Source organism: Lichenihabitans sp. Uapishka_5 (assembly GCF_033947565.1).
Lineage (GTDB): Bacteria > Pseudomonadota > Alphaproteobacteria > Rhizobiales > Beijerinckiaceae > Lichenihabitans.
Genome location: NZ_JARPVX010000019.1, coordinates 1 through 55556, shown reverse-complemented (window position 1 = coordinate 55556; position 55556 = coordinate 1). Strand labels below are relative to the sequence as shown.

The window sequence follows — 55556 nt, the reverse complement described above, 5'->3', positions numbered from 1 at the left end:
CGGTCGCGGTCTCGGCGTAGATCATGTCCCGGTAGTCGGCCGTGACCTCGTCGCGTCTAACCGGGCGCGGAGTTCGGGCGATGAGAGCCTCGGGCCGCGCTCATTGTCCCTGTTCGGCGTTCTTCGGCCGATTATATCGGGCCGTCCCGCGCGATGCCGTCGACGCCCGCGGAAAATTCGCTTCCGGGAGAGCGCAAGAAGTCCATTGGCGGCTCATCGTGGCCGCTCCCCTGGACGCGCCATGAAATCCAGGAACGCCCGCAAGGCGGGAACGACCTGACGGCCGCTGGAATGGTACAGGTAGAAGCCGGGGAACGGGGGAGTCCAATCGGCCAACACCTGGACGAGGGCGCCCGTCGCAAGATCGTCGCGGACCATGTCTTCGAAAAGGTAGATGAGGCCGACGCCGTCGCGAGCCGCCCGGATCGCCACATGGAAATCGTTGACCAACAACGGACCGTCCACCGTGACGTCGAGCTTCTCGCCGCCGCGCTCGAACTCCCATCGGTATGGCGCGCCGTTCGACATTCGGAAATTGATGCAGCGGTGTCGGTCCAGTTCGCGAGGCGTGACCGGACGGCCGTGGCGACCGATGTAGTCGGGCGAGGCGACGACCTGCATCTCGACATCGCCGCTGAGACGGATGGCTAGCATGTCCCGCTCCAGGCGCTCGCCGATTCGCACGCCGGCATCGAAGCCGCCGCCCACGATGTCCACCAGTGCGTCGTCGAGCACCAGATCAAGCTTGATCTCGGTGTGGGCGTCAAGAAAGGGGCCGATGAGCGGCGCAAGGTAGTGGACTGCCGCTATCCGGCTGGAATTGATGCGCAGGGGGCCGGAGGGGCGGCCCCCCTGCGTCCTGGCCGCCGCCACCGCGGCCTCGAGGGTCGCGAAGGCCGGCCGGATCTGCTCGAGAAGCTGAGCGCCGGCATCCGTAAGTCCGACGCTGCGTGTCGTCCGGTTGAGGAGCCGCGCACCAAGCCGCTGCTCCAGGTTGCGGATGCTCTGGCTGAGCGCCGACGCCGTCACGTCCAGCCGTTCGGCCGCGCGCGCGAAACTGGCGGCCTCCGTCACCTCGACGAACACCCGAAGCTCGCTGTATTCACGTCCCCTCATTCTGTTAAATCTACTTAACAGCCCATCAAGATTACAAGAGTTTTTTGATGGGCTGTTCTCTGCGATACGTTCCGGTGGATCCAGCACTGGAGGAGTTCACATGTTCACCGTCAAAGGATACGCGGCGCAGTCCGCCAGCTCCTCCATCACCCCCTTCAGCTTCGAGCGGCGCGATCCCGGTCCGCACGACGTGCAGATCGAGATCCTTTACGCCGGCGTCTGCCATTCCGACCTGCATCAGGCCCGGAACGACTGGGGCGGTTCGCTCTATCCGATGGTCCCCGGACACGAAATCGTCGGGCGCGTGGTCAAGGTCGGGGAGCATGTCACCAAGCTGAAGATCGGCGACTATGCCGGCGTCGGCTGCATGGTGGACTCTTGTCGCCGCTGCGAGCCATGCGAAGCCGACCTTGAACAGTATTGCGCGGAAGGTTGCACGCTCACCTACAACGGCAGGGAACGCGGGTCTGAGCAGCTCACCTTCGGCGGTTACTCCGAGCAGGTGGTCGTGGAACAGCGGTTCGTCGTGAAGGTACCTGCCACGATGGATCTCAAGGCCGTGGCGCCGCTGCTCTGCGCCGGCATCACCACCTACTCGCCGCTGAAACACTGGAAGGTCGGACCTGGCCAGAAGGTCGGCATCATCGGGCTCGGCGGCCTCGGGCACATGGGCGTGAAATTCGCTCACGCGATGGGCGCTCACGTCACCATGATCACCACGTCGCCCGAGAAGGGGAAAGACGCGCTCCGATTGGGCGCGGACGAGGTCCTGGTGTCGACCGATCCGGAGGCCATGGCCCGCGCCAGGGGGGCCTTCCACTTCCTGCTCGATACCGTGCCGGTGGGACACGACACCAATCCCTACCTGCAACTCCTCAAGCTCGACGGGTCCATGGTGCTGGTCGGGGCCTTGACGCCGCTCGATCCGATCGCCGGCTTCAACCTGATCGGTGGGCGCAAGAGCGTCGCCGGTTCGGCGATCGGCGGCATGGCCGAGACACAGGAGATGATTGATTTCTGCGCCGAGAAGGACATCGTGTCGGACGTGGAGATGATCCGCATCCAGGACATCAACGCCGCCTACGAGCGCATGCTCAAGAACGACGTGCGATACCGCTTCGTCATCGACATCGCCTCGCTCCGCGAAGCGGCCTGATAGATCCGACATTGATCCTCATGGAACCGGCAGCGGTGCCATGAGGATACCGACCTGACGCAATTCGACGCCTACGCAACCTGTCAGGGAAACTGAAGCAGCGTTGCTGGTCTCTGCGAGAGGGTCGTGGTTGTGCATGACCCCGCAAATTTCTTACAGGGGAAGTCATGAGCCATCTCTACACCACCAAGGTCACCGCGGTCGGTGGCCGAAGCGGCACCGTGCGCAGTGACGACGGCATCCTCGACTTGTCGCTGGCGATGCCGAAGGTACTGGGCGGCAAGGGCGGTGCCACCAATCCCGAGCAGCTTTTCGCCGCAGGGTACGCGGCATGTTTCGAGAATGCCGTCATCCATGTCACGCGCTCGCAGACCGACAAGGTGCGTGACAACGACATCGAGGTCGTGGGCGAGGTCGGCCTGCTGTCGAATGGCGTAGGCGGGTTCAATCTCGCGGTCACCCTCGATGTGGTCATCACCGGTCTGGACCAAGCCAAAGCCGAGGAAATCGTCAAGGCGGCGCACGCCGTCTGCCCCTATTCCAATGCGGTGAAAGGGAACATCGACGTCAAGCTCAACGTGACCACGCGATGAGCCATACGGCGTCGGCTTAGGGCCTGGACGGTCCATCGTTGATCGACGGACAGGTCCGCTTCCCGCCTCTTGCCGCCGCCGATCTTCTCGACGGGCTCCGCGGACCGGCGCTCGCTCGGCGTAACCCGGCCGGTATGCGGAGAGATGCAAGCTCGCGGCCGCCGTGCTGACAGGCGCGTTGGAGCTACCGGGGGATCGCGGCCCATGTCGAGAGGCCGAAAGATAACCGGGCTTTCAGCGAGCTACCGGACTTGGCGGCCCAACGACCCCGCCATCGCGTTAAGTGCGAAGCAGACCAAAGGACTTACCCTTGAAGCAGTATCAGCTCGTTCGCCCCGGCTCCATCGAGGGACTCACGCTCATCGAGGTCCCGAAACCAGGTCCGGGACCCGGGCAAGCCTTGATCCGGATCAGGGCGACATCGTTGAACTACCGCGACCTCATGATGGTCACGGGGATCTATGGGGGCCAGACCCGCGCAGGGTTGGTGCCGTTGTCCGATGGCGCCGGTGAGGTCGAGGCCGTCGGCCCCGATACGTCCCGCGTCAAGCCAGGCGACAGGGTCTGCGCGATCTTCAGCCCGGACTGGCTCGGCGGCGCCGTCCGAGAAGGCCTGGTCGAACGGGCGCTGGGCGGCGCGATCGACGGGGTTCTGTCCGAATACGTCGTCGTGCCCGAGGGTGCGCTGGTGCACATGCCCGATCACCTCTCGTTCGAGGAGGCGGCCACGCTGCCCTGCGCGGCCGTAACGGCGTGGCACTCCATGGTCGACTACGGCCGCGTCAAGGCTGGAGACTCGATCCTCACGCAGGGAACGGGAGGCGTTTCGATCTTCGCCTTGCAGTTCGCCAAGCTGCTCGGGGCGCGGGTGATCGGCACCTCTTCCTCCGACGAAAAGCTCCGGCGCGCGCGGGAACTCGGTCTGGATGAAGCCATCAACTACCGGAACACGCCGGACTGGCAGGAGGCGGTCCTGTCGTCGACGGGCGGCCTCGGCGTCGATCACGTGGTCGAGGTCGGGGGCGCGGGCACCATCGCACGCTCCCTCCAGGCGGTGCGCATGGGCGGTACGATCGGCGTCATCGGCGTCCTGACGGGGCGCGCGGAGATCGACCCTACGGTCATCCTGCGCCGCCGCGTCGGCCTGCAAGGGATCTCGGTGGGATCGCGGGAGATGTTCGAATCCATGAACCGCGCCATCGCGATGCACGGGATGCGCCCGATCATCGACCGCGTGTTCCCCTTCGAGCAGGCTCAGGAAGCGTGGCACTATCTTGAGGGAGCGACCCACTTCGGGAAGATCGTGATCCGGCTCTGAAGGGACCGCCTCCGTCGATGTCGCTCGGTCCGAATGGGCGTCGCCTTTCAGCACCCCGGAGACTGCGCCACCTTCAATTCCAACCAACTCCGCGACGGCACCCGACGCTGTCTCGCCGAGCCACCCAGCGCGCAGCTCGCGTTGGTCCCGCGCCGAGGCCCATGCACTCGACCTTCCGTACCCTGTGACTGAACGTTCACTGCCGTTCGATGGTCTTGGACCCGCCACGTGAGCGATCGTCCGGGCGAACGAGGCTGCATGCGACTACGTCTCGGTTCCCGCCCTGTGGGGAGTATCACCTGGTTCGTGATCCGTCCCGGACGCGAGGACACGGCTCGCGGTCTCACGCAGGGATGCCGTTTCGAGTCGTTCGGAGATGACGACCGCCCGCATCAGATCGGGCGACAGCCAGCCGTCGTACTTGGCGATGGCTGGCGACGGCACTGCGGAAGCGAGAGCGGCGTCCGACGGATGGTCTCCGCCCGCGATTCTGGCCAAGGTCCGACGGATGCGGACAGTGTCGCAGCCGTCGACTTCAACGAAGTGTCTCCGCGCGGCGGGCTTGTGCTGCATGGCGACGAGTGCGGCGGCCAGCGTGTCCAACTTCCGCGTGCCGACCCAAGGGACGAGGACGACCCCCGTCCCGACCTCGACCACGGACGCCGCCTCGAGCCCGAGCTCCCGGTACGCGTGCCGCGCGCCCTCGAGCATGCTTCTCGCAGTCTGGTCCAGATACGTCGGGACGTCTCCACCCGACAGGATGCGACGCATCTCAGCGACGACGTGATCATGAAGCGGGCCGGCGCTGCCATCGAAACGGGGAGGCATCGCCGCGCTCGTGGGTTCGACGAGGATCACCCGCGCGTCGGCGTCGACCTCGAGCACGCGCCAGCGGCGTCCGACGAAGATCATGGTCTGACCCGGAAGCGTGATGCGGTCGAGCGGCAGCGTCCCAAGCGTCTGCCCACCGTGCACCACCCTGTACTCCTCCGGCGTGACGAACACCGCGTAGAAGTCGTGACCGGATGCGAGCCGCTCCCCGCCCGGCCCCAGCATGAGCTGCCCTCCGGGAGCCTGTTCGACTAATGGGCTTCGCGCCTCGTGCATGCAGCGGAGCAGCGCGGCGTACCGCACGCGATCGACCGACCGGAACGGGCCGCGCCCGCACAAGATCGCCCAGGCGGCCTTCGCGCTGATCCCACCGGTCTGGACGATGAGCGCGAGCGTCTGATGGACGAGGGTCGAGAGGTGCAGCCCAGCCGCGGGCGGCGGTTCGCACCATCCCCCCAACATACAGTCGACGGTCGCCATCGACTGGATCAAGCCGAGCTTCAGGCGATCGATCGGGTGCGCGGCCGGTCCGTCCTCGTCCTCGATGACGAAGATGCGTAGCTCCGCGGACGTGCCGGGCCGGCGGCCGGAACGGCCGAGCCGCTGGCGGAGCGACGACACCGAGGAACCCGGACCGATCTGCGCCACCGCGGCGACGTCCCCGATGTCGATCCCAAGCTCCAGCGTGGTCGTCGCGACCGCGGTCGAGGGACGCGGGTCGTCGCGGAGCCTCGTCTCGACCTCCTCGCGATGCGCGCGGGACAGGTTGCCGTGATGTGCGAAGAACTCGTTCGGCACGCCCGCGGAACCGCACGCGGTCGTCAGGGCGTCCGCATAGGCTTCGACGTTCCGCCGGGATCCCGCGAAGAGCAGGTTGGTGCGGCCGCGGAGGATGCGGCCGAGGTCGCTCACCACGGCCTCGAAGGCTGGATCGGATCCATCCTCCCGCGGAGAGGCGCCAGGGGCATGACGTGAGCTTGCGATCGCGTCCTCCGGCACTCGCGTTGGTCTGACGTAGCCGCGGATCTGGACCTTCACGACGTTCCCGGCGTCGCGACCCTCGACCAGGCGCACCGAAGGTCCGTCACCAGGTCGCAGGCAATCCGCGGCGAGGGCCATGTCGCCGAGGGTCGCTGACAGTCCGATGCGATCGATCCGGTCCCTTCCGGCGATGGCCTCGACCCTGGTGAGGAGGGATTGCAGGTGGATGCCCCGTTCCGTGCCGATGAAGGCGTGGAGTTCGTCGACGACCACGGCCTGCAGGCCGGCGAACAGCGGGCGGGCGTGCACGCCCTGCCTGAGGAGGATGGCTTCCAAGGACTCCGGCGTGATCAGGACGACGCCGGACGGGTTCTCCCTCGCGCGCCGCTTCGCGGACGCGGAAACGTCGCCGTGCCATCGGTGCAGCGGATGTCCGCACGCCTCAGCGAGACCTTCCAGTCGGTTGGCCTGATCGTTGATCAGGGCCTTCAACGGGCTGACGCAGACGATGCGGAACCCGGCCGCGTCCCCTTCCACCTTCGTCAGGAGGGGCAGGAAGGCGGCTTCGGTCTTTCCGGCGGCCGTCCGCGCCGACACCACTACGTCCCCGCCGGCGAGTATGGCCGGGATGGCCCGTTCCTGGACGTCGCGGAGCGACGTCCAGCCTTGACGCTCCACCCAGCGGCGCGCCGGTTCCGACAGCAGGCCGAAGGCTCCGACGGAGGATGTGCGATCAGAGACGGAACGTGGCGAGTTCGTCATCGGCTCCGTCGGAGTCTCCGGCATCCGCCATGGAAGTTCCGTCGGAATCGATTGCGGTCTCCGCGGAGACGTCGACCGATCCGAGGAGTTCGCGCCAGTCCGCCGTTCCGGGGTTCTGCTCGATCACCGCCAGCAGGTCCGCGAAGGCCCGCACGCTGCTCCTCGGCGTGCGGAAGTACGCGTCCCCGATCTTGGAGCGGCAATGTTCCATGAAAGCCTGCAGCGCCTCGTCGGGAACGAGGTGCCTGTCGGAGTCCCCGCCGGCGAACACGCTCCGGACCCGTTCGAGGAGATGGTAGAGCTCCTCGGGGCTGAGGTTCTGGAGTCGGATGACCGGTCCGGAGAGGTCGACCAGGCCGCCCGTCGCGAAACTGTTGGCGGCGAGACGCGACTGGAGAGCCTCGTAGGAGTAGAGCCCGCGTCGGGTGTCGAGGAGGAACTCCGGGGTGCCGCCGAGAACGAATCCGATGCCCTCCGTCGTCCCCTGAAGCGAGTCGTTCAGGATCCGAAGGATCTGCTCGTAGTTCTGCTTCCTCGCCTGGACGGACTGCAGTTTGTAGAGGTTGACCAGTTCGTCGAGGCACACGAGCAATCCGCCGAACCCGGCGAGGCGCGCCAGTCGCGCGTGCAGCCGAAGACCGTCGTAGAAGGTCGCGTCGTCGATGATGGCGCGGACGCCGAGCTCCGCGCGCGCGTCGGTGCGCGTGGCGTACTCCCCCCGCAACCAGCGTAGGGCCGCATCCTGCAGGCCGGCGTCGCCCGCCTCGTACCCCCTCGCGTAGGCCGCCACGACGTTGGCGAAGTCGTAGCCGCCGACCATCTCCCGGACGTCGGCCAGCCGGGCCTTGATCGCCTCCTCGATGGGGCGCCCCGACGCGGCCTCCTCGGTCTGCTGAATGAACGTCTCGACGATGCTCCTCAGCGCGTTCCCTTCGGGCATCGTCCGGGTCGCGGCACCGCGGGTCAGTTCCGCGAAGAGGCCCCGGGCCTGCCCGCCGGTCGCGTGAATGCGGCGGTCGGGGCCCAGATCCGCCTGCATGACGACCAGCTTTCGCTGGAGTGCGATCTGACGGACGAGGAACAGAAAGAACGTCTTCCCCGCCCCGAACTCGCCGATGACGAAGCGGCAGGTGCTGCCGCCGCCCGCGATCCTGTCGATGTCGGAGATCAGGGAGGCCACCTCGCGCTGCCTCCCGACCTGGATGTGCTGCAGGCCGAGCCTCGGAACGACACCCGCGCGCAGGGCGGCCACGATCGCGTCACGTTCGCGAGCCTTCATGGTCGGCTTCGTGTTCATCGGCTCGCCACCTGGGTCTCGCGGACATGATCGGGCAGGAGGGCCACGTTGATTTCGAGCTCCTCCTCGCCTTCGATCAGGAGTTCGTCGTGCGCTTCGATCGCCCAGTCGTTCAGGAACTGCATCGCCGCGCCCGGCATGAGCCCGTTGCCGCGGGCCAGCCCGTCAAACTCGGCGCGTGACCATGAGGAACGCTCGGAGAGGAGCGCAATGAGCGCCACGTGGCGGGCGTCCATGCCGTCCGACGTGACAGCGGAGGGTGCGTCCTGCTTGGGCGGAGCGGAGGGCGCCGCTGGTTCGACTTCGTCCTCGAACACGTCCGCCAAGATCGACGAGGTGCCGAGCGTCTCGGCCCGTATCGCAGCGAGTCGCGTGAGGTCTAGGCCGGGAGAGCCCGTGGCCCTTTGCGTGGAGGAGCCCGCGGGTGCTCCGCCATGGAGCAGGCTGTAGGCGTCCGACGGTTCGAGGCCCAGAAGCTTCGCGATGCGCTCGATCACGGCGACCTCCCGCGCGGACACGACGCCGTCGACCGCCGCCACGGTTGCCGCGTCGCGGAGCAGCCGTAGCCGTACGGACGCGTCCGCCGCGCCGATGAGCGACCGGAGATCGGCGAGGGCCGACGGGTTCGTCTCGAACCAGGCACGGTCCGCATGCAGTCGGGACGGCTCGTCGGGACCCAGGCCCTCGACCCGAGACGCGATGAGGTCCAAGGCCTCCCTTTCGGAATCGTCGACATGCCCGTCGGCGGTCGCGACCATCATGCCGAGCGCGAGCGAGACGTGCGCGGACCGGTACGCCTCCGTCGCCGCCGCAGGGGCATCGACGCTCGAGCCCAGACGGAAGAGGAGGCACCCGTCTCCAGTGCGCGACGAACGGATCGTGAAGGCTGGATCGGGCACGAGGCCGAGGCCCAGGCGGCCAACGACCAGTGCGGTCTCCGCGAGGGCCGCCCTGCCGACCTTCGATGTCGACGGGCCGATCGACCGCTGAACGTCCGAGAGGCTCACCAAGCCGACGGACGCCGCCGCGTCGCGAAGTGCGGCGAGTTCCGACGGACGCGCGTCCGCGGCGACCTTCATGCGAACCGTCTGAGGGAGCCGGGCGATGGTCGCGAGCGTCGGGGCGGCGACGCCCAGCCGGCCCAACTCGCGACTGTAGGCGTCGAGTTGGATCGTGCAGGCCTCTAGCAGGCGCCTTCCGGTCGCGAGTGGCTCGGAGCGCGTGAGGACGTCGGGCAGGGGGCCATCCGCAGGTGTGACGTCAACCTGAAACGTGCCCGACGCCGCCCGGTAATGAAGCGAGAGGCCCCGCTTGGCCTTACCCCGGGGAATCCTCAACCCCGTAGGATGCGATGCCACGACTTCCGCGGCGAAGATCTCCCGCAGCAGCGGGAAGCACCGCGTCGCCGGCGTGCGGACGCGGGTCTCGGGGTGCGCCATGACGAAGGAGAGGAGGAGGTCCGGCGGGACGGCCGTGCCACTCACCGCCAAGCGGCCGAGGGCGAGGCGCGTCGACCAAGGGACCTCCGCCGAGGGCTCGAAGTCCAGCTCGTGCGCAGGCGGCAGGTCGGATCCGGGCTGCTTGAACCGATGGGCGTCCAGGAGCGCCCTGGCGTACGTCCGAAACGAATGGTTGGCGTACGTGGCGACCAGTCGTTGCACCTCGCCCACGATCGCCGGCCCGTCAGCCACATCGCCGTCGACGATGAGCCGGCGTTCGAGGCCGTAGAGGTACAGGAAGACGATCCCGATCTCCGTCCTGGGATCGTCGCGAGGTCCCGCCAGGAAGTCGAGGAAGGCCCTGCGTTGCGACGGATCGAGTCTCGCGTAGGACGGCCAGTAGGGCAGCGGCGTTCGCGCCATCGTCGCGCGCGCTACGGCGAGGGTGGGATCGACGAGGCAGTTGTCGGGCTGAGAGGGTGAGTTCTGGGCAGCGAGGTGCCGTCCGACGTAGACCATGCCGCCGTTGATCGTCGTTCCGGCGACGACGACCGCGCTTCCTGGACCGATCCAGGCGCCCGGCCGGTTCGTCTCCGCGGGGCGTCCGTCGGAGAGCGGGATCACGCCTCGATCTCCGGCGGACGAACCCGTCACCGGTGACGGGCGCTCGGAAACCTGCGGGGACGTCGCGGCTTCTGACACGCGTGTCGCCATCGCTGGCGCGGTTGGTCCGAGATCGTCTTCCTCGATCGGCATCCATGCGATCGCGTCCGGCATGCCTCCCGCCGCCATGGGCTGGTCCGAGATCGGAAGGACCGTCGACGCGCCGACGGGAGCGGCGACGGAAGACACGGTCGTCGGCGCCTCGCGATCATCACCTGCGATCGGAGGAGGTTCGCTCACGTCCGCCTGCACCTGATCCGGCTGGACGTCCGGAACGTCGAATTCCGTCTCGAAAGTAGTCGTCGCTTCGAGGCTTAAACAGGCTCCGGCTCCGGCTCCGGCCTTGGCGACGGGCGCGGGCGGGTCGACGGCGTTCGAGGACGGCTGGCCTTCCGGCTGGTTTCGCGACGAGGCTCCAGTCAAGGCCGATCCCGTGATGGCCTTCCGCCTCGACTTGCGTCGGCCTGCGGCGACGACGACGGCGAGCGCGGCGACGCCCAGGCCGAACCCGGCGTCAACGCTCGCCAACCTCTCTGGAGATGTGGCCAGGTTCGGCGCAGGCCTTGGCGAGCCCAGTGCCGTCGCCGGAGTGACGGAAACGGTCCCCGCCTGCGGAGCTTCGGCAAGCGAGGGTAGGGGCCGCGGGGACGCGAGCGCCGGAGTGGCGGCCATCTCCGTCGTCGCTGCCTCCGCGTTTGCGGTCGCCGGCGGCGGCGCGAGCGTCACGTTCCCAGGCGGCCTTCCCGTCGCGGAAGCCGGCATGGGCCCGGGCGCGACGGCGATCGGGATCGCGGGGCTCGCATCGCGATGAGCATGTCCGTGCGCCTTCCGACCCGCTGACGCGTCCCGGGCGGAGGCGTCAGCGCCGAAGAGGGCGAGGGCTAGAAGTGACAACCCCAAAGCGCGTCGGGCGCTCGCCCCACTCGTGGAACGCGAGCGCGCCGGCACAGCCGCGATCAAGAAGGCCGGTCTCAACGGATCTGCGGGTGCATGTCGCTCGACGGCGAGGGTCAAGTATTGCTGCGCTGTTAGAATTGATGTCAGACACAAGCCCAGCGACTCGGGTCGTGCTTCCGTGAGGTCATCCTAGGATGACGTCGTCAGCCTGCGCAACACGGGCCATGGGGCGCGTGGACGCTAAGCCGTGCCGGGCATGGTCGCTCGCCTTCGTTGCGGCATGGTGGTTGCAAGATCCGTCGGCGGCCCGTGCCGTAAACGGTGGCGACGCATCTTCGTAATCCCAACGGCAAGGCCACCCCCCTTCACATGACCACGACCACGAACGTCTCGGCGCATGACCCCTCCCGCACGTCCCATCGGACGTCGACCCGAGCCGCCTTCTTCATAGCGGGCTTCGGGATGGCGGCCTGGGCGCCTCTCGTTCCGTTCGCGCGTGATCGTGCTCACCTGGATGATGCCTCCCTCGGGCTGCTCCTGCTGTGCCTGGGCGTCGGATCCATCCTCGCCATGCCCGCGAGCGGGTTCCTCGCGGCCCGTTACGGATGTCGGGCGGTCATCGTCACCGCTTCCGTCCTGATCTGCGGCGTGCTCCCCCTCCTGGCGTCCGTGAGCCAGCCGCTCCCGCTCGCGGCCAGCCTGTTCCTGTTCGGGGCCGCGGTGGGTACCGTGGACGTGACGGTGAACGTGCAGGCCGTCATCGTCGAGAAGGCGAGCGGACGCACGCTGATGTCCGGTTTCCACGGCTTCTTCAGTCTGGGCGGGATCGCGGGCGCCGCGATGGTGAGCCTCGCGCTGTGGTCCGGTCTCTCGCCCTCCGCCGCGGCACTCGCGTGCGTTCTCGTCATCATGCTTCTGCTGCTGCTGGGCATCCCCGGTCTCCTTCCCTACGGCGGAGAGCCGGGCAGCAACCCCTTCGTGCTTCCGCGCGGCCCCGTGTGGCTCCTGGGGGCCCTCTGCTTCATCTCCTCCCTCGCGGAGGGCTCGATGATCGACTGGAGCGCGCTGTTCCTGCGGGCGTCTCGCGGCGTCGAGCCGGCACAGGCCGGGTTGGGGTATGCGGCATTCGCCGTGACGATGACGCTCGGCCGCCTGAACGGCGACCGCATCGTTCGCGGACTCGGGAATATGACGGTCCTCGTCGCGAGCGGCCTGGTCGCGGCCGCGGGCTTCCTGGTCGCGGTCGTCGTCCCCTTCGCGAACGTGACCCTGCTGGGATTCGCCCTCGTCGGACTAGGGGCGTCGAACGTCGTCCCGATCCTTGCGTCCGCCTCCGGAAGGCAGTCGGTGATGCCCGCAAATCTCGCCGTGTCGGCCACCCTCAGCATGGGTTATGCCGGCATCCTGGCGGGGCCGGCCCTGATCGGGTTCGTCGCCCAACTGACGTCGTTGCCGGCCGCGTTCATCGTCGTGGCCGCGATGCTCCTCCTCATCTCCGTCTCCGCACGAAGGGTTTCGTGAGGCGGGAAGCGGCTGCCATGCGGGCGATGACGCCGAAGGATCCGTGAACGTTCCGTTATGCCGCCAGCTGCCCTCTCGAAGCGGACGAACGAAGACGTCCTTCGAGCGGGTCACCAGTGAGGCTGACGTCGGTTACGACGATCGCGCCCCGGGGTGCCGCCTCACCTGAGGACGGCTTCGAGCGCGACGTTGCCTGCGCCCTTCTTGAAGGAGGCGTACTGGTCCTCGGTGCCGAAGAACGCCTCTCCCGTCGTATGGGGCCCGATGCCCTTCACGTCCAGCGAGCCGGAATACTGCCACAGGGTCCATGGATTGCGACCCTTCAACCGATTGCTCGAGGCGCTGTAGGCATTCAGCCAGACCATAAACTGGTCGAACCGCGCGTCGGTGAGGACGGACAGGTTATAAGCGTTGCCGGACACGAGCGGCACCTTGCCGTAGGTCGCCTTGACCAGACCCGCGAGCTTCAGGATCTCGGCCCTCGCCGCAGATGCCCCGAGCCCTTGGTAGCAGGGCGTCTCATGAACACTCTGACTCTCGTCCTGATCCGTCGTTGGCGTCACCAGTTCGATCGTGACGGGAAGCAGGTCGGGATCCGGTGGGACCACCTGCCTGAGGCTGGCCAGTTGCGCCTCGGCCGACCGGCAGAAGTCGAATTTGAGGTAGGCCCCGTGGTCGATGCCCAGCTTGCCCAGGTTCGTGAACCGATCGGCGAGGGAGGGGTCTGCCCCCTTCCAGCCCAAGGCCCTCGCATACACGAAGCGAGGATGGTTCTCGGTCGAGAACGTCGACCAATCGACATGCCCGTCGGCCGACGAGAGGTCGTACCCTCGGATCGGGTAGACCTCGGGCTGCTTGAAGACCTTGACCTCCGGATGCCCCGGGAGGCTGCTCAACGGTCCCGCGGGCACCGAGAAGGCTTCCGATTGCTCGGGTTCGGAGGTTGGGACCGTCGTCCCAAAGTCTTGCGCGGCGTCCGAGCCCTTCCCGTACGCATCGACCAGTGCAGTCGGGGAGCCCGTCTCCACGTCGGAGAGGAAGAAGAACCCTCCGCGTGCTACGCCCTCTTGGGCCGGGCCCAACCAGGAGCTGACGAGCGGTCTGAAGTTCTTGTCGCCGCTTCGCATCTTGTCGAGGCGGTCGTATGCGCTGGTGAGATAGTCCTCGAGGGATCCGGTGCGGGTCAGTCCAAACTTCCTGATCAGATTGCCCTGCTCGTCCGTCGAGGCGAAGAAGTCCCAGTAGGATCGGTCCGCGACCCCTCGCGTGACCCCGTCGACGATCAGGTCGAAGAACACGCTGCCGCGGCTCGGAATGAGGGCGGGGACCTCTTCCTCTTTCGGACCGGCCGTGATGGCGTAGGATCCCGACAAACCGACCTTGTTCGGGCTTCCGCCCGTGGAGGCCAATCCGAAGAAACTGCCCCCGTAGCATGCGTTGATCAGCGTCAGGACGTGGAAGTAGCGGCTCGCGAGCGCTTGGATGTACCCCGAGAGCAGGAACATCGGGTAGGCGCCCTTCGCCCCGTGGACGTCGTCGGCGTCGCTCAGGAGGAAGGCCGCCTTCTCGCCTGGCGCGTCCGGCCTCCCATGGCCCGAGTAGGCGACGAGGAGCCTGGCCTTGCCCCTGAAGTCGTCGGCCCGGTTGGGGAGGTAGTCGGTGAGGAAGTAAGAGATCGCGTCGGAGGTCGCCTCTCCGTCACGCAGGACGATGACCTCGTCGAACCTTTGCGACCCGGTGAGGAACGACTCGAGGTTGTCGCCGTCTGCCACGGCCGCGGAAAGGTCGGCCTTGCTCATCTTCGGATATTTGCCGACCGCGATCACCAGCGCGATGGAGCGCGTCTGATCTGCGCGCTGAACGCCGAGGTTGTCGGCGATCCGCGAGTCCAGCGCTTCGCCCTTCGCGGCGTTGAAGTGTCTGAAGTAACCGCAGTAGGCCTCCTTGGCCGGTGCGCCGTTGGGGCAGACGCCCACGTATCCGGTATCGTCCGCGCGCGCGCCGGAGGACGCGATCGTGCACGCCGCGACGGCGAGATACAGGATCGCCGGCACCCGTGGGATGGCCCTCGGGCGCCTCATCGGAAGTCGACGACCTGCAATAGCGAGAGGAAGCTCTCCTTGGGACCCTTGTAGACGTTGGCGTCGAACTTGGGGTCAAACCCGGTCGCCATCCCGGCCGAGTCGGTGAATTGCCACAGCACCCCCTGCACGCCGTTGACGGTGGGGGGCTTCTCGCTCGCGCGTGACTGTCGCGAGTAGTCGGCCAGCCAGACCGGATACCCGGAGAGTTCGCTGAAGGCGGACTCCGGTCCCATCCGTTCGCGCCACCAGGAACGGGCCGTGTAGATGATGGGCTTGCGGTGGAGCCGCGCCTCGACCTCGCCCAGGAACGCCTTGACGGTGGCAAGGATCTCCCCTGGCTTGCGGCACGTCCACCGGTCGTGCTCGGTCTTCGTCCTGTCCCATTCGAGGTCGACCGCCGGCGGCATGTCCGTGGGCATGAGCCCACCGTTCGCCTGCACGACCATCACGAACGTCTCGGCCTGGCTCTTGCCCCACGTGGCCGCCGGGACGTTCGGATCGCCGCAGGTCAGGAAGTGATAGGCTCCGCGATGGACCTCGTCCCCCTTAGGCAGACGTCCCGCCCGGGCCCAGAAGGACGCGAAGGATCCGTCCAATCCGGATCCCTGCGTCGTCTTCATGTAGAGGAACAGGACGTTCCGTGTCGCGAGTTGTTCTATGGGAAACGCGGGTGGCGTGTAGTGGCTGACGTCCAAGCCGAACAACTCATCCTTGCGCGGGACGTGAAGCGTGACGTCGAACTCGGTGTCGTTCTTGAATCGGAACGGGCCGTAAAGGTTGAAGTACTGTGCGCTCTCCGCAGTCCCGGCGGGATCCTCCTTGGCCGCGGCCCTTACGACCTCCTGGAACAGTTCCTGCTGGGTGGGGTCGTCCGTCAGTTCCACGAGGCCGAGGTCGGACGCGGTGGTCCCACTCGGCGCTGCGGTGGAAGTATCGCCAGCGATCTGCCCGAAGGCGCCGGAAACTCCCGCCAGCATCGTTCCGGCGACTACGGTGGAGCGGAAAAACCGTTCGAGGGCTTGCATCGGCACACCCGGAAATATGCGCCAAGATGAAATGCACCCTCACGCTCGTGGCGGCGGGTCCTTGGCGCGGTTCGTACAATATGTCGCAGGTTGCGACATGTCGGTGGCGGTGTCCACCACTTTCACGACTGTCGCGGTGGACGAAATCGCGTCGGGCCTTGCCGATGACGGCAAGGGACCGTTTCGTCGCGGGTTGCGTGGATGAAGGGTGCCGGCGCGGGGATGGTCGCCACGCGCGGGGTGAGGATTGCCTACCTGTAGCCGGCCCTCAACGGATCATGTCCAAGGTCGCGTTCTGCTCGGCCGATATGATGGTCGGGTCGGCTTCCTTGATGATCTCGATCGTTTTGAAGATGCTGTCCAACTGCGCTTGCAGGACCGCTGCGGCTCCGTCCTCGTCACCCGCCTTGATGCAGTCCGCGATGCGGCTGTGTTCCCCGATCACCTCTCCGAAGTTATCTTCGATGGGGAAGGCGATGCGACGGACCCGGTCCAGCTGTCCCGTCGCCATGTGTATCGTCCGCCAGACGTTCGGGAACTCGGAGCAGTCGCCGATCAGGCGGTGGAACTCGTTGTCGAGGTCGAAGAACTCGTCGAAGTCCCGTCGTTCGGCGGCACTTCTCTGCTTGAACAAGGACAGGTCGAACGCGCTCGCGAACTTCGGCTGGAAGCGTCGGGCGGCGAGGCGGACCAGCCTGGGCTCCACCGCGTCGCGGACGATCTGCCCGTCCAAGACCTCCCGGAGGTGGATCCGGTTCACGAACGTGCCCTCACCCGGTTTGATCGTGACGAGATCCTCGGTGGCGAGCTGAAGGATCGCCTCGCGGAACGGCGTCCTCGAGACGTCCAACTGGTTGCAGATTGCCTTCTCCGGAACCGACGCGCCGGGCGGAAGCTCCATGGAGATGATCGCGGAACGGATGACCTCGTAGACCTGAGTGGCCTTGGGCAGGCGTTGGTCGACCGGACGCGGCTTCAAGGCGAGTGCGATGTCTTCCATGTCCCGTTCTTGTCGTCGTGACTTCCGCCGGCAGCTGCGTACCATGCCGCACCATGGATCGGAACCAAGTCGAAGGCCCGACCGGAGTTTCTCCTCCGTTCGCCACCGGGCTGCTGAAGTGCCGCATGACATCCATGAGCCCGTCGGAATTGGGACGGAGGACGATCGGCCAGGGCCTGGGGCGCTTGGATGGATGGCGGGCGACTTGATCACGGGACCGTCGTCGACGTGACGACATGCGGAATGGCTCGACCCACCGCGTTGATGCCGAGTCAACTCACCATCCTTCGACCGCTCATTTCCCGGACGTTAACCCTGCCGTCCGCCGACTCGGCTATTGCGACCCGCTCACGCAACGGGAGGGAGGGTCCATGCGGATGCGAGAAGCCATGGTGACGCGAGCCGGACGGACGTTCGTCGGCCGCTTCCGGGTGACGGGTGAAGGCAGCGCCGCGTCCGTCATGGTTCAGTTCGAGACCACCGTCATCTGCGCGCGGAAGGGCGGTTTGCCGGAAGAGCAGGTCGCGGAGACGCTGCTCGGCGAGCTGGTCCAGGAGGCGCTTGCGGAAGGCGAGAAGGGGCGGCAGCACTGAGCGCCCGGCATGCCATGGCGATTCCACCGCTGATGATCACCGCCGCTGGTCGACGCGGCCCTGTGCGGCCCTCAACCCGCCCATGTCAGTCCCTGATCCGGGCACGTTGAAACCGTGATCTGAGCTTAGCCTCGGTGCTGCGGCCATTCACGCCATCTCCGGTTTGGATGAGCCGCATCGAAGAGTCTGAACACCATGAAGACCGTTCTCCTCGGGGCAAGTCTCAGCTTGGCGCTCCTATCGTCAGCCGCCTTCGCTCAGCAGTCTCCTCCCACGTCGCCCGCACCGGCGCAGGACAACGCCAATCCGGCTCCGCCCCCGGGACTGCAGGCCGGCCGTGACGCGGACGATGATGGGCCGATGGACGGCGGCGAGATGGGTCGCGGTGGCGAGCGTTGGCATCGTCGCCACGGTCCGCCGCCTCCATGGAAGGCAGCCCGGTTTCGTGTCGAGGCGGGGGACATTGCTGTCAGCATGAAGTGCCCCGAGGACGAGCCTTTGAAGGCTTGTCAGGACTTCGCGCTGCAGCTGCTGGACAAGGCCGGATCGGTGGCCACGCGGCGCTGATCTCCCGGCAGGGACAGGTCGTCGGGGCGTGGCCGGTCACGCCGCTACGAACCCCTGATCACCTGACGATAGACGGGCACGGGACTGCTGTGCGGCTGTCTCCTCCCTCTAGCCAAGCCGTCGGAGCATGCCGTTGCGCGGGCGGCCTTGATGCGCAACCTGCGCGAGCCCAGCCGCATGGAGGCGCTTCACGCGATGGTCCACCTGCCCAAGGCCGAGACCGCGACCCTCCTGCCAGAGAGCCGCGTCCCGACCCTGATTCCCGACCCTGCCGCCGAGGCCGCAGAACTGCCTACCTCCTGTCGGCCGACACCCTGCTGGTCGAAGGCGCCGGGCCCCAGACCGAGTGCCCTGACCTCATCGCGCCCAAGCTGCTCTCGTGCATCGCAGCCATGGGTTGCACCTGATCCGAACCTCTTAAGTTCGTCGCGGGCCGGCGCGGGGCAACGGAGGTGCCGCTCAGGAGATCGCCTGAGCCCGCAGCCGCGCAGCCGCGAACTCCAGGAACGTGCGCGTCTTCAGGGGCAGCGGCCCCTGTCCCGCGTGCAGCAGGCTGATCGGCACGTGCGCGCCTTCGTGGGCCTGCAGCACGCGGCGTAACGCGCCCGCAGCCTCGGCGGCAGCGGTCTGGTAGGACAAAGCCTGGGCGAAGCCGAGGCCTGCCACCGCGGCGTCGAGGCCGGCCTCGACCGTGTTGACGGTGAGGCGGGGCCGGATCGGCACCGTCATGGCCGGGCCATTCCCGGCTCGCGCGAAGGACCATTGCCGCGCCTCGCTCAACCCCGCATAGGCGATGCACGGCAAGTCCCGCAGGGTGTCCGGATGCTGCGGCGCGCCGCAGCGGTCGAGGAGCGATGGAGCCGCCACGATCACGCTCTGGACGTGGCCGATCGTCGTGGCCACGAGGTCGCTGTCCGGCAAGGCTCCGATCCGCACCGCCAGGTCGACGTGGTCGGCCAAGAGGCCGAGGTTGCGGTCGGACAGCACGAGATTGACGTCGACGGCCGGGTAGCTGTCGAGGAAGGCCGTGACGACCGGCAGCACGTGGAGGCGGCCGAACACCACCGGCGCGGTCACGACCAGTTCGCCGCGCGGCTGACGCCACTCGCCGGCCGCCGCGCGCTCGGCCTCGTCAACCTGGTCGAGGATGCGACGGGCCGCCGCGAGGTAATCAGCCCCCGCCTCGGTTAGGCTAAGCTTGCGGGTCGAGCGGAGCAGCAGCCGGGCATCCAGGTGTTCCTCGAGGTCCGCGATCTTGCGGCTCAGCGTCGGCAACGGCACGCCGAGACGGCGGCTCGCGGCCGAGAAGCTGCCGTGCTCGACGGCAGCCGACAGCAGCGCCATGGCTTCGAGCCGATCCATGCCAACCTCTCACATTCCGAGAGGAGAGCTCTCGGGCACGGCAGATTATAGCCGACACGCGAAACGGCTAGTCTCCCCATCAGGGCGTTCGGGCCCGGCCGGCAGGAGCGGTCTCATGGGCTACGGGTTCCTCGACATCGCCGCGACGCCGAGCGTCAAGGCCGCGCAGGCGGCCAACGGCAGTGCGGACCAGTGGGACGGGTTTCGGGGCGATCGCGACTTCGACCGCTTCACGGACGCGGAAACCGCCTTCATCGCGGCCCGGGACAACTTCTACATGGCGACCGTGTCGGAAACCGGCTGGCCCTATGTCCAGCATCGCGGCGGGCCGCCCGGCTTTCTGCGGGTGCTCGACGAACGCACGCTGGGGTTCGCCGACTATCGCGGCAACCGGCAATACATCAGCCTCGGCAACCCGCAGGCCTGCGATCGCGTCTCCTTGATCCTCGTCGACTACCCGGCGCAGCGCCGGTTGAAGCTGTTCGGCCACGCCGAAGCGCGAAGCCTCGCGGCTGATCCGGCACTGGCAGGACAACTCGCGACCCCTGGATACCGCGGCCCGGCCGAGCGTGCCTTCGTGATCCACCTCGCGCGTTTCGACTGGAACTGCCCGCAGCACATCACCCCGCGCTTCACCGAAGCGGAGCTCAACGAGGCGCTCGACCCCGTGCGTCAGCGCCTCGCGGCCCTGACGGTCGAGAACGAAACGCTCCGGGCGCAACTCTCCCGGGTCCGCACCACCCTCGAGGAGACCCGATCATGACCACGCATGCCCAGACGTTTCACCGCCAGCCCGTCGGAGACGTGGACGTGTTCTACCGCCAGGCTGGCCCGAAGGACGCGCCCGTGCTGCTGCTGCTGCACGGCTTCCCGACCGCCGGCCATATGTTCCGCGACCTGATTCCGCTCCTGGCGGACCGCTACCGGCTGATCGCGCCAGATTTGCCGGGCTTCGGCAACACGGTCGCGCCGCCCCGGGCGGCCTTCGCCTACACGTTCGACAATCTCGCGACCGTCATCGGCGGCTTCACGGAAGCGCTCGGCCTTGACCGTTACGCGCTCTACCTCTTCGACTACGGCGCCCCAGTGGGGCTGCGCCTCGCCCTCGCACATCCCGAGCGCGTGACCGGCATCGTCACGCAGAATGGCAACGCCTACCTGGAGGGTTTCAGCGAAGCCTGGGCGCCCTGGCAGGCCTACTGGGGCGATCCTACCCCGGCGAACCGCGAGGCCTGCCGCGCTTCCCTCGCGCCGGAGACGATCCGGCGGGATCAATACCTCCACGGCGCCGACCCATCGCGCGTGTCGCCGGACGGGGTCACGCTCGACATCGCCTATCTGGCGCGGCCGGGGGCGGACGAGATCCAGCTCGACCTGATCGGTGACTACCGCAGCAACGTCGCGCTCTATCCCGCGTTCCAGGCCTATTTCCGGCAGCAGCGGCCGCCGCTGCTCGCCGCCTGGGGTCGCAACGACCCGCACTTCCTGCCGGCCGGCGCCGAGGCTTACCGGCGCGACCTGCCCGGCGCCGAGGTGGTGCTGCTCGACACCGGCCACTTCGCGCTGGAGACCCACGCAGCCGCCATCGCAGCGCTGGTGCGGGCCTTCATGGCGCGTCTTTGATCGAAGACCGCGTGGCCGGCACGAGCGCGAGTCGCGGACGGCCATTACACGACGGCCATCCCGAGCAGCACGGCGAAGGCGCCGAGCGGCGCGAGGTGGCTCCACTCGCGGTGGCGCACCACGGTGACGGTCGCCGACGCGATGATCGCGGCGCCGAGGATGAGACCCATCGGGCGGATGGCCTGAAGGGCGATCAGGGCGGCGGCCGCCACCTCGAGCACGCCAGTCCCACGGCACCACCATGCAGGGTAGCCCCACCGTACGAAGCTCTGCCGTTGCGCCGGAGCCCCGATGGCGTTGACGACGCCCGCACCCCCGAAGGCCGCGGCGACGAGCCAGATCGCGATGGCGTGCAGCATGTCAGGCCGTCCCGACAAGGAGGGGGACCGCCCCCAGGACCATCAGCAGCGCCGTGACGCCATGGACGCCCAGGGCGGTTGCAGTCCTGCCCTTGGCGGCGAGGACGACCGACATGTCGCCGAGCGGGATAAGCGCCTCGATCAGCAGCACGAGGCCGAGCGCCTGATGCCCGTCGGAGACCATGAGGGCCAGGACCACCAGACCCGAGACGATGTCCCGGACGCCCTTGAGCCGCAGCCACCACGGGATGTGCGAACCCGCTTCGGGCAGCGGCAAGCCGAAACTCGGCGCCATGGACCTGGGGTCCGTCAGATATCTCACGCCGATGAAGATGATGGCGAGCGCCGCGAGCAGCGCCACGGCGAGCGAGAACCAGTGCATGATTGCCTCCGCTTTCGGATCGCATGAATATCTAGCGTTGCTAGATTGTCAACTTGCGATAGGTTAACTCAGTCTCGAGCTGTGGAGAGCAAGTTGGGCATCGCCGAGCGGAAGGGCCGTGAGCGGGCGGAGCGCCAGCAGCGCATCACGGCGGCAGCGCGCGAGATCGCGGAGCGCGAAGGATGGAGCGCCGTCACGATCCGCCGCTTGGCCGATACGATCGAGTACAGCCAGCCAGTGCTCTACGCGCATTTCGCCAATCGGGACGCGATCGTGGCTGCCGTCGCGATCGCAGGGTTCCGGGACCTCGCGGCGGCGCTCCGGGACGGAGCCAAGGAGGCAGAAGACCGTCAACAGGCGATCGAGGCCGTGGCCGCCACCTATCTCGCCTTCGCAAGGGCGCAGCCGGCCCTCTACGAGGCCATGTTCACCTTGCCGACCGACCTGCACTTCGCAGACAGCGAGACCCGGCCGGAGCTCAGGGACGCCTTCGCGGCCCTGTCGGCCGCCGTCGCGCCATCCAATACCGAGCCCGGGGTCGCGACCGAGACGTTCTGGGCCACCCTGCACGGGCTCGCGGCATTAGAACGATCGGGCAGGATCAGGGACAGCGCGCGTCGCGAGCGGCTCGCGCTCGTCGTCGCCTGGGCTTTCGCGAGCTGAAGGCGTGGCGGCTCGTCATTGGTCCGCCTTGGCCAGGAGGTCGCTGATCGCCCGGAAGGCCTGCATGCGTTGTGCTTCGGCCAGGATCATGTGCGTGCCCCCGCCGATCTCCACCCGGCGCTTCCGCTGCGCGTTCCGGAGCGCGAGGAAGTAGGCCTGGCTCTGCACAACGGCAGCTTCGTAATAGTTGGGGGGCGGGAAGCTGCCGTTGTCGTTCCGGCCCCGCTAGATCGGTCAAGGCCAATCGAACCGCCAGCAAGCAGACATGCTGAAGGGCAGAGATGGGGCGAGAGCAGCCCATGATGGTACATACCATGCGCCACGTTTCTGTATTGAGGATCACCCCCCGAAGAGGAGACGCGACCCCATCCGGCAACGTTGCAGGCCATCAGCGAGGCCGTTGTGCGGCTCGGAGCGCAGAGGGTGGAGTGAGGCGATACAAGACCGGTTAGAAGTCGCTTTGCCCCTCATGCTCGGGTCCGGTCCAGGCTGGCACGCCACGTTGCCAAGCTAACGCTTCAACCTTGGTCACCATCGGTCTACGAAGGCGCGATCCGTGTCCGCAGCAAGCACCTTACTGACTCAAACCCTTGCGACACCGTTGCCGGAGAACGCCAGTAAGGGGACGCCGCCGAGCTACGACCGTGTCCAGCGCACGTTCCACTTAGTCATGGACGCGATCATCCTCACGGCGATGCTGATCGGCCTGCACTGCTCCTACCGGGCTCCAGGTACGCCGTTGCGAAAGTGGCTTCTCGATTACCATAAGTCCCTCGGCCTCATTGCCCTCGCACTCATCGGTTTCCGCATCGCCTACCGGCTCACCATCGGCACGCCGCCCTATGCCGAACGCATGAACCGCATCAACCATGCGGCAGCTTACGGCGCGCACCTCGCTCTGTACGCGCTCATGCTGTTCATGCCGCTGACAGGCTACCTGACCTCAGGCGCAGGTGGCCGGTCGATGCCGTGGTTCGGCCTCTTCCAGTTGCTGCGCTTGGTGCCGCTGGACAAGGTGCTGGAGCAAACGGAGGGACGCTCCACCACTACGGTGCCTGCATGATCTACGCCGTCGTCTCCCTGCACATACTCGCGGTGCTTTGGCACAGGTTGGTGAAGCGGGACGGCGTGCTCGCGCGAATGTGGCCTGCCGGCCGACCGTCGCGGAAATTCGGTTGAGGGAGGCGGGCGGGCAGACCGGAACCGATCTGCCGTGATGGTTCTCATGGGCCCCGGACGGCCATCGAGCCGTCGATCGCACGACATGCTGTCAAATCGCTTCCAACGATGACCCCCATTTCGCGTCCAATCCCGACCCCTCTGGGAGTGGCCTCAGCCTGATCTGTGGGGGTGCATAGGAAGGACCCGCGCCCGGAGCGCAGCGCCATGGCGTTGCGCGGAGCGGAGGGCGTGGGAGGTTCCTGTGTGCCCCCACAGATCAGGCCGTCGCGACGTCAGCTCCGGTTCTTGAAGCGCCAGCTGGTGTTGCCCGTCTCGACGATGTCGCAGTGGTGGGTCAGGCGATCGAGCATGGCCGTGGTCATCTTGGCGTCGCCGAAGACCTGTGGCCAATCGGCGAAGGCCAGGTTGGTGGTGATCAGCAGCGAGGTGTTCTCGTAGAGCTTGCTGATGAGGTGGAAGAGCAGCTGCCCGCCCGGCTGGCTGAACGGCAGGTAGCCGAGTTCGTCGATGACGATGAGATCGTAGCGCAGCAGGTTCTCGGCGAGCCGACCCGTGCGTCCGGCCGCCTTCTCGTGTTCGAGCAGGTTGACGAGGTCGACGAGGTTGAAGAAGCGACCGCGTGCCCTGGCGCGGATTACGGCCGAGGCGATACCGATGCTCAGGTGCGTCTTGCCGGTGCCGGTGCCGCCGACGAAGATCGTGTTGCGCCGCGCATCCAGGAAGGCCCCAGTGGCCAGCTCACGGATCTGCCCCTCATCGACCGGCGTCTCGGCGAAGACGAACGTGTCGAGGTCCTTGAGCACCGGGAACTTGGCGCTGCTCATGCGGTAGCTGATCGACCGGGCCTGCCGGTGGGTGCGCTCGGCCCGGATCAGGCTGGCCAGCAGAGGGTAGATCTCGTCGCGCCGGGCGAGGCCCTTGCCGGCGATCTCGTCAAAGCTGGCGCGCATACCGTAGAGCTTGAGGTCGCTCATGGCTTCCAGAATATCGTGGCGTTCCATCAGGCGACCTTCCTCAGGCTGTCGTAGCGGCTGCAATCGGCGGACGGCTCGATCTTCAGACGGAGCGCGTCAGGGGTGGTGATGCTCGGCGGCTCGGCCGGTTGGCGCTGCCGCGCCAGCACGGTCAGTATGACGGCGGCGCTGGCCAACCCGGCCGTCAGGGCCTCTGTGCAGGCGGCCTCGACCGCGTCCAAGCCATGGTCGAGCACGGCGCCCAGAACCGTGACGAACTGGCGGTCGCCATCGGCATGGGCCTTCAGCTTGACGCGCACCTGGCTGAGCGCCGGTGGCAGGTCCCAATCCTTGAACGGCGCTCCGTTCCGCAAGGCACCGGGCTTCTTCATGAGGACGGGCAGGTAGTGCCAGGGATCGTAGACCACCTGATCGCGCCGGAAGCTGCGGGGGTGGTCGGCGACGACCTCATCGTCCAGCAGCACACGGATGCGTTCGGCATGGGATCGCACCAGCACCATGCGCCCGGCAGCCTTCGCATCGACGCTGTAGCGGTTGTGGTCGGCCATGATCAGGCACGTCGTGGTGGCTCTGACCGCCTTCTCGACGAAGCCGTCGAACGGCCCCCGCAGCGGCATCAGGCTGGCGCGCTCGTCGTCGAACACCTCGGCGATGGTGCGGTCCTTGAACTCGGGGTGCTTGGTCTGTGCCGCATGGGCAAGGCACCGGTCTTCGAGCCAGCCGTTCAGCTCGAGGAGGCTCTTCACCCGCGGCTTCGGGCGGAACAGCAGGTCGCGGAGATTGCCGACCTGGTTCTCGACCTGGCCCTTCTCCCATCCCGACGCCGGCGTGCAGGCGACCGGCTCGACAAGGTGGTGCGAGCACATCTGCAGGAAGCGGCGGTTATACTGCCGTGCCTTGCCGACGAAGATCGCCTCCACGGCAGTCTTCATGTTGTCGTAGATGCCGCGCCGGCAGACCCCGCCATAGAAGGCGAATGCCTTGTCGTGCGCGTCGAAGACCAGCTCCTGGGTCTCGCGGAAGTAGGCGTGCACGAAGGGCATGCGGCTGTGCGACAGCTTCATGTGCGCCACCTTGACGGTCAGCGGCAGGCCCTGAAGCGTGATCGTCTCGTGGCTCCAGTCGAACTGGTACGCCTCGCCCGGCGCGAAGCTCAGCGGCACGTAGGCGCGTGCCGGAATGCGAGCCCGCTCTTCGCGCCAAGCCTTGGCGAAGCGGTGCACGCTATCATGGGCGCCGTCATAGCCGCGGCCCCGGAGTTCCTCGAACAGCCGTTGCGCGGAGCGACGCTCCCGACGCGGTAGCTTGGCTTCACCCTCCAAGATCGCGGTCAGATCCGCGACCCAGTCGCCGAGCTTCGGCGCCGGCTGCACACCCCGCTCGTACTTGAACTCCGTCGCCTGACCCCGGACCACCTTGCGCACCGTCGCGCGCGACACCGACAGGGTCCGGACGATCTCCTTGATGGACCGGTGCTGGTCGAAATACGCGCGCCGGATCCGGCCGATCATGTCCACGCCAATCATCCCCCTGAACATCCTTCCAGGCCAAAAGGGCCACGGAAGGCAGGCTGCTACACAGCCGGTAAGGGGGTCGGCATTGGCCGCGAAATTACCCCCTCAGGGGGTCACTATTGCGAGCGATTTTACAGCAGTCTAATCAGCAGCGCGAGCGACTGAGGGTGGCCTTAGAACAAACCCGCTGCGCGGGAGGGTGGGGTGGTGAGGGAGCGGTAGGGTCGGGACCGTCGCGCGTCGTTTGAGGCCCGTGGGTGGCGGGTCGTGCATCGCGGCTCCCTCTCTCGACAGTGATCCAGCATGCGTCAGGACGTGACAACCGCGCCCGGCCCCATAAAGGCGTGGCGACGGGCGCGGGCACCGGAAGCCGGTAAGAGTTCCGGCGGTGGCGACGGCTCCCTGGAGGGGTGAGAAGGCCCCCCGGATGATGGTACGCATCGGATGATGCGCCGGCTCCGCCGTCTATGAAGGGTCGGGAAGCCCTTGGAACGATGGTGCGTTCGCGACAACGGCCAAGCCGCCCTTGTGCAGTGCGGCGTCCGAGTGAGCGTAACCGGCGCGCATCACGACGGACTGAACGTCCTTGGCGAGTGGCTTGAGCCGTGTGGGCACCGCCGCCGCGCGACGCGTCTCCCCCTCGCCGAAACCCAGGGGATTGCCCGTGTCGTGAACGGCGACGCCCTCGCCGATTCCCCAGTAAACCACCTTGCGCGACCCCATCGCATCCATGCCGCGCAGGACGCGCTGGCGCATGAAGATCCCCTGCTGCAGGGCGATGCTCGCGACCCTGTTTCCTTGCGAGAGCCAGTTCGAAGCCGGGAACGGAAGGTTTGGCACCGCGAGGCCCCCGTCGCTCACCAGGATCGTCCTGTACCGTTTCCATACCGGTTCGAGCCCGAGGTTGTCGTAAACCCCGCCGTCGGTGAGGCAGAGCCTGTCGGTGTACCCCTCGCCCCCAAGGTCCGCGCCTTTGAGCGCCTTGATCGCCTCGGGTGGGACGCGCACGTAGGCCGGCGACATGAATGGGGGGAAGGCCGCCGACGCCGCGACGACATCGGCCACCATCAGGTCGGGCCTCGGCCACTGCCCGAGATGGTACTCGGCCGCGTATTCCCGCGCGAAGCGCCATAGCGCCCCGGTCTGCAAGCTCGTCGCCGTGATCGTGAACCGCGGCCGCTCCGGCAAATCCTGGAGCGTCGCTCCCCGGAAGAGGTATCTGTCGTAGAACCACGCGGCGACCCCCGCGGCCGTCACCCCGGGAAGCAACCCGATGACAATCGCCGGGATGTCGACGTAGCGCCGGGCCAGAGCCACCAAAGGGTCGCACACCTCCTCGCGCAGGTTGGAGGCGACGCCGCGGTCGTCGAAACGCAGCCGGCTCCAGGCCACCGCGACCGCCCCCGCCGCGATCGACCCGCCCGACACGCTCGCGACGCGATCGAGCCGCGCCAGCAGGCCGAGCTCGTTCAACCGGGTCAGGGCGCCGACGTGGAAAAGCATCGCGCGGAAGCCGCCCCCCGACAGGCATAGCCCGATGCCATCCTCCAGTTTGCCCCCGCCGAGGAAGTCGGGCGCCCGTGCCGGTTCGGATCCGCGCGTGTCTCGACCGTCCACAACTTCTCCGCGATCACGTGCCAGCTCGGGTGTTGCGGTTTCGTTCATCCCGCCACACATATTTTCGACGGGAGCTGATATATGGCCGCGACGCTTACCTTTCACCCGCTCGGCGACGCCGACAGCACGCTGATCGACCTCGCCGACGGACGGAAAATCCTCGTCGACTTCGGCGACGAGTGCACCGAGGCGCAGAGCGACAGGCGGATCGACCTCGCCGCGGCCCTCAGGGCAGACCTCGCCCGATCGGGGCGCGACGGCTACGACGCCGTTATGTTCACCCACCTCGACCGCGACCACGTCTACGGGGCGGGCGAGTTCTTCTGGCTGGAACACGCGAAGGCCTTCCAGGGCGCCGGTCGCGCGCGGATCGGCGAGCTCTGGGTGCCGGCGGCCGTCATCCTGGAGGACAAGCTGCCCGACTTTGCCAAGGTGATCCAGGCCGAGGCGAAGCACCGGCTTCTGAAGGGCGAGGGGATCCGCGTGTTTTCCCGGCCTGAGGCCCTCGTCGGCTTCCTCACCCTGAACGGGCTCACGGTGGCCGATCGCGACGGGTGCATCGTCAACGCGGGCGACACGATTCCGGGCTATCGCCTCGACGGCCCGGAGCGCGCCGAGTTCTTCATTCACTGCCCGTTCGGTTGGCGGCAGGACGAGAACGGGGAGATCACCGACCGGAACCAGGACAGCATCGTCTTCCAGGCCTCTTTCCAGGAGGGAGGTCGGGTTCAGCGCGCCCTGTTTGCCTCGGACATCGACTCCGAGACGATCGCGCAGATCGTGCGGACGACGCGGCGTCACGGGCGACTGGAGAGGCTGGCCTGGCACGTCTGCAAGATCCCCCACCACTGCTCATTCAAGGCGCTCGACAAGGACCTTAAGGGGACCACCGTGACGGTGCCCGTGCCGGAGGCGAAGTTCCTCTTCGAGGAGTGCGGCATGCGGGGCGGCATCATGGTCTCGACGAGCCGGAGCATCCCGAGCGACGACCGGGACGTCCAGCCGCCGCACAGGCAGGCCGCCAACTACTACAAAGGCGTGGCGAAGCGTTCTGGCGGTCGGTTCGAGGTAACGATGGATCACTCGCCGCCGCGCAACCCGAAGCCCTGCCAGGTGGTGATCGACGCGAACGGGTGCCGTTTCGTCTCCCGCCTGGACGAGACCGCCGGCCTCCTGCGAGCGTCGACGTCGTCCGCGGCGGGCTTCGCCTTCCCGAACCGCCCCGTCGCTCCCGACAAGCCGGCCGGCTTCAGTTGATCTGGTTCCTTGAGGACCGGGAACGCCTCGTCGTCGAACGCCGGGCGATCGCCACCCTGGCGGCCGACGTCGAGTGGCTCGTCGAGGCGGTGTGGGACCTCGTTCGAGCCCAGCTGATCCTTCGTCTCGCGATGGACACGGGCGGCGCGGTGCACCGCTTAGAGATGCGCTATCCGGCGATGTTTCCGCATACACCGCCGGACATCGTCCCGGTCGATCCGGATTTCCGCCTCTCGGATCACCAGTGGAGCGGCGGCTCCCTGTGCCTGGAATACCGTCCCGACAACTGGCGGCCGGACCTGACCGGCGCCGACATGGTCCGGAGCGCCCACCGGCTGCTGTCGGCCGACGCCGACACCAAGGCCGGCGCCCGCGAGCTACCGTCGGCCCATGACTTCACGCTGGGCCAGAGCCTCCGGACGGCTTTCCGCCGTCACCTCGCGACCGACGATCTGCTAACCGCGATCTCCGGATTGACTGAGCGGGCCCCGGCCCGTGCGACCCTGCGCTTCACAATCCATGCGTCGGACGTGACCAGCTGGATTACGAGCCTGGATGCTGGGGCCGGACCTTGGTTCCAACCCGCGGTCCCGAAGGACCTCGGCTACGAGGAGTGTGGCGTGGCGCTTCGCGTCCCGTCCGGCGTGCTGGCCGGCACCGACCTGGATTGGACGCATGTCGGTCTGTTGGACGCGCTCGGGGCGCAACTGCCGCCCAAAGATGGCGCCAAGGCACCGACGTTCGTCCTGGCTGGCGACGGCGAGCGGCTGCGCCTATTTTGGCGGTTCCTCCCGACGGCGGATCGCCTGACGGAATCCAGGATCGTGCCCGCCGGGGGCCTCGGCGCCGAACGGCTCGACCGGCTCACGGAGGGTCTCGGGTCTCGCAGCGTCGCGGTCGTCGGATGCGGCTCCGCGGGCTCGAAGATTGCGGCGAGCCTGACCCGGTCCGGGGTGGGGAGCCTGCTGCTCGTCGACGACGATGTCCTCATGCGGGGCAACCTCGTCCGCAACGATCTCGATTGGCACGGCGTGGGGGATCACAAGGTCGAGGCGCTCGCGGCTCGCCTGAGGCTGATCAACCCGGACGTTTCGGTGCAGGTTTGGCGGCTGCGCCTCGGCGGGCAGGAGGCCAGCTCCAGCGCGGCGGCGGCGTTAGAGGCGATCGCGCGATGCGATCTCGTCGTGGACGCCACCGCCGAGGCCGATGCGTTCAACCTGCTGTCGTCGGTGGTGACGCGCTACGGCCGGCCCCTTGTCTGGCTGGAGGTGTTCGAGGGCGGGATCGGCGGCATGGTCGCGCGGCACCGCCCGGGCCTGGATCCGTCGCCGCAAGACATGCGAAGCGGCTTCCTGGCGTGGTGCCGCCGGCAGGACGCGCCCTGGACAGGGCGCGCCGCCGGGCGGTATGCTGGAGAAACCGAGGAGGGCCAGATCATCGTCGCGGGGGACGCCGAGGTCGGCGTCATCGCCGCCCACGTCGCGCGCTTCGCCCTCGATGCGCTCGGCGATGGCCTGTCCTTCCCGCATTCCATGTACGTCATCGGCCTCAAGGCGGGCTGGATATTCGAGCAGCCTTTCGACGTGCGCCCGGTATCGGTGGCGCCCGGTCCGCGCGTGCCGGCCCCGGCGCTAGGAACCGAGCAAGACGCGGAAGCGATCGCCTTCATCGTCGAGTTGGCGAGCAAGGGTGCCGATGAAGATCCTGCTGCCTAAGGACGTGCGTGCGACCTGGCGCAGGGAACTGCGGCGGGCCGGGCGCCGAGAGATCGGAGGCGTCCTGCTCGGGGAGGCAGTTGCCGAGGCGACGTTCCGCGTGCTCGAAATCAGCGTGCAGCACGCAGGCGGAACGACGAGCAGGTTCGTCAGGGCTCCCGAACAGCACCGACAAAGCATCGATGCATTCTTCGCCCGTACGAACCATGACTACGCACGCTTCAATTATCTCGGCGAGTGGCACTCGCATCCCTCGTATCCGACCCGACCCAGCCCCGACGACGTCCGGGCGATGGAAGACATACTCGCCGACGTTGACATGGGTGCCACGTTCGCCTGCCTGATTATCGTCAAACTCACGCTGTTTCGGCGATTGGAGATCGGGTCCCTCCTTTTCGCTCCCGGATACGCAGTCCTTCCGCTCACCGTCGAACGTGAGCGATGACGGGTCGATAGTCACTGTTTCTATGGCAGAGCGCCCGATTGTCCGAAAGATGGACGTCACCCAACGACAGCTGTTGTGAAGGGTTTCGGATGCCGGCCGTCCATGGCGTCTCGATCAGTCTCACGGCCGGTGTCCGAAAGCCTCCAGGGAAGGAAACCGCGGGGTGATTAGCCTCAGGGGGCCGTGCGCGGCGATCTATGGGGAATGGATGTCCGACGGCGGCGCGGACTGAGCGGTGTCGATTACGGTCGGCAGGCTGTCCGGCCTTATTTGTTGATGCACGACGAGCCGAAGGCCTCGAACACGACGCGTTATTGAGGTTTGAACTGGTCGCCAGGGGCGTCGGAGTCCTTGTTGAGGCGTGTCGGCCTGTGGCTCGGGATCGAGCAGACTGCGTTCCAGCCGATGCTTTGGTGAGATGTCGGGTAGGCAGGTCATGACGTGTCGACCTTGAACGACGAACCCGTGCCCGGCCGTGACGTGACGACCCTGCCGAGGATCTCGATCACGATCATGCGCCCGCCGCAGCAAGGGCACGGTGACGCCGGTGGTGACGCTTCGGCCTCTGGAGGAACACCGTCAGTCGGCGGCACGGCACCGAGTAGATCCCGGATGCGGGCGATGGCGGCTGCCCGGGTGGCGCTGGCAAGCAGGCCGTAGTGGCGGATGCGGTGAAAGCCGCGCGGCAGGACGTGGATCAGGAAGCGGCGGATGAAGTCGTCGGGTGCGAGCGACATGGTCTTCTGCCATGCAGCGCCCTTGCCCCGGGCCCGGTAGTCCTTCCAGCGGAAGGTCACGCTGGCCGCATCGCAGGCGACGAGCCGGCTGTTGCTGATGGCGACGCGATGCGTGTAGCGCGAAAGGTAGGCCAGCACCGCTTCAGGCCCGCCGAACGGGCGCTTGGCGTAGACGACCCACTCGGCCTTGCGCAGCGGTGCAAGGTGGGCCGCGAAGGCACGGCGGTCGGCGAGCCCGGCCTGCGCGCCGAAGAAGACGAGATGACCGGCCTCGTGCAGGGCCATGAGCCTGTCGAGGAATAGCCGGCGGAACAGGCGCGACAGCACCCGCACGGGGAGGAAGAAGCCGGGGCGGCAGGCGATCCAGCGGCTCCTGTCCGGCGACAGGCCGCCGCCCGGCACGATCATGTGCACATGCGGGTGGTGGGTCAGGGCCGATCCCCAGGTGTGCAGCACGGCGGTGAGACCGATGCGAGCCCCAAGGTGTTTTGGGTCGGCCGCGATCGTGATGGTCGTGTCGGCCGCCGTGCGGAACAGCAGGTCGTAGACCACGGCCTTGTTCTGGAACGCGATGTCGGCGATCGCCGCCGGCAGCGTGAACACCACGTGGTAGTAGGGCACGGGCAGGAGGTCGGCCTCGCGCGCCGCCAGCCACTCGCGTGCTGCCGAACCCTGGCACTTTGGACAGTGCCGGTTGCGACAGGAGTTGTAGCTGACGGCCGTGTGGTCGCAGTCCGTGCAGCGCGCGACATGGCCGCCGAGCGCCGCCGTGCGGCACGCCCGGATTGCCGTCATGACCTTGAGTTGGCCGAGGCTCAGGTGCCCGCGATGGCGTGCGACGAAGCCGTCGCCGTGCCGGTTCAGGACATCCGCGACCCTCGAGAGGAGGCCGCGCCACCATGGTGATGCGGCGCTGCTATGGAGGTGGTGGCGCCAGCAACGCGAGAGGGCTCTCGACCTCGCGGATCGTCTTCAGCGCCACCCGCGTGTAGAGGGCGGTGCTCTCGAGCTTCCGATGACCGAGCAGCACCTGAATGACGCGGATGTCGGTCTTGCGCTCGAGCAGGTGCGTGGCGAAGCTGTGCCGGAGCATGTGCATCGACACGCGCTTGTCGAGATGGGCGGCCGTGGCGGCGGCGCGGCAGGCCCGATCGAGCTGGCGCGTGGTGATCGGCTGAGCCGGCTGCTGGCCGGGGAACAGCCAGCCACGCGGTCGCTTCACGCGCCACCACTGGCGCAGGAGATCGAGCAAGTCGGGCGCCAGCATCACGTAGCGGTCCTTCCGCCCTTTGCCCTGCTCGACGCGGATCAGCATGCGGCGCTGTCGATGTCCGTGACCTTCAGGTGCGCGATCTCGGAGATGCGCAGGCCGTAGCCGTAGGCAACGCTCAGGGCGGCGCGGTACTTCAGGTCCGGCGCATGGGCAAGCAGCAGCGCAACCTCGGCGGGGCTGAGCACGACCGGCAGCCGCTCGGGCGTCGGGATGCGCGCCATGCGGTCGCCAAACCCCGGCCGGCTGAGCGTCACGTGGAAGAAGAACCGCAGCGCCGTGCTCGCCATGTTCATGCGTGAATAGCTTGCGCCCAGCGAGGCGAGATGCAGTTGATAGCGCCGGAGATCCTCGGGTTCGGCTCGGTCAGGCGGGCAGCCCAGGAAGGCCGTGAACTCGCGGACCTGCCGGATGTAATCACGCTGGGTGTGCGTGCCGAACTGCCGGATCATCATGTCTTCGATCATGCGGCGACGCAGCGGGCTGACGGCTTCGGTGCTCATCGGGGGCTCCTGTCCGAGACGGGTGAACCCCACGATCTTCAGACAGGCCCCGAGCGGCCGTTACTTCGTTCTCCCGACCTCGCCGACCCTACCGCGCGAGCGGTTTAGTTCGTTGGCGCATGTCAGCGATGGCAAACGGCTGAGAAGGGTGGATTTCGGTACGGCTGCTTTCGGGAGACACATGGCGATAGCTGCCATTGGAGGACAACGTCACGTTCTCAATCAGGGTGGTGTTTCGACAAACGTTCAGACGAGACGTTTCTTGTACAAATGCATATGGGCTTGGCCCCAGGAGTGCAGCTGAGCAATCACTGGCTCTAGGCTTCGCCCGAGAGACGACAGTGAATACTCGACCTTTGGAGGCACCTGCGGATAGAGCTTGCGATCGATCAAGCCATCCTCTTCCATCTCGCGGAGCTGGTTGGTCAGCATTCGGGGAGTAATATCAGGTAAGCGACGTTGTAGCTCGCTGAAACGCATTGTGTCCTCAAGAAGCAGATCGAGAAGGACGCACTTCCATTTTCCGTGGATCAGACCAACCGTTACCTCGACGGCGCAGGCCGGTACCCGGTCGAGATTTGCGTGTCGCAGCTTGGCCATGACCTGACGATATCCTTTTTGATAGTACCTACAAAACTTGTTCGTATGGCGCTTACCACGTCACAGCGTTAGCTACGACAACGGCGCTCGGTGCGGTCGTCGATCCGCTTGGGGCGGATTTCCTATTTCTACCTTTCAACTCTCGAAGGATCCGACATGCCAATCGATGCACTAGGCCGCACCATCTCAGGCGCCATTCATGATCGTATCGCAGTCAATGGCACGCATCTCCACTATGTGTCGCTCGGTACCAGCGGGTCGCCGATCCTGCTGGTCCATGGTTTTCCCGAGACCTGGTGGGCGTTCCACGAAGTGATGCCGGTGCTGGCCGAGCGGCACCGCGTCCACGCGGTCGATCTGCGCGGTTTCGGCGACTCCGACCTGGCCAACGACGAGTTTGACAGCAAGGTCGCCGCCGAAGACCTGCACCAACTCATCACGGCTCTCGGCAAAGGGCCGATGCACCTCGTCGCGCAAGACATCAGCGGCACGACCGCCTTTCGTCTTGCCGCCACGCACCCCGACGCCATCGCGAGTTTCACCGCCATCGAGATGGGCCTGCCCGGTTTTGGCATGGAAGCCTTCGCCGACGTGACCAACGGAGGTGCCTGGTACTTCGGCGTGATGGCCACACGGGGCATTCCCGACATGCTGCTGGCCGGCCGTGAGGCCGCCTTCGTGGGTGATTACATGTTCCCATCGATGTGCGCGGTGCCGGACGCGGTCGGTGAGGGCGATGTCGCAGAATTTGCCCGTACATACGCGCGGCCTGGTGGGTGGGACGGCGCAACCGGTCTCTACGCCTCGGTACTCAAGGAAGGCGAAAAGATCGTCGCGCTGGCGCAGTCCGATGCAATCCGAGTTCCGGTGCTAGCAATTGGCGCCGGTGGCGGACCGTTCACAGAACATACAATGAAGCGTGCAGCCCCCGGAACAGACGTTCGTTCGATCCAAATCGGCGGAGCCGGCCACTACGCTGCGATGGAAGCCCCCGAACGCGTGGCGGCCGCGATCCGCGACTTCGTCGGAGAAGTGGACGCGGCCCGCATCGCCTGACGGTCTGCGGTCGACGTCGTGAGGGTCGCGAAGTCAATTCCGCCGCTCGGGTGCCAGCGAGCTTGCACAATCCGGCGTTGTCGGACGTGTCGCCGGCGGTTCCGACCGCGCCGATTGTTCAGCCGTCCGCAACCTTTGAGAACGTCAGCTTACAGGCAGTCTCGATTGGCCTTTGAGTGGCGCAGAAGGGTCGAAGGCTGCAGGTCTACTTGGGCATACCAAAAACAGACTATGGCTGCAGCCAGTTTGGTTGGATATCTGCTGGTCCGCTTTCGGGCGGCAATGCATAAGACGACGTCACCACTGCGCCCGCCCTCGACCTGCTCAGACATCCACTCTGGTGAGGGCTATGGTACAAAAAGCATGTGTCATGATCGGCATGTAACATCTTCCACACGACGCGAAGCGAGGCCGCTGATGGCACAGGATGAGGGGTCTAAAACGCAGCACATCAATGTCGTCCGGACGGGACCACGCGGCGGCTCACCCATTTTGTTCATCCACGCGGTCAGCCTCGACCTTACTTGGTGGGACCACCAATTCTCAGCATTCGCCACCGACCACGATCTCGTTGCCTTCGATCTGCCGGGCCACGGCGTGTCGCCGAGCCTCGATGGTCCTTATACCTTCGATGCCCTGGCGACTGTCGCTGCGGAAGTGATCGCCGCCCTAGATACGGGGCCCGCGCACGTGGTGGGCATCTCGGTTGGCGGCATGGTCGCTCAAACCCTCGCGCTCGCGCGGCCCGACGTCGTACGTTCGCTGACGCTGGTCGCCACCCTCTGCACCCTGCCCGACCCAGTGCGCGAGGCGATGCGCGAGCGGGCGCGCGTCGCACGAGCGGATGGCATGGCAGCGCTCGTGTCCCCGACGCTGGAACGCTGGTTCCCGCCCGTGTTCCGGGCCGGCCGTCCCGACATGCTGGACCGTGCCGCTAAGAGCGTGCTGCGGCACGACCCGGTCGTCTACGCCGAGATGTGGGAGATGATTGCGGGCCTCGACCTAGAAGCACGCATTTCCACCATCGCCTGCCCGACGCTCGTGGTGGCCGGCGCGGAGGACGTGAACGCCCCGGTCGCCGCAGGACAAAGGATGGCTGACCTGATCCCGGGTGCCTCGTTGCACATCCTATCCGGCGTCGGGCACTTTCCTCCGCTAGAAGCGCCGCATGCCTTCAACGAGCGGCTGCGCGCCTATTTCGACAGCCAGTAAGTCGCGCTGCCCAGCGGCTACTTTCCAGGCCGAGCCGAAGTGGCCGGACGGCCGCCAAAGGACCGCTCACAGGACGGTACGATTGCCGTCCGCACGTCTGGCATGGGTCGATGTCGGCCGCATGTCCGACGCCAGGAAAGGTGGGAGGAGGTCGACAACGAAGTAAGTAGACGGTGCCGTTACTTTCTTGTTCCAGCTACCCAGTCCCGGACCATGAGAACCGCGTCGGCGAAATCCTGCGGCGCTTCCCACGGCAGGTTGTGCCCACACTGGACGATCCGATGCTCGTGCCGGCCGGTGAACATGGACGCGTGATCGGCGGTCCCGCCCGGCTTGAGCGGATCCTGCGTTCCGTCGATTGTGATGGCGGGAACCGTGATCAACGGCTTTCCCGCCAGCCGCGCCTCCAACGCGGCCAGCGCGGGATCACCGTCAGCTAGCCCGAAATCGAAACGGTAGGAGTGGATCACGACAGCAACGAAATCAGGATTGTCAAACGAAGCCGCCGTTCGTTCGAAGGTCGCGTCGTCGAACGCCCAATTCGGCGACCATTGTTTCCAAAGAATGCGGCACAGCTCGCGCCGGTTGAGCGACAGGCATTCACGTCCGCGCTCATTCTGGAACAGATGCTGATACCAGAGAAACTGCTCAAGATGTGGCGAATAAGCGTGTCCGAGCCGTTCCACGTCGATGATGTCGTATCCGGCATAGGAAACGAGACCGCTCACACGTTTCGGCCAAAGGGCCGATGCGACGCAGGAGGCGAGACCGCCCCAGTCATAGCCAGCGAGAAGGGCCTGCTCGATGCCAAGAGCGTCTAGTAAATCGATGACGTCATTGCCCAGTGCGGCCTGCTGGCCGCTACGCATCGTTGCGTCCGATAGAAACCGCGTCGGACCGAAGCCTCGCAGGTAAGGCATGATGACTCGCGCCCCGGCTTTCACCAAACGGGGCGCGACCTCATCATAGGCGTGAACGTCGTACGGAAAGCCGTGCGAGAGCACGACTGGCCAACCCTCGTCCGGACCAAGTGCCCGGTAGCCGATCCGGAGGGTGTCGGTATCGACTGTGTGCATGGAATCCTCTCAGGTCGGCGACCGACGGATACTTCGAGCGTCGGCTTACGGCAGCCTGGCACGGCGTCGGCAATAGCTGCAACGGGTCGGTTGCAGAACATCCGCTTCCGGACGGGCGTACGCATCCGGCCAGTACCGCAGATCCGGGCTACCGCGTCACTGTGATCCCGCTGAGGGTTTCGGCGGTCAGGCCGCGTGAGCCAAGGATGTGACGGGGTGGCTGGCCTTCCAGTTCCAGGGCAGCAGCTCGTTGAGGCGTTTGGCGGAGTGGTCCGGGAGGCGGGCGAGCACGTCGGCTAGCCAGGCCTGGGGATCGACTTCGTTGAGCTTGGCCGTTTCGATCAGCGTGTAGATGGCGGCGGCACGATGGCCGCCGGCGTCCGAACCGCAGAAGGTCCAATTGCGCCGGCCGATCGCAATGCCTCTCAGGGCGCGCTCGGCCGCATTATTGCTCAGACAGATCCTGCCGTCGTCGAGGAAGCGGGTGAAGGCCGTCCAGCGGTTCAGGATGTAACTGATGGCCTTGGCGACGTCGCTCTTGGCCGACAGCAGCGTCCGTTTCTCGCGGAGGAAGGTCCCAAGATCCTCGATCAATGACCTCGATTGTTCCTGGCGCACGGCCAGCCGCTCGGCGGACGCCAAGCCGTTGATGGTGCGCTCGATGGCGAAGATCTCGTCGATGCGGCGCACCGCCTCGATGGCAATGGGGGCCTTGGTGAGCTTGGCCAGGTCGAACAGCTTACGGCGGCCGTGGCTCCAGCACGCCGCCTCGAGGATGGGCGACGGCTTGCGTCGGCCGTCATACAGGTCGTTGTAGCCCGCGTAGGCGTCGGCCTGCATGATGCCGCCGTAGGTCGCCAGGTGCTCTCGCGGGTACTCCCCGGATCGGCTGCGCGAGTAGCGGAACGCCGCGGCCGGAGGGTCGGCGCCGCCGAACGGACGGTCGTCGCGCACGTAGGCCCACAATCGTCCTGTATCGGTTTTGCCTTTTGCCAGTACCGGCACCGTCGTGTCGTCCGCATGGATCCGCGCGGCGGCCAGCACGTGACGCCCGATCGCTTCCACGATGGGGGCGAGCGCCACCGCGCAGGCCCCGACACGGTCCGCCAACGTCGAGGTATCGATCGCGATTCCCTCCGGGGCGAAGGTGTCGCTCTGTCAGTTCAACGGCTGGTGCAGCATGAACTTGGACACCAGCACGCTCGCCAGCAGGTTCGGACCGGCGAAGCCGCGTGGGATCGAGTGGGACGGCGCCGGCGTCTCGGTCACGGCCTCGCAGTCGCGGCACGTCATCTTCTCGCGCACGTGCTCAACGATCTTCCAGCGCCGCGGCTCGCACTCCAGCGTGCGCGACACCGCCTCGCCGAGCTTGCGCAGCCGCGCTCCGCCACACCTGCCGCAGGCGCAGGGGACCGGGTAGACGACCCGCTCCACCGGGAGGTTCTCGGGCAGCCTCAGTCGGGACAAGCGCGGAGCACGGCGTTCGCGTGCCGCGGCCGCCAGCTCGGGCGCGGCGATGTCGGCCTCGGCTTCCGCCGCACCCTGGCTTTCCTCGATGTCCGCGATGGCCAGTTCGAGTTGCTCGACGAGGAGCCTGCCGCGTTCGGACGACGGGCCGTACTGCTCCCGGCGCAGCTTGGCGATCAGGAACTTCAGCTTCTCGGACTCTAACCGCCGGATCAGGGCTTCGCCGCGCAGCGACACGATCATCGCATGGGCGAAGAAGCCTTGGGACCATAGCCTGCGCAGCAGGCTAGGGAAGGCGACTGAGGGGCTGGCGAGGTCGGACGGGAGCGGATCAGCGGGTGTCGTCACCCCGCGATCAGATCACAACCACCTGCCGCCGCAAGCCTTTTTGGCTATCCAGCTTGCGACGGACGCCAGGTCTGCTGCGGGTTCCGCCAGTCGATCCCCTCGACCAAATAGGCGAGTTGGGCGGCCGAGATGGAGATTGCCCCGTCGCTCGCCGACGGCCAGACGAAGCGGCCCCGATCCAGCCGCTTCATGAACAGACAGCCGCCCTGGCCGTCATGCCAGACGATCTTGACCAGGTCCGACCGGCGTCCCCGAAAAACGAACAGGTGACCGCAGAACGGGTCTCGCCCGAGCACCTCCTGCACCAGCAGCGACGGGCCGCCAATCCCCTTGCGCATGTCGGTGTGGCCGGTCGCCAGCCACACCTTGGCGCCGCTCGGCAGCGGGATCACCGATGGTCCAAAGCATCGAGAACGCGCTGCAGCGCGTCACCGTCGACATCGCAGCCAACCCGCAGGCGGCGTCCCTGCGACAGCTCGATCTCGATCAGCCCGGCCGACCGCCTCGGACGTGGTGCAACCGATGGCGCTGGCGTCGGTAGTGCGGGAAGCGGCGCGACGATCTCGACCGGCATGAGGGCGGGCACGCCCCGGCCCAACAACCCCTCGCGCGCCAGGCGACGCCACCCGAACACCAGGCTGGCGCTCACCGCATTCCGTCGGGCGGAGCTGGCCAGGGGCCACGCCATGCGCAGCATGGTGGGGTGGACAGCGGAGGGCACCTCGGCCACCCGCGTACCCGGAACAAGCGTCTCCTCGACGATCCGGGCCTTCTCGTCATCCGACCACTGACGCCGACGCTCCACCCCGCTCAGAACCTCAACCCGCATCGACCTGATGACCTTTAGGCTAGCCGTAAGCCCATAAGGTCGGCTCCACGCCCGTCATCACGCAAGGCGGCCTTCATCGGATGCGTACGGACGGGCAGCCAACTTCCGTTTATGGCGCATCATGCTACGCGGTAGAGCCATTCTTTCAGCTTCGACCAGCGCCGCCGTGCCCCGCCGTTCTTAACCGCGATGGCGACCGCCCTGCGCTGCCCGACTAGCACGACGAGCTTCTTGCCCCGGGTCACCCCCGTGTAGAGGAGGTTGCGAGCGAGCATAGCGTAGTGCTGGGTCATGACCGGGATCACCACGGCCGGGTACTCCGAACCCTGGCTCTTGTGAATGGTAGTGGCGTAGGCCAGCACGAGCTCGTCCAGTTCGCCGAACGGGTAGGACACCTCGCGACCATCGAAGGTCGCGACGAGCTCGCCAGCCTCCTGGTCTATCCGGCTCACGAGGCCGAGGTCGCCGTTGTAGACCTCCCGGTCGTAGTTGTTCTCGACCTGCATGACCTTGTCGCCCGGCCCGTAGGTCCAGCCGAACCGCTCGACCCGACCCTCGCCCGGCGGATTGAGCGCTGCTTGCAACGCGACGTTGAGCGCCCGCGCCCCGACGCCGCCGCGGTTCATAGGGCACAGCACCTGGACGTCGCGGATGGCATCAAGCCCGAATGCGCAGGGAATGCGGTCGCGCACCATGGTGATCAGCTTGGCCACGGCCTGCTCGGGATCGGCAGCGTCGACCAAGTGGAAGTCGGAGGCCGCGCCGGCCGGGGCCGCCTCGGGCATCTGGCCCTGGTTGATCCGGTGCGCGTTGACGATGACGCGGCTCGGGGCCGCCTGACGGAACACCTCCGTGAGCCGCACGACCGGCACGGCAGCCGAAGCGATCACGTCGCCGAGCACCTGCCCAGGGCCGACGGAGGGCAGCTGGTCGACGTCGCCCACCAGCAGCAGCGCCGCCCCGTCAGGCAGCGCGCGCAAGAGGGCCCGCATCAGCGGCACGTCCACCATGCTGGTTTCGTCCACCACCAGCAGTTCGCAGTCGAGCGGGTTCTGCTCGTCACGGCGGAATCCGCCGTTCTTGGGGTCGGTCTCGAGCAGCCGGTGGATGGTCTTGGCCTCCACCCCGGTGGTCTCGGTCAGGCGCTTGGCGGCCCGGCCCGTGGGTGCGCACAGGGCGACCTTGACGGCCTTGGCCACGAGCGCCCGCAGGATGGAGTTCACCAGCGTCGTCTTGCCCACGCCCGGGCCGCCGGTGATCACTAGCACCTTGCTCGACAAGGCCAGTCGCAGCGCCCGCCGCTGGCTGTCGGCCATGGTGATCCCAGCCCGCGTCTCAAGCCACGGGATCGCCTTGTCGGCGTCGATCTCCGGCCAGGGTAGCCGGCCGGTGGACAAGGTACGGAGTCGCTCGGCGATGGCCTGCTCAGCCCGGTAGAGACCGGCGAGGAAGATGCAGCGTCGATCACCGACGGTGTCGGCCACCACGGTCCCTTCCGCCAACTCAAGCTCCAGCGCCGTCGCGATCCGCGCAGGCGGCACCTCGATCAAAGCCGCCGTGAGCTTCACGAGCTCGTCTTCGGGCAGCCCGCAATGCCCCTGGTCCATGGCTTCGGCCAGCCCGTAGGACACGCCCGCGCGGATGCGGATCATGGCGTCCTTGTCGATGCCCACCTTCATGGCGATCTGGTCGGCGGTGCGGAAGCCGATGCCGCGGATGTCGCGTGCGAGCCGGTAGGGATTGTCGCTGATGACCTGAACGGCCCCGGCGCCGTAGGTCTTGTAGATCCGCACCGCCCGCGAGGTGCCGACCCCGTTGGCGTGCAGGAACAGCATGATCTCGCGCACGACCTTCTGCTCGGCCCAGCCCGCGACGATGCGCCCGGCGCGCTTGGGACCGATGCCGCCGACCTCCCGCAGTCTCCCGGGTTCCTGTTCGATGACGTCGAACACGGCGTCGCCGAACGTCTGTGTGAGCCGCTTGGCGTAGGCCGGACCGACGCCGCGGATCATGCCCGACGCGAGATACTTCTCGATGCCCTCGAGCGTGGTGGGTGGGCTCGCCTTCAGGAAAGCGGCCCGGAACTGCATCCCGTGCTCGCGGTCCACCGTCCAGGCACCCGACGCGACCACGAACTCGCCGGCCGCGATCAGGGCGGCGTGGCCGATGACGGTCACGAGATCCCGCTGCCCGCGCGCCTTGACGCGCAGCACGCAGAAGCCGTTGTCCGGGTTGTGGAACGTGACCCGTTCCACAAGGCCGGCGAGGTTCTCCATGCCGGGCTGACGCTCGGGGAGGATGGGGGCCGTCATCGGTCCAATGTCGCATGAGCGACGGGCGACGCAAGCATCGCGTCATCCGGCGCTATCACGCCGACAGGAGGTTCTGCTTACCCGAGCTCTTCTTGCTACACGCCCGTGGCTTTAAGTTGTGACCGATCTTCAGTGGAGGCCAGCAGCATGGCGCGAAAGACGGCGCTGACGAGCGAGAACCTAGCCGCGCTCGGCGCCGAGCGGCTTGCCCGGCTCATCCTGGACGAGGCAGGACGCAACACGGCGTTCAAGAAGCTCGTCACGGCCGCGCTTGCGGGCGCGCAAGGCCCTAAGGCCGTGGCCTCTATTGTCGACAAGCGCCTGGCCGGGCTCGCCCGCGCCCGGGGCTTCGTGGATTGGGACAAGCGCAAGGCCTTCGCGGCCGACCTGCGGGCGACGCTGAACACCATCAAGGACGAGCTCGGGGGCGCCGACCCGAGCGCCGCGGCCGGTCGCCTGATCCGCTTCCTGATCCTGGCAACGGGCGTGTTCGAGCGCGTCGACGACTCCTCCGGGTTCATCCAGGTCATCTTCCACGACGGGGCCTACGCCGTGCCGGAGCTCGTAGCTAGGATGCCGGAAGACGGCAGGGTCGCGCTGGTCGAGTCCCTCGTCGCGCCTCTCTGCACGGACGACTACGGCCTGATCGACGCTGCGGTGCACAGCACCATCCCGCTGCTGCCTCCCGCCGGGCTCGCCGCCATAGACACGCTGCTGACCACGGCTGCGGAGGAGAAGGACGGTTCATCGAACACAACGCAGGACTGGAGTCGAACCAGCCGGCGCGACCGCCTCGTCCGGGCCCGTCAGGCGATCGCCGATGCGCGGGGCGACGTGGATGCCTTCATCACCCTGGACCGCGAACGTCCGGACGGACGGCAGGACACGATGGCCGTCGCGGATCGGCTGCTCGCGGTCGGTCGGGTACCCGAAGCCCTGGATTGGGTGCGCCGACCGGTTCGCCGCGGTCTCCGGGCGATGACGAAAGCCGACCTGGCCGATGCGACCACAGGGACCGACCTCCAGGACCGCGAGCGGGTTCGGCTGGAGATCCGCATCCTCATGGCACTCGGGCGCAAGGACGAGGCCCAGGGCCTGCGCTGGCGAACGTTCGAAGCGCTGCTCGATGTCGAGATCCTGCGAGACTACGTGGCCCACCTCGGCGACTTCGAGGAGTTCGACGCGCTCGAGCGTTCATTCGCCTACGTGACTGCACATGCCGATGGGTACCGCGCCCTCGCGTTCTTCCTGACCTGGCCTCGGCTGGAGCATGCCGCGACGCTCGTCGTGGAGCGCCGCGACGCCTGGGCCGGGCAGCACTACGGCTTGCTGCTTCCTGCGGCGCAGGCCCTCGAGGACGGTTACCCCGTCGCAGCGACGGTGCTCTACCGCGCGCTGCTGGACGACATCCTCACGCGGGCACGCTCACCGGCCTACGGCCATGCGGCGCGCTACCTCGCCAAGCTCGAGGAACTCGGGGCTTGCGATCTCGCCACCGCGGGTTTGACCGAGCATGAGGCCTATCGCGTCGGGCTGCGTCGGTCCCATGGGCGGAAATCTGGGTTCTGGAGCCTCATCGAAGGCAGCCGGGCGGACGACATCCGGAGGAGTGGAACGGTACACTAGCCGATGCGTGCAGGCGCCTGACCCGCGTCCGCCGCGGCGCCGATGACTTCACGGCCCGAAGCGCGGATCGCGGCCGCGACGGCGTCGACCTTGCTGCCGTCTCGTCTGGGCACGACGACCGTTGTGCCTCCCTTGTGGGGAGTCCGTGCGCGATCCTTCCCAGAGACCCTGACTGCTTGCCGTGACGATGCACGCCGGACCTTCGATCCGTCCCGTGCCGCCCGCCCCGTAACCCCAAGTCGGGGCGGTCCGAGCCCCTCGATCACGCCGTGTCCGGCTCCGCCCGCCCGGACTTCAGGGAGTCGACGTACATGGCGACGAAGATGATGATCCCCGTGACGAGCCTGTACGCGAAGGGGTTGGCGCTCATCTGGTTGAGACCGTTCTCCATCACCTCGAAGGTGAAGGCGCCGAGGATGACCCCCGGAACGATGGCGCCGATGCCGCCGAAGAGGCTGATCCCACCGACCACGACGATCGCCACGGCCGTGAACTCGGCACCCGTCCCGAGGAAGTTGGTGAAGCCACCGACCTGGAGGGACGTCATCAGGCCCCCGAGGCTCGCGAGGGTCCCGGAGATCACGAAGGAGAGGAACGACACGAGTCGTACGGGCAGGCCGATGCGCGTCGCGACCTCCTCTCCGTTTCCGATCGCGTTGAGGTAGCGGCCGTACGGCGTCCTGACGTGGACGAGGTGGACCAGGAGGACGACCGCCGCGGCGAGGAGGATGTCGACGAAGACCGGGCCGATGGTCAGGTTCCCGAGCGCCCTCACGGCGGGGGCGAACTCGACCGAGTTGCCGCCCGAGACCAGGAAGCCCAGCCCCCGGAGCGCGATCATCGTGCTCAGCGTCGCTATGAGGGAGTTGATGCCCATCCCGACCACGATGATCGCGTTCAACGCCCCGAGCAGCGCGCCGCAGAGCAGGACGGCCACGAACGCCAGCGGAGCGGGCACGTGCAGCGCGTTCATCAGGAAGGAGCCGACCGCCATCGAGAGGAGCGCGACGGATCCGACGGAGATGTCGAGCTTGCCCGAAAGCACGACCACCGCCATCCCCGCGGCGATGACCATGATCGGCGCCATCGTGTGAAGCATCGCGATCACGTTGTCGATCGTCGCGAAATGGTTCGTCGACAGCGCGAAGAACAGGAAGATCAGGACGAGCACGCCCACGAAACCGTGCTCGAGCGTCGCCGCGCGCAGCCGTTTCGACCGAGACAGGATGGCGGGCGGGAGTCCGGAGGTGGTGTCCGTCATGGATCCGTTCCCATCTGCATGATCATGCCGCGACCGTCGACGGCGTCCCGGATGCCGCGTCGAGCAGATCGTCCCGGGTCGCGTCTCCTGGATACTCCGCCACGATCGCTCCCCGACTGATGACGAGGTAGCGGTCGCAGACCCGCATCAGCTCTTCGAGCTCCGAGGACACGACCAGGACCGACGCTCCCTCCCGTGCGAGCTGCACAGTCAGCTTCAGGATCTCGGTCTTGGCCGACACGTCGAGGCCGCGTGTTGGCTCGTCGAGAAGGAACAGGGGGGGCGTGGTGGCGAGCCACCGGCCGAAGACGACCTTCTGCTGATTGCCGCCACTCAGCGTGCGCACGGGCTGGGAGAGACGCGCGACCTTGATCCGAAGGCGCGAGACGAGGTCGTCCGCGAGCGATCGCTCCGCGCTCGGCCTGATCAGCCGCAACCTGCCCAGGAGCCTTCCAAGGCTCGCGAGGGTCAGGTTACTCTCGACGGGAAGGGGAAGGATCAGTCCCTCGCCCCGCCTGTCCTCCGTCACGAACCCCGTCATGCGATGAAGCTGCGCAGGCGTCACCGGCTCCAACGTGCCGCCGACGGCGACCCTGATCTCGCCCGAGTCCTTGGCGTCGAGGCCGACGAGGGACCGGAGCAGCTCCGTCCGGCCGGACCCGAGCAGTCCCCACAAGCCGACGATCTCGCCGGGGCGGAGGTCGAAGTCGACGTTCCTGACCGCGGCACCACGATTGAGTCCGCGGACCCGGAGGAACGGCTCCCCGGTGAACCGTGCGGGAGCCTTGATCCGCTCCCCTTGCTCGACGTCGCCGAGCATCAGCCAGACGAGGTCCGGAGACGTGTAGTCCCCCACGGCCCCGGTCCCGACCACCTCGCCGTTCCGCATGACCGTGATCCGGTCGCAGAGTTGGAACATCTCGTCCATGAAGTGCGTGATGTAGATGATCGCTGCGCCGCCCTTCCGGAGGGCGCGGATGATATCGAACAACCGTTCCCGTTCCCGCGAGGTCAACGACGACGTGGGTTCGTCGAAGATGACGATCGCCGGGTTCCGCACCAGGACGCGCGCGATCTTCACCAGCTGTTGGTCACCCGTGCTGAGGCTGCCCAACCTCGTGGCGGGCGAGAACCTCGCGCCCACGCGCTCCAGGAGGGCCCTGGCTCTCTCCTCCATGAGGTCGCGATCCACCAGCGGGCCGCGCGTCGGCAGGTCGGCGATGAAGATGTTCTCCGCCACCGTCATCGACGAGAGCACGTTGAGTTCCTGGTGGACGAATGCGATCCCGTTCGCGATGGAGTCGCGCGGACCTTTGAGTTCGACCGGACGTCCGTCGATGAGGATCTCCCCGGCGTCCTTCATGACGACCCCGCCGAGGACGTTCATCAGCGTGCTCTTGCCTGCACCGTTCGCGCCCAGCAACGCGTGCACCTCTCCGCGGTTGACGCGAAGCTCGGCGCCGTCGAGCGCGAGGACCCCGGAGAAGCGCTTGGTGATGCCTTTGAGGTGAAGGTAGGCCCCGCTCACGACTTCACCCGCATGACGGCCCGGTCCAGACTGATGAAGGCGATGATGGCGACGCCCTTCACGACGAGGTTGACGAAGTAGGACACGCCGAGCTGGTTCAGGCTGTTGCTGATCAGCGTGATGACCAGGGCGCCTCCGACCGCGCCCAGCGGACCGCCGGCCCCGCCGTAGATGCTGATGCCCCCGAACGACGCACCCGCTGACGATGTCGAGCACGACGCCGTCGTTCCCGACGTTGGCCGATGCGGATCCGAGGCGCGCCGTCAGCATGACGCCGGCACATCCCGCGAAGAATCCGGAAAGGGCGTAGCTCTGGAAGATCACCCGTCGGACCGGGATCCGGGCCACCCTCGCCGCCTTCGGGTTGTACCCGACGGCACGCAGCGAGCGGCCGAACACGGTGCTCGACATCAGGATCGCGGCGGCGATGGCGATCACCCCGAGCATGATCACCGGGATCGGGATGCCGGCGGGGCGCCAGAGGAAGAAGTCGGTGTAGGCGTCAGGCAGTCCGCTGACGCTCTGCGAGTTCGTCAGCCAGACGGACGCGCCCGAGACCACCGTCATCGTCGCGAGTGTCACCACGAACGGCGTCATGCCGCGGAACGCGATCGCCAACCCGTTGAACGACCCTATGATCGTGGCCACCAGCATGATGATGGGGAGACCGACGGCGGGATCGCCGCCCGACTTCATGTAGGCCGCCCCGAGGATCGACGCGAAGGCCTTGGTGGCCGGCATCGAAAGGTCGATGCCGCCGCTGATCATCACGAACGACATTCCGATGGCGAAAACGCCCAGGGAAGACGTCTGGATCAGGATGTTGATTAGGTTGTTGTAGCGGAGGAAGGTCGAGCCGAAGTGAGACATGCCGACGAGGATCGTCGCGCTGAGGATCAGGATCACGATCGGGTAGATCAGGCCGGGCGGAAGTCTGAGGCCCCACGTTATTCCCGGTGCGGTGTCGGTCGTCGTCATGCGTCGTCACCGCCGAATGGATCAAAACGAAAGAGAGGGGATTCCGGACGGGTGTGCGGGATCTTGCGCAGAGGGCCACCACATCACATGCGGTGCGCGTCATGGCGAACCGGTTCCAAGACGATCATGATGATCGCCCCGTCGGCGCTCCCGGAAACTGCGCCTCGGGCACCCCGACGCAGGGCCCGAGACAGCCTCTCCGCCGGGCGTGGATCGGAGGCATGGTCGACGGCACGTTCCGCACGTCGACCACGCGCTCCCGCGTCAGTCGCGCGACCAGAGGTTGGGCAGCGTCTTGATGTTCGCCGGCGTCGCCTCGCGCCCCTTGATGAGGCAGTCCGGGGCGCACGCGACCTTCTCCTTCTTGGCTACGTCGACGGCGACGCCGATCGCTTCCTTGGCGAGCACGTCGGCGTCATACGTCATGGCCACGTCGAGGTAGCCCGCCTCCAATGCCTTGACCGCCACGGGCTGAACGTCGAGCGAGGCGATGTAGACGTGCTTCGGATCCCCGTCCGGTGCCCAGCGGCCGACCGTCTCGAGAGCGGACTGGACGGAGGACAGGGCGAAGTCGCTGGCCAGGAAGAGGCAGGTGGCGTCGGGATGCGCGCGCATCGCGTTGACCGTGCCCGAGCGGAAGATCTCCGGGTTCCAGTTCGTCGGAATGGTCTGCAGCGTCTCGATCGCGCCCTTGAGGCCGGCCAGCCAACCCTCGTGACGATTATGCCCGTTCACGTCCGTCAGCGCGCCCTCGAGTTCGATGCACTTTCCGGGAACGTTCTTCGACTTCAGGAGCGCGGCGAGGGCGACGGCCGCGTTCTTGGCGTCGTTGAAGCCGTCACCGCCAACGTGCGCGAGGGGCTTGGCGTCGCCGGGCGGGTGGTCGAAGGTGACGAACGGGATGTCGGCAGCCTTGGCGGCTTTGATCGATGCTCCGATCGTGCCGCTGTCGGCGGCCCGGGCGATGATCATGTCCACGCCCTGGTTGATCAGGTCCTCGATGTTGGCCGCCTGGCGCGTCGGGTCGTTGTCGGCGACGTTGACCACCCACTTGAAGTTGATCCCGTCGGCCTTGCCCTGCTTATCGGCCTTGGCGCGGAGCGCCTCCTCCCACTTGTAGACGATCGGGTTCTCCTTCTCGCTCCAGGAGAGTCAGGTGGTGAAGTCCTTGGCAAATGCCGATGAGCTTGAGAGCGCTAGGATGGCAGCGCCGCAGACTTGGCCGAACTTGTTCATCTGTCACCTTCACGAACGACATGCGCGAGCCGCGACAACGTCGGGAAGGGACGACTACCGGGCACAAATATATTGATATACCGATGCGTTGGGGGTCAATGACCCTGGCGACGGGGTTCGCCTAAGCGGTAGTCAATGGCTGCATCATCTTCGTGCGCCGGTGTTGGAACGAGGTGCATCCCCGGCCACGCAACCGTGGGGAAGACGTATCCGGGCTGAGGTTCGCGAGGTTTACCACTGGGCCAAGGCAGGTTGGCGGGGAAGGACCAAGTTCCCGCGTTAGCTTCGTGCAGGCGATGCTCCCAAGTGATCACCGACGTCGAATGGTCTGTCCGTGCGATGCCGTACGACCGGGCCGCCGACACGGAAGAAACGTTCTCGTCACCGTGCCAAATCGCAGCCCCGGGCGATCGGCGTTCCGCCTCTATCGAGTCTGGAGCGCACGATCAGGCCATCGAGCGCCAGCGCGGCGCAACCAGCCACCTGGGCCAGATCCCTCCGCCGGAACCTGTACACGTCGTTGACCAGCGCGAACCGGCTTGAACCGGTGGCGCGCGAATAGCGCGAACCGGGTTCCCGTGCCCGCCCCGACCTGTGTCTCCGACGTACTTCCGTTGGAAGACGAGCCACGCTGTCGAAGCGGACGTCGTACATCGCAAGCCCGAACAGTTGGTCGAGGTCGCGAACGGTGGCTCCGGGGGGCAACGCGACGCGGAGCACGCCATCCCTCAGCGACACGCCAGGCGGGAGTGCGCAACCTCCCATCCAGCCACCGTCCATGCGCACGACCGAATACGCGAGGTCGGCCGGCGAGTGCGAACCGAGCTGGAACGGAGTTGGGTGACCCTCCGGCCCGGTGACCCACGCTCCGTGTTGGGAGGCCGTCAACCTTCTCGCATGGCGCTCCGGATCCTCGGTGACCGCGAGCACGGCGACCGGGAACCCAGTTGCCATGCCGATGGCGCTCGTGATTCCGGAGCGGAACGCCGCTATCGATACCTGGGGAGGTTGATCGGCGAACATCGGGGTCCCTTCCACTCGCGCGCCGGCGAAGGACGGCAGCCGCTGCAATTAATTAAATCCCAAGGTGCAAAATATATCACTGGAGCGTGATTTATCAACATGTCTCAAACAAGATCGTTTGATATGTTTGCGACCGATGATTACGACATGCCGATGAGCATGAACCGTGACCAGCTGCGTGCAGCCCGCATCCTCCTGCACCTGCGCCAGGAACAGCTCGCGTCGGAGGCCAACATGGGCGTCGCCACGCTGCGGCGTTACGAGGGTGGCCACGAGATCAGCGCCTTGCGCCTCAAGGCCCTGCGGGAGGCGATCGAGAGGGCCGGGGCCGTCCTGATCTCCGGCGAGGTCGGCGACATCGTCGCGGCGACCGGGATCGGGGTGGCGCTCCTCCCGAGGGATCAGCTTCCGGAAGTGACCCGCAAGAGGCTGGAGGACGACGCGAAGAAGCCTTTAAAGTGTGGGACCGAGGAAGGTGCGTCGGAGGAAGAGCCGCGGGGCGAACTCGGATCCTCGGGAGGCTTGGTGCGGCGAAAGCGCGGACGGCCCCGGAAGTCGCCGGTACCTCCGGCGGAGCTGGACGTCGCGTCCCCTGACGATGCCGCGGGAGCCGAGGACTGACCAGGGTCCATTCCGCGTCGGGGATGCCCCTGATCGACTGGGGCACGCTGGACTGCCTTCCCGCAGACCGACCGCAGGAAGAAACAGGTGCCTGGAATAGTTTAAAACATATCACTTGAGTTGTTTTATGAGGTGCTCCACATGTCTCCTCGACTGGGAGGGTGACGTGGACGCAACGATCGGCAAATGCAGCGAGGCCCACCGCGCCATCGCGTCTGGGGCATCCCCCTATCCGCGCCATCATCTCAGGCATCCCTCGGCGATGGAGTGCCTCGCGGGTGTGCTCGAGCGGAGCGGGGGCTTCAGGGTGCTCAGGCGTCTCGACGTGGCACTCGCGCCCCTGCCGGACGAGGTCGAGCACCGCCTGGCCTTGTTCGTGGACGTCGAGACCACCGGGCTCGACCCCCGCGTCGACGGAATCATCCAGCTCGCGTGCGTGCCGTTCGGGTATGACCCGGAGGGGCGCGTCACCGCGGTGTACGAACCCCTCGAACAGCTCCGCGATCCCGGCACGCCCATCCCGGCGGAGATCACCCGCCTGACGGGGATCGACGACGACATGGTGCGGGGCAGGGCGATCAACGTTTCGTCCGTCGAGTCCCTCGTCTCCCGGGCCGCGTTGGTCGTGGCTCACAACGCTGCCTTCGACCGTAGCTTCCTCGAGCGTTTGATACCCGGCTTCGCGCAGATGCCATGGGCCTGCTCCATGACGGATCTTCCTTGGCGGGAGGAGGGCGCCACGACGCTGAAGCTCGAGGTGCTCGCCCTCCAGGCGGGATTCTTCTATGAGGCGCACCAGGCGCTGAACGACTGCCTCGCCGCGGTCGAGCTCCTGCGCCGGCCGCTGCCGCTGACGGGACGCGGCGCGATGGCCGAACTGCTGCGCAGCGCCCGGCGCGAGACGGCCAGGATCACGGCCGTCCGGGCACCCTTCGAGCGGAAGGACCTGCTGAAGCGGCGTGCCTACCGCTGGCGCGAACCGGCGGGAGGCGACGGGCCGAAGGCCTGGACGATCGAGATCGCGTCGGAGTCGCTCGAGGAGGAGCTCCGCTACCTGCGCGAGGAGGTCTACGGGACGCCGTTCGATCCGCCGGTCGTCCGCCTGACCGCCTACGACCGCTACTCCGATCGGGTCTGAGCCATGGGCGGCCCCAGAGAAACCTCCTCCGTTCGCGACCTGCTCCGCCCGTACTCCGACGTCCTGGTCGATGCGACGTCCTCCGACGCGATCGGGCGTGGATGGCGGAGGGTCGCCGCTGACCTGTTCTCCGCCTGGGCCCGCGTTCTGCGCGGCACGCCGGGCGCTCGTCTCAGCGTCAAGGCTTTGACCGAGAGGGCGGGGGGCCTGTCCATCGTCTGCGATCTGGAGGAGGGGGGCCCCCCCGCTGACGTCGACATGACCGAGGTCAGACGCCTGCAGCACGCGGCAGAGGAAGTGGCGCTGCGGACCTGCGACCGCTGCGGACGTCGCGGCATCCTGCGCGTCGTCAGCGATGGCTCGTTCGCGGTGCGCTGCGACCAGCATGCCGACGCCGTCATTCCCCGCGTGCTCAGGGCTTCGTCCGTCATGACGGGGGAGATCGTCGAAAACCTTCTGTGCTCTCATGGGGATTGGCTCGTCAGCGACGGAGCGCCCACGGAGGTGCCGAAAGGCTGGGTTGGGCTTCTGACGGACACCCTCGCGCGACTGCGGAGGCTCCCGAGGGGCGGGGCCTTCCGCCTGCTCGGGATGCGTGCGGTGTTCGGACGCCTGGAGATCCGGCTCGAGCACGACGTCGAGCATCTCGACCTCAACCAGTACCTAGACTGGCGCGCCGCGTTGTTCGGCCTGGGTGACGCGGCGCTATTCACCTGTGACGTCTGCGGGGCTCCCGGACGCGTCAGGCCGACCGACCAGGGCGTGCCGGCGCCCCGCTGCGACGCTCACGATGACTATCACCGTTGGCCCTCCGTCCAGTGGGCCGCGCCGACCAGGAACGAGGATCCCCTGGTCGTCATCACCTCGGCGCGACCGCAGTGGTCGGTCGACGCGCTTCGCACCGCCGCGAAGCCGCCCGCGACCGTCACTGGACCGCCCCCCTCTCGGGACGCGCTCGCGCTCTACGACGTCCGTGACGTCGCCACTGCCCTGGGTCTCGCGAACGACGAACACGGTGATCCGCAAGGGTCGAACGCTTCACCGCGAGACACCGAGCATCAAGCCCGCCTGAGGCGGATCCTCGAGCGCGGTGACGCGGGGCGGTGGCGTCGCATGGCGATGCCCACCCGCGACATGATTGATCGCCTCGATGCGCTCGCTCGTCGCGCTCCGCACCTGCACGAGCTCTCCTCGACCTTGCGCCGCCACCTCGGTGCGGCGATGCACATGGAACTGCCCATCAGCATCCCGCCACTCCTCGTGCTCGGCGAGCCCGGCATCGGCAAGACGTGGTACCTCACCGCTCTTTCCGGCGTTCTCGGGGTCCCGTTCCGCGCTCACCCGATGAGCGGCGCCTCGCATTCCGATGGGGTGGCGGGTGCCGACCCCGTGTTCCGGAACGCGCAGCTCGGGTTGGTCGCCAAGAGCCTCCTTGGTGAGGAAGTCGCGAACCCTCTCATCTTCATCGACGAATTCGACAAGGTACCGCCCCTCGCGGGCTTTGACGATCTGTACAGGCCCTACTACGGCCTGCTCGAGCCGATCGGCGCGCGTCGCTTCGTGGACGCCTTCCTCGGGTTTCCCATCGATGCCTCTAAGACGCTGTGGATCTTCGCGGCCAACGACCTGGCCGGTGTTCCGGCGCCGATCCTCAGCCGTCTGACGGTCATCACCGCCCGGGCGCCCGACGCCGGGCAACTCGTGGCGGTAGCCGAGAGCGTCTACGCGGACGCCAACCGTCAGCGCCGGGACTTCTTCCCGGAGGAGCCTTCCGCCGCGCTGACGGCGAGCCTGGTCGACATGGGTCCGCGGTCGATGAGGCAGGCCATCGAGCACGCCATGACGGTGGCTGCATCGGAGGGGCGGCGCGACCTGCGCGTCGCTGACCTGCCCGCACCATCCTCGCTCAGCCGGCCGAGGATGGGTTTCGTCTGACCTGGGGAGCACGGAGTGGATATGCGTATGCATTCGAGCATTGCACTGGTTCGGCGTCTGCGGACGGCACGTCGGGAGCGGTTGGTGTCACGCGCGGCGCTCCTGCTCGCGGCGATGCCCGCGGCCGCCGCCGTGGAGGTCACGTCGGGCTGCCTGGACGTGGCGACGAGGTCCGGCCGCGTCGTGAGATTGCGGTTCGACGTGACGGTGGTCCTGACGACGGGTGCGCGGGTGGGCGTCGCGGTGGCACCCAGTGCCTCGGTCGCGAAGCTCGTCGACTGGCCCGCCAGGGTCGAGCCGCCCGTGATACGGGCCTGCGTCCCGCGCACGATCGTCGGTATGTCGCGCCGGTCCATTCTGGAGGGCCTCGGGGACGTCGTCCGCCTCGGGATCGCAGACTGCCTGACAGGGTACACACGACCAAGCGCGTCCCATGCGGGCGAGGGCCGTCTGAACCCCGATCGACGCGCGCTCGACCGACCATCCGAAAGGCATGATGCGCAAGACCTCTAGGGCGACACGTGCGGAGCCCGGAGAGACGGGAGGCGGTTGTGTCTTATGCCCGTGAGGCGCTTGCGTCCGCAACCTGAGCGGCATGGTCCGCTCTAGGCGAGCCTCAACGACCACATCTCCGTGGCGCGCTTTCGGATTGCTGCGCGGGTCTCTCCCAGCTTCCGCGCGACCCTGAGGTTTTCAACTGCGGCGAGGCAGTCGTCCGCAGCATCTCGCAATGGAAGTGATTTCTGATGATGCCCAGGTATAGCCCGACCATCCCGGAGAACCGGCGCCGATGCGACCTGGTGCCTGCCCCTTACGCCTTCGAACTGCGTCGGAAGGCGCTGTTCGTCGCCGTAAGCGCGAGCTCCGCTCTGCCACTGGCACCGGCTAACCACAATGAGTAACGACGATGACAGCACTTCGCCGGTCCCTGCCTCGGATTCGATCCGGGATCGAATTATCGACCTCCACTTGCACCTACACTGCCTTGAATTCGTCGAGGCTGTCGCTGCGTGGCATGCTGGGCACCTTGCGGCTACGCCGCCGGAGCTATGGGCCAGGAACGACGGGTGCGACTGGACCTATGCGTGCCCCGCAGAAGCCGCAGGTGACAACACCAAGGGTGACGGCAACGAATGGTAGACGCTGTTCAGCTTCGGCGGACTGCTGTCGGTTCTTTTGGCCCTCGCGCTAAAGTACGTGCAGATTGGGGCCGCCCCTATTCCTGGAGGCTTTTATCTGACGTGGGCGCGTAATTTGAACGTGGCCATTTACTGGCGAGTCACGCCCTCCAGACATCATCAGTGCAGTGCTGAAAGTTTAGTCGAAGGACTGCGGCGTCTTCGTGGTGCGATGGAACTTTTGACGATCGGCCGCAAGGGCTCTCAATGATGTGTGCTCCCAATGACCCCGATCCAGCTAGGCTTCCCTCCTGGAGCGACTGCAAGGAGATGGTCGAGCGCGACGAAGGGGCCGAAGATGTCGTTCGACTGCTCTTTCCCGTCGCGCCGGAACCGGCGGGCAAGAAAGGGCGTCTCCGAGTCGCGATCTACGCGCGCTTCTCGTCAGAGAGGCAGCACGAACGAAGCATCGAGCGGCAAGTCGAGCTATGCCTCGCATTGATCGAGCGTTTGGGTCTCGTCTTGGTGGCGACTTATGAGGACCGGGGTAAGTCAGGCCGGACCATGGCTGGCCGGCACGAACTGCATCGAGCGCTCGCAGATGCGAAGTCGGGTTTATTCGACATCCTCATGGTCGAAGATGTCGACAGACTAGCGAGGAGGCAGTCCGACGCTCACCTTATAAAAGAGCGCCTAGTGCACTGACGCGCACAGAGGATTCACAGGACGCTGGGCTCGTGCGAGTC

The 55556-nt window shown here is 66.9% G+C and carries 47 protein-coding genes and 2 pseudogenes; 22 read left to right on the top strand and 27 right to left on the bottom strand.

Annotation, left to right across the window (positions count from 1 at the left end; genetic code table 11):
- Positions 1-213: 213 nt before the first annotated feature.
- On the bottom strand, positions 214-1203 hold the full coding sequence (locus tag P7D22_RS09955; RefSeq protein WP_319934072.1) for a LysR family transcriptional regulator: 990 nt from the start codon (positions 1201-1203) through the stop codon (positions 214-216).
- A gap of 13 nt (positions 1204-1216) precedes the next feature.
- Between P7D22_RS09955 and P7D22_RS09950 the strand changes: the two genes are divergently transcribed.
- The 3 genes from P7D22_RS09950 (at position 1217) to P7D22_RS09940 (ending at position 4183) form a co-directional block, all read left to right on the top strand.
- The gene (locus P7D22_RS09950) at positions 1217-2272 is read left to right on the top strand and encodes an NAD(P)-dependent alcohol dehydrogenase (RefSeq protein ID WP_319934071.1); all 1056 of its coding nucleotides are present in this window, start codon (positions 1217-1219) and stop codon (positions 2270-2272) included.
- A 167-nt stretch (positions 2273-2439) separates the two neighbouring features.
- Complete coding sequence (locus P7D22_RS09945; protein WP_319934070.1) at positions 2440-2865, top strand: organic hydroperoxide resistance protein; 426 nt, start codon at positions 2440-2442, stop codon at positions 2863-2865.
- A 310-nt stretch (positions 2866-3175) separates the two neighbouring features.
- Positions 3176-4183, top strand: a complete 1008-nt coding sequence (locus P7D22_RS09940; RefSeq protein WP_319934069.1) for a zinc-dependent alcohol dehydrogenase family protein — start codon at positions 3176-3178, stop codon at positions 4181-4183.
- A gap of 264 nt (positions 4184-4447) precedes the next feature.
- Here the strand turns inward: P7D22_RS09940 and P7D22_RS09935 are convergent, their stop codons facing one another.
- From P7D22_RS09935 to P7D22_RS09925, 3 genes are read right to left on the bottom strand one after another with little or no spacing between them, the layout of a single operon-like run.
- On the bottom strand, positions 4448-6757 hold the full coding sequence (locus tag P7D22_RS09935; RefSeq protein WP_319934068.1) for a DEAD/DEAH box helicase: 2310 nt from the start codon (positions 6755-6757) through the stop codon (positions 4448-4450).
- Positions 6729-8054: an ATP-binding protein gene (locus P7D22_RS09930; RefSeq protein ID WP_319934067.1), complete on the bottom strand. Its 1326-nt coding sequence runs from the start codon at positions 8052-8054 to the stop codon at positions 6729-6731. The genes P7D22_RS09935 and P7D22_RS09930 overlap by 29 nt, the downstream gene beginning before the upstream one ends.
- Entirely contained in the window at positions 8051-10684 is a 2634-nt protein-coding gene (locus P7D22_RS09925; protein ID WP_319934066.1) for a TerB N-terminal domain-containing protein, read from the bottom strand. The genes P7D22_RS09930 and P7D22_RS09925 overlap by 4 nt, the downstream gene beginning before the upstream one ends.
- Before the next feature lie 738 nt (positions 10685-11422).
- Between P7D22_RS09925 and P7D22_RS09920 the strand changes: the two genes are divergently transcribed.
- Positions 11423-12574: an MFS transporter gene (locus P7D22_RS09920; protein WP_319934065.1), complete on the top strand. Its 1152-nt coding sequence runs from the start codon at positions 11423-11425 to the stop codon at positions 12572-12574.
- Positions 12575-12735: 161 nt separating this feature from the next.
- Here P7D22_RS09920 and P7D22_RS09915 read toward each other — a convergent pair whose 3' ends face one another.
- The 3 genes from P7D22_RS09915 to P7D22_RS09905 all read right to left on the bottom strand — a co-directional run bounded on the left by P7D22_RS09915 (position 12736) and on the right by P7D22_RS09905 (position 16683).
- Positions 12736-14628, bottom strand: coding sequence for a GH25 family lysozyme (locus P7D22_RS09915; RefSeq protein WP_319934064.1), 1893 nt, complete (start codon positions 14626-14628; stop codon positions 12736-12738).
- A 23-nt stretch (positions 14629-14651) separates the two neighbouring features.
- Positions 14652-15683 (bottom strand): GH25 family lysozyme, encoded by a 1032-nt coding sequence (locus P7D22_RS09910; protein WP_319934063.1) that lies wholly within the window; start codon positions 15681-15683, stop codon positions 14652-14654.
- Between the two features lie 268 nt (positions 15684-15951).
- Positions 15952-16683 (bottom strand): GntR family transcriptional regulator, encoded by a 732-nt coding sequence (locus P7D22_RS09905; protein WP_319934062.1) that lies wholly within the window; start codon positions 16681-16683, stop codon positions 15952-15954.
- Between the two features lie 371 nt (positions 16684-17054).
- Here P7D22_RS09905 and P7D22_RS09900 point away from each other — a divergent pair, with 371 nt between their 5' ends.
- Both P7D22_RS09900 and P7D22_RS09895 read left to right on the top strand, forming a co-directional pair.
- Positions 17055-17276 (top strand): hypothetical protein, encoded by a 222-nt coding sequence (locus P7D22_RS09900; RefSeq protein ID WP_319934061.1) that lies wholly within the window; start codon positions 17055-17057, stop codon positions 17274-17276.
- Positions 17277-17471: 195 nt separating this feature from the next.
- Complete coding sequence (locus P7D22_RS09895; RefSeq protein ID WP_319934060.1) at positions 17472-17843, top strand: hypothetical protein; 372 nt, start codon at positions 17472-17474, stop codon at positions 17841-17843.
- Between the two features lie 459 nt (positions 17844-18302).
- Here P7D22_RS09895 and P7D22_RS09890 read toward each other — a convergent pair whose 3' ends face one another.
- Positions 18303-19205 (bottom strand): LysR family transcriptional regulator, encoded by a 903-nt coding sequence (locus tag P7D22_RS09890; RefSeq protein ID WP_319934059.1) that lies wholly within the window; start codon positions 19203-19205, stop codon positions 18303-18305.
- Positions 19206-19320: 115 nt separating this feature from the next.
- Between P7D22_RS09890 and P7D22_RS09885 the strand changes: the two genes are divergently transcribed.
- Positions 19321-19968: a pyridoxamine 5'-phosphate oxidase family protein gene (locus P7D22_RS09885; RefSeq protein ID WP_319934058.1), complete on the top strand. Its 648-nt coding sequence runs from the start codon at positions 19321-19323 to the stop codon at positions 19966-19968.
- On the top strand, positions 19965-20828 hold the full coding sequence (locus P7D22_RS09880) for an alpha/beta fold hydrolase (protein WP_319934057.1): 864 nt from the start codon (positions 19965-19967) through the stop codon (positions 20826-20828). Before P7D22_RS09885 ends, P7D22_RS09880 begins: the two co-directional genes overlap by 4 nt.
- Before the next feature lie 44 nt (positions 20829-20872).
- On the opposite strand, the gene P7D22_RS09875 is transcribed toward P7D22_RS09880, so the two are convergent.
- Positions 20873-21187, bottom strand: a complete 315-nt coding sequence (locus P7D22_RS09875; protein ID WP_319934056.1) for a DoxX family protein — start codon at positions 21185-21187, stop codon at positions 20873-20875.
- 1 nt (position 21188) lies between these two features.
- Positions 21189-21569: a DUF4267 domain-containing protein gene (locus P7D22_RS09870; protein ID WP_319934055.1), complete on the bottom strand. Its 381-nt coding sequence runs from the start codon at positions 21567-21569 to the stop codon at positions 21189-21191.
- Between the two features lie 93 nt (positions 21570-21662).
- Here P7D22_RS09870 and P7D22_RS09865 point away from each other — a divergent pair, with 93 nt between their 5' ends.
- Positions 21663-22232, top strand: coding sequence for a TetR/AcrR family transcriptional regulator (locus P7D22_RS09865; protein WP_319934054.1), 570 nt, complete (start codon positions 21663-21665; stop codon positions 22230-22232).
- Positions 22233-22247: 15 nt separating this feature from the next.
- On the opposite strand, the gene P7D22_RS09860 is transcribed toward P7D22_RS09865, so the two are convergent.
- The gene (locus P7D22_RS09860; RefSeq protein ID WP_319934053.1) at positions 22248-22400 is read right to left on the bottom strand and encodes a hypothetical protein; all 153 of its coding nucleotides are present in this window, start codon (positions 22398-22400) and stop codon (positions 22248-22250) included.
- A gap of 388 nt (positions 22401-22788) precedes the next feature.
- On the opposite strand from P7D22_RS09860, the gene P7D22_RS09855 reads away from it, so the two are divergent.
- The gene (locus P7D22_RS09855) at positions 22789-23295 is read left to right on the top strand and encodes a cytochrome b (protein WP_319934052.1); all 507 of its coding nucleotides are present in this window, start codon (positions 22789-22791) and stop codon (positions 23293-23295) included.
- On the top strand, positions 23292-23411 hold the full coding sequence (locus P7D22_RS09850) for a hypothetical protein (protein WP_319934051.1): 120 nt from the start codon (positions 23292-23294) through the stop codon (positions 23409-23411). Before P7D22_RS09855 ends, P7D22_RS09850 begins: the two co-directional genes overlap by 4 nt.
- A gap of 275 nt (positions 23412-23686) precedes the next feature.
- Here the strand turns inward: P7D22_RS09850 and istB are convergent, their stop codons facing one another.
- The 3 genes from istB to P7D22_RS09835 all read right to left on the bottom strand — a co-directional run bounded on the left by istB (position 23687) and on the right by P7D22_RS09835 (position 27567).
- Positions 23687-24415, bottom strand: coding sequence for an IS21-like element helper ATPase IstB (istB, locus tag P7D22_RS09845; protein WP_319934050.1), 729 nt, complete (start codon positions 24413-24415; stop codon positions 23687-23689).
- Positions 24415-25914 (bottom strand): IS21 family transposase, encoded by a 1500-nt coding sequence (istA, locus tag P7D22_RS09840; RefSeq protein ID WP_319934049.1) that lies wholly within the window; start codon positions 25912-25914, stop codon positions 24415-24417. Before istA ends, istB begins: the two co-directional genes overlap by 1 nt.
- Positions 25915-26367: 453 nt before the next feature.
- On the bottom strand, positions 26368-27567 hold the full coding sequence (locus tag P7D22_RS09835; protein WP_319934048.1) for a patatin-like phospholipase family protein: 1200 nt from the start codon (positions 27565-27567) through the stop codon (positions 26368-26370).
- A gap of 33 nt (positions 27568-27600) precedes the next feature.
- Here P7D22_RS09835 and P7D22_RS09830 point away from each other — a divergent pair, with 33 nt between their 5' ends.
- From P7D22_RS09830 to P7D22_RS09820, 3 genes are all read left to right on the top strand, one after another.
- A complete protein-coding gene (locus P7D22_RS09830) occupies positions 27601-28776 on the top strand; it encodes a hypothetical protein (RefSeq protein WP_319934047.1) in 1176 nt (391 codons plus the stop codon).
- Between the two features lie 131 nt (positions 28777-28907).
- Positions 28908-30491, top strand: coding sequence for a ThiF family adenylyltransferase (locus P7D22_RS09825; protein WP_442916070.1), 1584 nt, complete (start codon positions 28908-28910; stop codon positions 30489-30491).
- A complete protein-coding gene (locus P7D22_RS09820) occupies positions 30472-30936 on the top strand; it encodes a Mov34/MPN/PAD-1 family protein (protein ID WP_319934045.1) in 465 nt (154 codons plus the stop codon). Before P7D22_RS09825 ends, P7D22_RS09820 begins: the two co-directional genes overlap by 20 nt.
- Before the next feature lie 434 nt (positions 30937-31370).
- On the opposite strand, the pseudogene P7D22_RS09815 reads toward P7D22_RS09820, so the two are convergent.
- The 4 genes and pseudogenes from P7D22_RS09815 to P7D22_RS09800 all read right to left on the bottom strand — a co-directional run bounded on the left by P7D22_RS09815 (position 31371) and on the right by P7D22_RS09800 (position 34046).
- Positions 31371-32574 (bottom strand): annotated as a pseudogene (locus P7D22_RS09815) (IS91 family transposase).
- Positions 32575-32589: 15 nt separating this feature from the next.
- Positions 32590-32988, bottom strand: a complete 399-nt coding sequence (locus tag P7D22_RS09810; protein WP_319934044.1) for a tyrosine-type recombinase/integrase — start codon at positions 32986-32988, stop codon at positions 32590-32592.
- On the bottom strand, positions 32982-33446 hold the full coding sequence (locus tag P7D22_RS09805; RefSeq protein WP_319934043.1) for a tyrosine-type recombinase/integrase: 465 nt from the start codon (positions 33444-33446) through the stop codon (positions 32982-32984). The genes P7D22_RS09810 and P7D22_RS09805 overlap by 7 nt, the downstream gene beginning before the upstream one ends.
- 246 nt (positions 33447-33692) lie before the next feature.
- Complete coding sequence (locus P7D22_RS09800) at positions 33693-34046, bottom strand: winged helix-turn-helix transcriptional regulator (protein WP_319934042.1); 354 nt, start codon at positions 34044-34046, stop codon at positions 33693-33695.
- 156 nt (positions 34047-34202) lie between these two features.
- On the opposite strand from P7D22_RS09800, the gene P7D22_RS09795 reads away from it, so the two are divergent.
- Complete coding sequence (locus P7D22_RS09795) at positions 34203-35102, top strand: alpha/beta fold hydrolase (protein WP_319934041.1); 900 nt, start codon at positions 34203-34205, stop codon at positions 35100-35102.
- Positions 35103-35519: 417 nt separating this feature from the next.
- A complete protein-coding gene (locus tag P7D22_RS09790; protein ID WP_319934040.1) occupies positions 35520-36314 on the top strand; it encodes an alpha/beta fold hydrolase in 795 nt (264 codons plus the stop codon).
- A gap of 179 nt (positions 36315-36493) precedes the next feature.
- On the opposite strand, the gene P7D22_RS09785 is transcribed toward P7D22_RS09790, so the two are convergent.
- The 5 genes and pseudogenes from P7D22_RS09785 to recD2 form a co-directional block, all read right to left on the bottom strand.
- Positions 36494-37390, bottom strand: a complete 897-nt coding sequence (locus P7D22_RS09785; RefSeq protein WP_319934039.1) for an alpha/beta fold hydrolase — start codon at positions 37388-37390, stop codon at positions 36494-36496.
- Positions 37391-37576: 186 nt separating this feature from the next.
- Positions 37577-39205: pseudogene (gene tnpC, locus P7D22_RS09780) on the bottom strand (IS66 family transposase).
- Between the two features lie 44 nt (positions 39206-39249).
- Positions 39250-39597, bottom strand: coding sequence for an IS66 family insertion sequence element accessory protein TnpB (gene tnpB / locus P7D22_RS09775; RefSeq protein WP_319934038.1), 348 nt, complete (start codon positions 39595-39597; stop codon positions 39250-39252).
- Positions 39594-40034 carry a hypothetical protein gene (locus tag P7D22_RS09770; protein WP_319934037.1) on the bottom strand — a complete coding sequence of 147 codons (441 nt, stop codon included), beginning with the start codon at positions 40032-40034 and terminating at the stop codon, positions 39594-39596. The genes tnpB and P7D22_RS09770 overlap by 4 nt, the downstream gene beginning before the upstream one ends.
- A gap of 119 nt (positions 40035-40153) precedes the next feature.
- Positions 40154-42346, bottom strand: coding sequence for an SF1B family DNA helicase RecD2 (gene recD2, locus P7D22_RS09765; protein ID WP_319934036.1), 2193 nt, complete (start codon positions 42344-42346; stop codon positions 40154-40156).
- 147 nt (positions 42347-42493) lie between these two features.
- Between recD2 and P7D22_RS09760 the strand changes: the two genes are divergently transcribed.
- Positions 42494-43972 (top strand): DUF6880 family protein, encoded by a 1479-nt coding sequence (locus P7D22_RS09760; protein ID WP_319934035.1) that lies wholly within the window; start codon positions 42494-42496, stop codon positions 43970-43972.
- 262 nt (positions 43973-44234) lie between these two features.
- Here P7D22_RS09760 and P7D22_RS09755 read toward each other — a convergent pair whose 3' ends face one another.
- From P7D22_RS09755 to P7D22_RS09740, 4 genes are all read right to left on the bottom strand, one after another.
- On the bottom strand, positions 44235-45233 hold the full coding sequence (locus tag P7D22_RS09755) for an ABC transporter permease (protein WP_319934034.1): 999 nt from the start codon (positions 45231-45233) through the stop codon (positions 44235-44237).
- Positions 45234-45255: 22 nt separating this feature from the next.
- Positions 45256-47739, bottom strand: a complete 2484-nt coding sequence (locus P7D22_RS09750; RefSeq protein WP_319934033.1) for an ATP-binding cassette domain-containing protein — start codon at positions 47737-47739, stop codon at positions 45256-45258.
- A 264-nt stretch (positions 47740-48003) separates the two neighbouring features.
- Positions 48004-48864 carry a sugar ABC transporter substrate-binding protein gene (locus P7D22_RS09745; RefSeq protein ID WP_319934073.1) on the bottom strand — a complete coding sequence of 287 codons (861 nt, stop codon included), beginning with the start codon at positions 48862-48864 and terminating at the stop codon, positions 48004-48006.
- 492 nt (positions 48865-49356) lie between these two features.
- The gene (locus tag P7D22_RS09740) at positions 49357-49998 is read right to left on the bottom strand and encodes a hypothetical protein (protein ID WP_319934032.1); all 642 of its coding nucleotides are present in this window, start codon (positions 49996-49998) and stop codon (positions 49357-49359) included.
- 147 nt (positions 49999-50145) lie between these two features.
- Here P7D22_RS09740 and P7D22_RS09735 point away from each other — a divergent pair, with 147 nt between their 5' ends.
- The 5 genes from P7D22_RS09735 (at position 50146) to P7D22_RS09715 (ending at position 55515) form a co-directional block, all read left to right on the top strand.
- Positions 50146-50619: a helix-turn-helix domain-containing protein gene (locus tag P7D22_RS09735; protein ID WP_319934031.1), complete on the top strand. Its 474-nt coding sequence runs from the start codon at positions 50146-50148 to the stop codon at positions 50617-50619.
- A 166-nt stretch (positions 50620-50785) separates the two neighbouring features.
- Positions 50786-51757 carry a 3'-5' exonuclease gene (locus P7D22_RS09730; protein WP_319934030.1) on the top strand — a complete coding sequence of 324 codons (972 nt, stop codon included), beginning with the start codon at positions 50786-50788 and terminating at the stop codon, positions 51755-51757.
- A 3-nt stretch (positions 51758-51760) separates the two neighbouring features.
- Positions 51761-53692, top strand: a complete 1932-nt coding sequence (locus tag P7D22_RS09725) for an AAA family ATPase (protein WP_319934029.1) — start codon at positions 51761-51763, stop codon at positions 53690-53692.
- 21 nt (positions 53693-53713) lie between these two features.
- Positions 53714-54205, top strand: a complete 492-nt coding sequence (locus tag P7D22_RS09720; protein WP_319934028.1) for a hypothetical protein — start codon at positions 53714-53716, stop codon at positions 54203-54205.
- A gap of 935 nt (positions 54206-55140) precedes the next feature.
- Complete coding sequence (locus P7D22_RS09715; protein WP_319934027.1) at positions 55141-55515, top strand: recombinase family protein; 375 nt, start codon at positions 55141-55143, stop codon at positions 55513-55515.
- Positions 55516-55556 lie beyond the last annotated feature (41 nt).

Bases quoted from the DNA above. Each gene is read 5' to 3' on its own strand.
- P7D22_RS09890 (WP_319934059.1), bottom strand. From the start codon at position 19,205: ATGGATCGGCTCGAAGCCATGGCGCTGCTGTCGGCTGCCGTCGAGCAC.
- istB (WP_319934050.1), bottom strand. From the start codon at position 24,415: ATGGAACGCCACGATATTCTGGAAGCCATGAGCGACCTCAAGCTCTAC.
- P7D22_RS09920 (WP_319934065.1), top strand. From the start codon at position 11,423: ATGACCACGACCACGAACGTCTCGGCGCATGACCCCTCCCGCACGTCC.
- P7D22_RS09885 (WP_319934058.1), top strand. From the start codon at position 19,321: ATGGGCTACGGGTTCCTCGACATCGCCGCGACGCCGAGCGTCAAGGCC.
- P7D22_RS09880 (WP_319934057.1), top strand. From the start codon at position 19,965: ATGACCACGCATGCCCAGACGTTTCACCGCCAGCCCGTCGGAGACGTG.
- P7D22_RS09945 (WP_319934070.1), top strand. From the start codon at position 2,440: ATGAGCCATCTCTACACCACCAAGGTCACCGCGGTCGGTGGCCGAAGC.
- P7D22_RS09895 (WP_319934060.1), top strand. From the start codon at position 17,472: ATGAAGACCGTTCTCCTCGGGGCAAGTCTCAGCTTGGCGCTCCTATCG.
- P7D22_RS09790 (WP_319934040.1), top strand. From the start codon at position 35,520: ATGGCACAGGATGAGGGGTCTAAAACGCAGCACATCAATGTCGTCCGG.
- P7D22_RS09770 (WP_319934037.1), bottom strand. From the start codon at position 40,034: ATGCGGGTTGAGGTTCTGAGCGGGGTGGAGCGTCGGCGTCAGTGGTCG.
- P7D22_RS09755 (WP_319934034.1), bottom strand. From the start codon at position 45,233: ATGACGGACACCACCTCCGGACTCCCGCCCGCCATCCTGTCTCGGTCG.
- P7D22_RS09850 (WP_319934051.1), top strand. From the start codon at position 23,292: ATGATCTACGCCGTCGTCTCCCTGCACATACTCGCGGTGCTTTGGCAC.
- istA (WP_319934049.1), bottom strand. From the start codon at position 25,914: ATGATTGGCGTGGACATGATCGGCCGGATCCGGCGCGCGTATTTCGAC.
- recD2 (WP_319934036.1), bottom strand. From the start codon at position 42,346: ATGACGGCCCCCATCCTCCCCGAGCGTCAGCCCGGCATGGAGAACCTC.
- P7D22_RS09725 (WP_319934029.1), top strand. From the start codon at position 51,761: ATGGGCGGCCCCAGAGAAACCTCCTCCGTTCGCGACCTGCTCCGCCCG.
- P7D22_RS09750 (WP_319934033.1), bottom strand. From the start codon at position 47,739: ATGACGACGACCGACACCGCACCGGGAATAACGTGGGGCCTCAGACTT.
- P7D22_RS09870 (WP_319934055.1), bottom strand. From the start codon at position 21,569: ATGCACTGGTTCTCGCTCGCCGTGGCGCTGCTCGCGGCGCTCGCCATC.
- P7D22_RS09900 (WP_319934061.1), top strand. From the start codon at position 17,055: ATGCGGATGCGAGAAGCCATGGTGACGCGAGCCGGACGGACGTTCGTC.
- P7D22_RS09760 (WP_319934035.1), top strand. From the start codon at position 42,494: ATGGCGCGAAAGACGGCGCTGACGAGCGAGAACCTAGCCGCGCTCGGC.
- P7D22_RS09930 (WP_319934067.1), bottom strand. From the start codon at position 8,054: ATGAACACGAAGCCGACCATGAAGGCTCGCGAACGTGACGCGATCGTG.
- P7D22_RS09805 (WP_319934043.1), bottom strand. From the start codon at position 33,446: ATGAGCACCGAAGCCGTCAGCCCGCTGCGTCGCCGCATGATCGAAGAC.
- P7D22_RS09735 (WP_319934031.1), top strand. From the start codon at position 50,146: ATGCCGATGAGCATGAACCGTGACCAGCTGCGTGCAGCCCGCATCCTC.
- P7D22_RS09875 (WP_319934056.1), bottom strand. From the start codon at position 21,187: ATGCTGCACGCCATCGCGATCTGGCTCGTCGCCGCGGCCTTCGGGGGT.
- P7D22_RS09835 (WP_319934048.1), bottom strand. From the start codon at position 27,567: ATGAACGAAACCGCAACACCCGAGCTGGCACGTGATCGCGGAGAAGTT.
- P7D22_RS09820 (WP_319934045.1), top strand. From the start codon at position 30,472: ATGAAGATCCTGCTGCCTAAGGACGTGCGTGCGACCTGGCGCAGGGAA.
- P7D22_RS09910 (WP_319934063.1), bottom strand. From the start codon at position 15,683: ATGCAAGCCCTCGAACGGTTTTTCCGCTCCACCGTAGTCGCCGGAACG.
- P7D22_RS09830 (WP_319934047.1), top strand. From the start codon at position 27,601: ATGGCCGCGACGCTTACCTTTCACCCGCTCGGCGACGCCGACAGCACG.
- P7D22_RS09795 (WP_319934041.1), top strand. From the start codon at position 34,203: ATGCCAATCGATGCACTAGGCCGCACCATCTCAGGCGCCATTCATGAT.
- P7D22_RS09740 (WP_319934032.1), bottom strand. From the start codon at position 49,998: ATGTTCGCCGATCAACCTCCCCAGGTATCGATAGCGGCGTTCCGCTCC.
- P7D22_RS09935 (WP_319934068.1), bottom strand. From the start codon at position 6,757: ATGACGAACTCGCCACGTTCCGTCTCTGATCGCACATCCTCCGTCGGA.
- P7D22_RS09715 (WP_319934027.1), top strand. From the start codon at position 55,141: ATGGTCGAGCGCGACGAAGGGGCCGAAGATGTCGTTCGACTGCTCTTT.
- P7D22_RS09800 (WP_319934042.1), bottom strand. From the start codon at position 34,046: ATGGCCAAGCTGCGACACGCAAATCTCGACCGGGTACCGGCCTGCGCC.
- P7D22_RS09785 (WP_319934039.1), bottom strand. From the start codon at position 37,390: ATGCACACAGTCGATACCGACACCCTCCGGATCGGCTACCGGGCACTT.
- P7D22_RS09950 (WP_319934071.1), top strand. From the start codon at position 1,217: ATGTTCACCGTCAAAGGATACGCGGCGCAGTCCGCCAGCTCCTCCATC.
- P7D22_RS09905 (WP_319934062.1), bottom strand. From the start codon at position 16,683: ATGGAAGACATCGCACTCGCCTTGAAGCCGCGTCCGGTCGACCAACGC.
- P7D22_RS09810 (WP_319934044.1), bottom strand. From the start codon at position 32,988: ATGCTGATCCGCGTCGAGCAGGGCAAAGGGCGGAAGGACCGCTACGTG.
- P7D22_RS09825 (WP_442916070.1), top strand. From the start codon at position 28,908: ATGGACACGGGCGGCGCGGTGCACCGCTTAGAGATGCGCTATCCGGCG.
- P7D22_RS09720 (WP_319934028.1), top strand. From the start codon at position 53,714: ATGCGTATGCATTCGAGCATTGCACTGGTTCGGCGTCTGCGGACGGCA.